Here is a 55382-nt window from a genome sequence, read left to right as displayed (position 1 = left end):
TCCTGGAGTACGCGCACCCGAACGACCCACGCCACGGGACGATGCACATCTGGGACGTGTGGAACGAGCGTGACTGGACCGCCTACGCCGAGCACCGGCCTCGGTTCGCCTCGGAGTTCGGCTTCCAGGGCCCGCCGGCCTGGTCGACCCTCACCGCGGTCGTGCACGACGAGCCGCTCCGACCCGACGGACCGCAGATGCTCGTGCACCAGAAGGCCGACGACGGCAACGGCAAGCTCGAGCGCGGCCTCGATGGGCACTTCCCTCGGCCGACGACGGTCGAGGACTGGCACTGGGCGACGCAGCTCAACCAGGCCCGGGCGGTCCGGTTCGCGGTCGAGGGGTTCCGTGCCGACCATCCGCGCTGCTCCGGAGCCGTCGTCTGGCAGCTCAACGACGACTGGCCGGTGGTGTCGTGGGCGGCGGTGGACCACGCCGGTGTCCGGAAGCCGCTCTGGTACGCGCTGCGAGAGGCGTACGCCCCGGTGGCGATGGTGCTGCGTCCCGATCGCGACGGCGTACCCACACTGTCCGTCCATGCCGACCAGGACCGCCCGTGGGTGGGCGACGTGCAGTTCGAGCGGTGGGACGTGGCGACCGGGGAGGTGCTGGGAACCGCGAGCGTGCCCGTCTCCGTACCGTCCCGCGGGCTGTCCGCCCTCCCCGTCCCCGCCTCGGTCGCGTCCGACCCCGGGGCGAGCGTGCTCGTCGCGTCGGGTCATCCCCGATCGGGCGGCGAACCGCTGCGGACGTGGCTCTGGTCCGACGAGGACGACGCGCCACCCCTCGGGTCCACTGCTGACTCCGTCGAGGTGTCGGTGCAGGACACTGCTGACGGATTCGCGGTCACCGTCACCGCGAACGCCCTGGTCCGAGACCTCTTCCTGCAGGTGGACCGGATCGCCCCGTCGGCGGGTGTCAACCGCGGACTGGTCAGCCTGCTGCCGGGAGAGCGAGCGACGTTCCGCGTCGTCCTCCCGGCGGGTCACGCGGTCCCCAGACGCCAGGAACTGTCCTACCCGGTGCTATGTTCGGCCGGTGACCTGGTTGCCCGTCGGGAGTGAGCCGCGACGCTCGGTCGGGGTGACCATCCGACGTCCGCGTCGGCGGGTGGCGCTCGAGCCCTTCTGGATGCAGTACGTCCGTGGCATCGAGGAGGTCCTGGCCGAGTGCGACCTCGTGCTCGTCCTGCAGGTGGTCGGCAGCGTCGAGGAGGACCTCGGCGTCCTCCGGCGATGGGCGACCAGCGGGAAGTTCGCGGGTGTGATCGTCACCGACATCCTCGTCGACGACCGGCGGATCCCGGCCTTGCGTGACCTCGCACTCCCGGCAGTGCTGGTCGGGACGATGGGCGCGGAGTCGGACTTCACGACGATCTCGACCGACGACGCCGCGGTCGCCGAGGCCATCGTCCAGCACCTCGCGACCCACGGGCACCGCTCGGTGGCCCGGGTGAGCGGACCACGCTCGATGATGCACACCGCCGTCCGGGACCGTGCGTTCGCCTCCGCTGGTGCAGCGGCCGGTGTGCGCATGACGACCGTGGAGGGTGACTACACCGCGGAGGCGGGTGAGGCCGGGGTGCGTGCGCTGGTGGTCGAGGGCGTCGACCGCCCGACCGCTCTCGTCTTCGACAACGACGTGATGGCGCTGCGGGGCCTCGACGTCCTGACCGCGGCAGGTGTCAGGGTGCCGGACGACATCACCGTCGTCGCGTGGGACGACTCGGTGGGTTGTCAGCTCGCAGAGCCTGCGCTGACCGCTGCCGCCCACGACATCCGAGCGTTCGGGGCGGACACCGCCCGTGCGTTCCTCGACGTGCTCGGCGGCGCGCCGCCGACGTCGCTGCTCGCCGAGACACCGACGCTCGTCGTCCGTGCGTCGTCCGGGCAATCGCCCGCCGGATCGGTCGCATCCGACGTCGACCAGGTGGCGCAGGTGAGCGGCACCGAGGCGGTGCGCTGATCGGGGCCGACCGACACGGGGGCGTCGGCCGCCGCCGATCGGGTTCGACCCGCGCGCATCGGGAATGCCCGAACGCCCACGACGATTGGACCGTTACGTCGCGCGACGCCAGACCGGCCGAGGGATTCGGTCGGGCGTGATCCGCGGTGTCAGGATGGACGCCGCCGAAGGCCCGGTACCGGGCCGTGACACGCCGTCCCACCGGCGCGCACCACCCCACACCCCACGAGGAGCACCACCGTCATGAGACGACCCAAGCGCCTGTTCACCACCGCGGCCGTGGCCGTGGCAGCAGCCCTCGCCCTGAGCGCCTGCTCGGGTGGCGGCTCGTCGGACGCGTCGTCGGGCACCGCCAAGGGCGGCACGCTCAACATCCTGACGACGGCCACCGCGGTGCACCTCGACCCGGCGACCAGTCAGAACCTCAACATCACGACGCTCGGCCTGGTGCTCCGCCGCCTGACCGCGTGGGACGTGCAGCCGGGCAAGACCGCCAAGGTGGTGCCCGACCTCGCCACGAACACCGGCGACTCGAGCGACGGCGGCAAGACCTGGACGTACCACCTGAAGTCGGGCCTGAAGTTCCAGGACGGCACCGCGATCACGTCGAAGGACATCAAGTGGGGCATCGAGCGCTCGTTCGCGCCGACCCTGACCGGTGGCCTGAGCTACCACAAGTCGCTCCTGGTCGGCGGTGACACGTACAAGGGTCCGTTCGACGGGAAGACGCTCGACAGCATCGAGACGCCGGACGACTCCACGATCGTGTTCAAGCTGAACGCGGCCTACGGCGACTGGCCGTGGCTCGTGTCGATGCCCGCGTTCGCCCCGGTGCCCGAGGGCGACGGCACGAACACCGGCGAGTACGACGCGAAGCCGGTCGCCAGCGGTCCGTACCAGGTGCAGTCGAACACGCAGGGCTCGCAGATCACCCTGGTGCGGAACAAGTACTGGAGCGCGAAGACCGACTCCGTGCGCACCGCGGGTCCGTCGAAGGTCGTGTTCAAGGAGAGCCAGGACCCGTCGACCGTCACGCAGACGCTCATCGCCGACAACGGCGACGCGAAGGACTCGTTCGGTGCGACCTACCTCGGTGCCGCCGAGCTGAACCAGGTCCGCTCGAACCCGTCCGCCCAGGACCGCCTCGCCACGTCGAAGGCCGGCCCCATCCAGTACATGGCGATGAACACCCAGAAGGGCAAGCTCGCCGACAAGCAGGTCCGACAGGCGCTGCAGTACGCGGTCGACAAGAAGTCGTACCGGATCGCCGCGGGCGGGGCCCTGGCCGGCACCTACGCGTCGACGCTCATCACGCCCGGCATCGAGGGCCGCGAGGACTACGACCTGTACAAGGCGAGCGCCTCGGGTGACGTCGCGAAGGCGAAGTCGATGCTCAAGGCCGCGGGCGCCGACAACCTCAAGCTCACGCTCCTCACCCAGAACGACTCGTCCTCGCTCGCCGAGGCGCAGGCGCTGCAGGCCGGCCTGAAGCGTGCCGGAGTCACCGTGACGCTCAAGCCGGAGGACCTCGACTCGTTCTACACGGACGCCACGAACGGCAGCGACTACGACCTGGTGCTGTTCAGCTGGCAGCCGGACTTCCCGAGCGCGAACGCCAACATCCAGCCGCTCTACGACTCGTCGCAGATCGGTGACGGCGGCTACAACGTCGCGCACTACAGCAACCCGGAGGTCGACGCCCTGATCGAGCAGGCGACCGGCACGGTGGACCGTTCCGCGGCCGAGAAGCTGTGGGCGCAGGCGGACAAGACGATCATGGAGGACGCTCCGGTCGTCCCGCTGATCTACGCGAAGCAGTCGTTCCTGGCCGGGTCGAACGTCGAGAACTTCCGCGTCGCGGACTTCCCGGCGTACCCGAACTACCTCGTGGTGTCGCTGAAGCAGTGACCGGACCGCTGCTCGAGGTCGAGGGGCTCCGCGTCGCGTTCGGCGACGCGGAGCCCGTCGTCCGTGACGTCTCCTTCTCGCTCACGCCCGGCCGGGTGCTCGCCCTGGTGGGGGAGTCCGGATCGGGCAAGTCCGTCAGCGCCATGAGCGTGCTCGGACTCCTGCCGTCCCAGGCCCGGGTGACCGGCAGTGTGCGGTTCCGCGGCGAGGAGCTCGTCGGTGCGTCCGACGACGCCCTCCGCGCGGTCCGCGGCGCCGGCATCGGTGTCGTGTTCCAGGAACCGATGAACTCGTTCACGCCGGTCCTGTCGATCGGCACGCAGATCGCCGAGGCCGTCCGCGCGCACCCGTCGGGGCTCGATCGCGCGGGTGTGTCGGCGCGGATCGACGACCTGTTGCGTGCCGCCGGCCTCAGTGACCCCCGACGGATCCGGAAGGCCTACCCGCACGAACTGTCGGGCGGGCAGCTGCAGCGCGCGATGATCGCGATGGCGCTGGCGGGTGACCCGGTGGCGCTCATCGCGGACGAGCCGACGACGGCGCTCGACGTCACGGTGCAGGCCGGCATCCTCGACCTGCTCCGGCGGCTCTGCCGTGAGCGGTCGCTCGCCGTCCTCCTCATCACGCACGACATGGGGGTGGTGGCGGACGTCGCCGACGAGGTGCTCGTGATGCGCCGCGGCGACCCCATCGAGCGGGGGAGCGTCGCCGAGGTCTTCGCACGTCCGCAGGCGGACTACACGCGCGAGCTCCTCGCCGCGGTGCCCGCTCTGGAGGGACGGGGCGCGTCCGCCCCGACCGCTGCGGACGGACCGGTGGCCGGGTCGCAGGCCGAGTCTCGGCCCCGCGGACGGTCCACGGGCTCGACGGACGCGAACCTGTCCGCCCGGCCGAGTCGCGGCGTCCCCACCGACGACGCCGCGACCCGCGCGGACGAGGCGAGCCGCGCCTCCCGTCCGACCGACGGCACGACGGTGGCGCGCCTGCGCGACGTCGCCGTCCGCTACGCGCGCCGCGGCGACCCGACCGTGTCGGGCATCGACCTCGAGCTCCACGCCGGCCGGACCCTCGGCCTCGTCGGCGAGTCCGGCTCCGGTAAGTCGACCATCGGGCGGGCGCTCGCGGGTCTCGTGCCCGTCGTCGCCGGCACCGTCGAGGTGGACGGCAGCGATCTGCGGACGGCGCGCGGGAAGCGGCTGCGCGAGCTGCGCAGCCGGGTCGGCATCGTGTTCCAGGACCCGGCGTCGTCGCTCAACCCGCGACAGACCATCGGGTGGAGCATCGCCGAGCCGCTCCTCGTCCACGACCCCGCCGCCGACCGTCGGGCGCGCGTCGACGAGCTGCTCCGCGCGGTCCAGCTCGACCCGTCGTGGGCGGAGCGGTTCCCGCACCAGCTGTCGGGCGGCCAGCGGCAGCGCGTCGCCGTCGCGCGGGCGCTCGCGCTCCGACCGGCGCTCGTGATCGCCGACGAGCCGACCAGCGCGCTCGACGTCACGGTGCAGGCCGCCGTGCTCGACCTGCTCGCGTCGCTGCAGGACGAGTTCGGGTTCGGCATGCTGCTCGTCAGCCACGACCTCGCGGTCGTCCGACAGCTCGCCGACGAGGTCGTCGTGCTCCACGACGGCCGCATCGTGGAACGCGGGACCACCGGTTCGGTGCTCGACGACCCGCAGCAGGACTACACGCGCATGCTCCTCGCGGCAGCGCCCGTCGCCGACCCCGTGCGGCAGGCGGAACGCCGCGAGGCCTGGCGTGCGTGGGAAGGGGTGGCATCGTGACCGCCAACGTCGTCGACCGTCCCGTGTCGCCATCCGCAGGCCGCAGCACCGGCTTCCGGGCCGTCGTCCGCCGGGTCCGACAGGACCGCTGGGCCGTCGCCGCGGCCGTAGTCATCGCCGTGTTCGTCGTCGTCGCGATCGCGGCCCCGCTCATCGCCGCGATCAGCGGACAGGACCCGTACAAGTACCACATCGACGCGCTCAACGACTTCGGCGCACCCCGTGGACCGCTCGGCGGGGTCAGCGGCACGCACTGGTTCGGTGTCGAGCCGCTCACCGGACGCGACCTGTTCGCGATCGTGACGTACGGCGCACGGACCTCGCTCGGCATCGGGCTCGCGGCCACGGCGCTGTCGATCGTGATCGGCGTCCTCGTCGGGGTCACCACCGGGTTCCTCGGCGGCTGGTACGACCGGGTGCTCTCCCGTGTCGTGGACGTCATCTTCGGCTTCCCGTCGCTGGTGTTCATGATCGCCCTCACCGCGATCGTCCCGACGTCGTTCCCGAAGCCGGTGCTCGTCGTCCTCGTCATCGGGTTCTTCGGCTGGCCCGCCGTCGCCCGGGTGGTGCGCGGGCAGACACTGTCGCTCGTCACCCGCAACTTCGTCGTCGCCTCCACCGCCATGGGGGCCGGCCGCTGGCACGTCATCCGCACCCAGCTGCTGCCGAACCTCGCCGCGACGATCACCGTGTACGCGACCATCTCGATCCCGTCGATGATCGGAGCCGAGGCCGCGCTGTCGTTCCTCGCCGTCGGCGTCACGCCGCCGACGCCGTCGTGGGGGCGCAGCATCGGCGACGCCGTCGGCTGGGTGCAGACCGACCCGATGTACCTCGTCTTCCCGGGCATCGCGCTGTTCCTCGTCACCCTGGCGTTCAACGTGCTCGGAGACGCGCTCCGCGATGCCCTCGACCCCCGTGGAGGTGACCGGTGAGCACGTTCCGCTTCATCGCCGTCCGCGTCCTCGGCGCCGTCGTCGTGCTGTTCGTCGTCGCCGCCATCACCTACGCGCTGTTCGTGCTGCTGCCGACCAACCCGGCCCGCGCGATCTGCGACAAGCCGTGCACGCCCGACCGCCTCCGCGAGGTGCAGGCGTTCCTCGGCACCGACAAGCCCTGGTTCGCCCAGTTCGGCGCGTACCTAACGGGGATCTTCGCCGGACGCACGTTCGGCTCCGGCGCGTCGGTGATCCACTGCGCGGCACCCTGCTTCGGGTACTCGTTCCAGCTGCACGACAGCGTGACGAACCTCATCCTGTCCCGCCTGCCCGTCACGGCCTCGATCGCGGTCGGTGCTGCGCTCCTCTGGCTCGTCGCCGGTGTCGTCGGCGGGGCGGTGTCGGCCCTGCGTCGCGGGACCTTCGTCGACCGCGCGGTCATGACCGCCGCCGTCGCCGGGGTGTCCTCGCCGTCGTACCTCATCGGGCTGCTGGCGATCCTGCTGTTCGGGTTCGTCCTCGGGATCCTGCCGACCAGCGGGTACGTCGCGTTCACCGACGACCCGGTCGGCTGGTTCACGCACCTGATCCTGCCGTGGTGCGTCCTCGCGTTCATCAGCGCCGCGATCTACGCCCGCCTGACCCGCGGTGAGATGCTCGAGTCGATGTCGCAGGACTTCGTCCGGACCGCCCGTGCCAAGGGGCTCCGTGAACGCCAGGTCGTCGTGCGGCACGGACTCCGGACGGCGATCCTGCCAGTGGTGACGCTGTTCGGGCTCGACCTCGGTTCGCTGCTCGGCGGTGCGGTCATCACCGAGAAGGTGTTCTCGATGCAGGGGCTCGGGGCGCTGCTCATCGATGCGGTGCACACGCTCGACCTGCAGGTGGTCGTCGGGTTCACGCTGTTCTCGGCGCTGCTCATCGTGACGGCGAACGTGATCGTGGACGTCGTGTACGCATTCGTGGACCCGCGGGTGCGCCGCCGAGCGTAGGGCGAGCCGCCGCGATCGGTGCCGTCTGGACGGCCGATCAGGAACCGGGGGCGATCAGCGGGGTGCTCCCAGTTCCGTCGGCCCGCGCCTCGGTAGGTTCGTCCTGCACCACTCCACGGGGCGCGTCCCAGTCGGGGGACCTCGTCTGGTTCGATTTCCGGAGCGCTCCACCACACCCCGTGCCGACGAACGACCGGCCGACCCGCTCGTCGCGCGGACTCAGTCGCGGGCCCGCCCCGACCGGACGGGCAGCATCCGGATTGCCAGCGACCGCACGGCTGCGGCGGCGGACGAGACCACGCCGGGCACGATCGACGAGACGGCCGTGACGTACGGCACCTCCGCGCTCCCGAACGCCGTCTTGAACTTGCTCACGCCCTCGTCGACGTGACCGACGAGGTCGACGGACGTGTGTCCTCGGCGCAGCGACCACTGCAGCACCTCGTGGTAGAGGACGGTGCTGGGGTTCGCCGATCGGTGCGCCCGCAGGGATCCACCGACCCATCCCGTGACCACGGGGTGGCTCGCCAGCGCCACCAGCACCCCCACCGCCTGCTCGTCGATCACCGCGGTGACGGCGATGAAGTCGTCCCGGCCCGCCGACCACTCCTCCAGCCGTGCGCCGAGGTCGGCCGGGTACGGAGACGGGACCCCACGGTTGCCGTACGACTCCTCGAGGACGCGGGGGAGGAGCGTCGTGACCTCACCCGGGAGGGCGGGCCGGACCTGGACGCCCCGCCGGAGCGCCGTGCGCAGGTGGTAGCGCGCGTTGCTCTTCATCCCGGCTGTCAGGGACTCCGGGCTGGCCCCGGCGAGGTCCACGGTGAAGGTACGGTCGGTGTGCCACTCGCAGGGTGTCCGGCGCAGCGCGCGTTCGGCTGCACCCGCCAGCCCGGGCCCGAACTGGAAGCGAACCACCGGGAGGCCGTGTCGGACCTGCCACCCGCGGAACGCCCGCAGGATGGGTTCGAGGAGGTCGTCGGGCACCAGCGGACCGAGGTACGGGAACGGGGGCTCGACCGACCTGGGCACGCGGGTCGACTGCATCACCACGGGGAACACCCCGACCGCTTCGCCGTCCCGCCGGACGACGAGCGGGGTGAGCCGCCACCCGAACGTCTCCGTCATCAGGTGCAGCCACGACCAGTCGTGGAACCCCGTCGCCCCGGGACTGGCTGCGACGAGCGAGTCCCACAGCCGCGGGTCGTCGGTCTTCTTGAACCGGATCTGCACTGATCGATGCTTTCTGTCGGGTACTTTCCACCCTAACGGTCGTCGGACGAGCGCACGGCGGCGTCCTGGCCACCAGCCTGGAGGCGCGACACGCGTCGATCAGGCGGGTCGCGCCTCCAGGCTGGTCGCCGCGTCGCGGCGCTCCCGCCTCCGATGCCGTGCGACCACCGTGATCGTCGCGGCGGCCGTCGCGAGCGCCAGGGCGAGCATGCTGCCCCACAACGGGAGCGGGAGCACGCCGGCGATGATGCCGGCCGACAGCGGGACGAGGGCGAAGGTCCCGGTCACGAGGCCCGTCAGCACGACGACCGCGGCGACGTCCCCGAACGCGGTCGGTCGGCGGTGACGCAGCAACCAGTCGGGCAGGCCGGCGAGGGCACCCGCGGCGAGCCCGAACACGAACGCGGCCAGGGCGCCGATGGCCATCACCGGGAACATCACGATGAAGAAGGGCAGCTGGTCGGGGGACCCCTCGGCGATGGCGCCGATCAGCAACCAGCCGACGGGGAGGACCACCATGGCGGCGGCCCCGGCCTTGGCCGTGGTCAGCGGCAGCACGGAGAGCAGGGTCCGGCGGAGGCGCAGCTCCTCGGTCGTGTCGGTCGTGGTCACGGTCGTGCGCCGCCCGTCCTGCCCCCGTCGCCGTCACCGCCGCGGTCCGCGAACGACGCGATGGCGACGAGGTCGGCGACCACGTCGTGCAGCGGTCGGGAGGCGTCGAGCACGTGCGTGCACGAGGCGCGGAGGAGCGGCAGGACCTCGCGGTGGTCCGCCTCGATCATCGCCCGCTCGACCGCGGACTTGCCGTACGGGTTCGTCGTCCGTCCGGCGACCCGATCGAGCATCGTGTCCAGCGGGGCGTCGAAGAGCACGACCGCCTCGAACCGGTCCGCGAACACGGACTGGTTCCGCACGCAGCCCGACACGAACAGCGACCGGTCGTCCTCCGTGTCGAGCAGTTCGGCGATGCGGTCCTCGACCCACAGCCACTCGCCCTGGTGGACGGGATCTGTCGGGTCAGGAGCCGGGTGGTACTCGCGCCAGCCCGCGTCGTCGGTGTCCACGACGCGGTGGCCGAGCGAGGCGAGCTCGGTCAGCGCGGAGGACTTCCCCGTCCCGGAGAGCCCGGTGATCAAGACCGTCGCCACGGCAGTCACCCTAGCGAGGTGGTCCCGGTGCGGTGCACGATGGGGCGGTGGACACGCACCCGCTCTGGCGCCCGTTCAGCGCTGACAGCAACGCGACGCGACAGTCGCAGCGAGTGGCGTTCCGACAGGTCGAACCTGGGCCGCTCCGCGAGTACGACTCCCGATGGGCCGATGCGTTCGGTCGCGTGCGTACCGCCCTGGTAGGAGCGCTCGGCCCGGGAACTGCGATCACGCACGTCGGGTCCACCGCTGTGCCGGGGATGATCGCGAAGCCGGTGATCGATGTCGACGTCCTCGTCACGGACGTGCTCGACGAAGCGAGTTGGCTCCCGAAGCTCGAGGAGATCGGGTTCCGGCTGGTGTTCCGCGACGTGATCGCCGGGGATCCGCACTGCCAGCTCACCCTCGGCGACCCGAACACGAACCTCCACGTGTGGCGGCCGGACGCAGCGGAGCCGCGGCGGCACCGGCTCTTCGTGTCGTGGTTGCAGCGCCACCCCGAGGATCGACGACGGTACGCGGATGCGAAGGCCGAGGCAGTACGGGCCGCTGCGGACGGCCTGCGGTACAACGACGCGAAGGCCGCTGTCGTCTACGACCTCTACGAGCGCGTTTTCGCGGCCGACCCTGACCATCCGCACGCCCCCCGGCCACGCCCGTGATCACGCCGGATCAGCGGGCGTCCCGACCGGTGTCGACGCGCAGGGAAGGACGCGCAGGGAAGAACGCAGCGCGATCACGGCTGCACCGCTGACGCGACGGCGGCGTCTGTGCCAGTGTTGACCGATGACCATCGAGGTGATCGAGCGCCGGAGCGCACCGGACACGCGTCGGATCCTCGAAGCGCTGCCCGACTGGTTCGGTGATCCGGTCGCCATCGACAACTACGTTGCCGCCGCTGCAGACCCGGACTTCGGGAGTGTGCTCGCCGTCAGGCCCGAAAGCGTCGTCGGTGTCGCGCTGACCCGGCGGCACTTCGCGCAAGCCGCCGAGATCCACCTCATCGCCGTCGATCCGGAGCACCGAGGGTCGGGGGTCGGGCGTGCGCTGGTCGAGCACATCGTCGAGGCGTCGGAGCACGATGGTTGTTCGTTGCTCTCGGTGCACACCGTCGGCCCGTCCTTCGAGCACGAACCGTACGCACAGACGCGGGCCTTCTACCGTGCCGTCGGCTTCCTCCCGCTGGAGGAGCACGACGGCCTCGACTGGTCGGGACCGAGTCTGATCCTCGTCCGCCCGCTGGCAGGTGCCGCTGGACCCGACCGTGCACCCGATCCTCGTGTCCGCTCGTGACCCTGACGGACCGGGCGGCACCCCCGAGGAGGCTCGTCGGATGACCGACCTCGATCCCCGTCTCGTCGCGCTGTACGACGACGACAACCCCGACGGGGTCGACAGCGACTTCTACCGCGACCTCTGCGCCTCGACCGGGGCCAGATCGGTGCTCGACCTCGGGTGCGGGACCGGGGCACTCACCGTGAGCTTCTCGGAAGACGGTCGGTCGATCTTCGGTGTGGACCCCTCCGCGACGATGATCGGCCACGCGAAGGAGCGGCCGGGAGCGGGAGCGGTGACGTGGATCGTCGGTGACAGCCGTGCGCTCCCGGACGTCATCGTTGACTTCGCCGTCATGACCGGGAACGTCGCGCAGCACATCCCGGACGGGGACTGGCAGCGGACTCTCGGAGATCTGCGTCGAGTGCTCCGTCCCGGAGGGGTCCTGGCGTTCGAGAGCCGCAACCCGGCAGCGGCGGCATGGCGAACGTGGACGTCGACCGAACACACGATCCGCGACACTCCGAGCGGCCCGCTGGAGGAGTGGTCGGACGCTCGGGAGATCCGTCCGGGAGTCGTACGCCTGGTCTCCCACAACGTGTTCCTCGACACGGACGAACGTCTGACCTCCACCGACGACTTGTTCTTCCGGGATCGGACTGTGGTCCAGCACCACCTCGACGTCGCGGGCTTCCACATAGCGGCGGTGTACGGCGACTGGCAGCAGGGACCGGTGACCGAGTCGTCCGCCGTCCTGGTCTTCGTCGCCGTCGCCCGGTAGCCGATCGGACGCCACACCCGTGGGGTATGGCTGCTACGCGGACGAGCGAGCGAGACCCCTGATGTACGCCGTCACGATGCTGACCGCATCGATCGGCGCAACGTCGGCGGTTCGGTACAGCAGCAGCGCATCGACCAGGCCGACGAGATCGGCCGCGGCCAGGTCCGGTCGGACGACGTCGATCGCGGACAGGAGCGTGCATGCCGTTGCGTCCTGGCGGGGCCGGACCACACGACGTTGTCTGCGATGACGAGAGCCCTGCCTGCCCAGCGGACGATGACGGTCACCATGCCGATCCCGGGCCGGATGGGACGCGCGTTCCGGGACGGCATCCTGTTGCCCCGTCCTGGCACCGAGGTCGTCGGACCGCACTTCCTGGAATGGGTGGCCGGCGAACGGGGAGGCGAGGCCGACGGCGGGTAGTGGCAGCTCGCCTCCCGAGGACCTACTGCTCGGCACCGATCTGGTCGCTGCGGGCGTCCCGACCGGTGTCGACGCGCAGGGAAGAACGCAGCGCGATCACGGCTGCACCGCCGAAGACGGCGGCGACCGCGAACAGAGCGACCCCTCCGCCTGCCGCGGTCGCGAGCGCACCGCCTCCCACAGCACCGATCGCGGCGAGGGTTCGGTACGCACTCCGCATCGTCGCGTTCGTGCGACCCAGGAGCGCGTCCGGAGTGAGGCTCTGCCGGAGGCTCATCTCGTTCGCGTTCTCGCATCCCGCAGCCGCCCCGTGCACGGTGAACGCGGTGAACAGGACGGCGATCGCTGCAGCTCGTGCACCACTTGCTCCGACGACGGCGATCGCGATCGCTGCCCACGCGACGGGGTAGGCGATCCGCGTGGCGATGATCGTGCGACCTGCCCCGAAGCGGGTGCCGAGTCGCGGCGCAGCGGTCGCCCCGAGGAGCATCGCGACGCCGCTGACCGCGATGATCGCGCCGTAGACCACGGCCGGGAGCGCGAGGGTACGGAGGGCGACGATGGCGAACACCGTGAGCGCGGCGGCGTTCGCGAGGAACCACACTTGCGTCGAGATCGCCAGTGGTGCCAGGGTCTCGTGCCGGTAGGTCCAGCGCAGGCCGTCGACGACGTCGCCGAGCAGTCGCGATCCCGTCCGTCGTGGCGCAGTCCGCTCGACGATGCGGACCCTGGCGACGAGCGCCGCCTCGACGAGGTAGCTCACCGCGTCGACGACGATGGCGACCGGTGCGGTGACGAAGCCGACGAGCACACCGCCGAGCGCCGGACCGACCGTCTGCGCCGCGGCGTCGCTCTGGTCCACCCGCGCGTTCGCCGGCAGCAGGAGGTGCCGCGGAACAATCCGGGGAAGGAGTGACTGCGTGGCCGCGAAGCCCACGACCGACAGGGTGCCGAACACGAACAGCGCCGCCGCGGTCACCCACAGGTTCAGCAGTCCGACCGACCAGAGGACGGGGATCGTTCCCAGGCTCACCGCCCGCCCGATGCTCGCCCAGACGAGGAGCGGCTTGCGGGGCACACGGTCGACGTACGCTCCGATCAGCAGACCGAAGAGGGCGTACGGCAGGAACTGGGCCGCGTTCACGAGCCCGACCTCGAGTGGGCTGGCCTGCAGGACGGTCACCACCAGGACCGGGACGGCCACCGCGCTCACCGCCGTGCCGAACGAGGACACGGTGGCAGCGGACCAGTAGGACCGGAAGCCGGGCACCTCGCGCACCGTCGCCGCGTCGTCGCCCATGACGCAACGCTGACAGAGCCGGTGCCCCCGCACAAGGGAGCGCGTTCGGACGGTGAACGGACGCTCCGTCCTCTCTGCGCAGTCAGGGCGGGCACGCGCCGCGACTAGCGTTGCGCCATGACGGATCACCGAGTCGCGGACCACTACCGCCGGTTCGCCGAACGGGAAGCCCGCGGAGTCTCCGCGATGTACGAGCGTTGGGCGCTCGGCGTCGCGGACGATCCTGCCGTGCTCGACCGCATCGGCACGCTCCCGGGGATCAAGCAGCAGCCGAACCTCGTCTTCGCCGCGGCTCGGTTCCTCGGCGCTGCCGAGGGCTCGTACGACGAGTTCCGGACGTGGCTGCTCGAACACTGGGGATCGGTCGCGCCGGTCGTCCTCGCACGGTCGACACAGACCAACGAGGCGGGGAGGTGTGCGGTCCTCCTGCCGGTCCTGAGCCGCATCGAAGGGCCGCTCGCGCTCATCGAGGTCGGCGCATCCGCGGGACTGTGCCTCTTCCTCGATCGGTACAGCTACCGGTACGACACCGGGGCGGACGTCATCCCGATCGACCCGGCTGACGGACCGAGCACGGTCACGATCCAGTGCCGGATCGACGCGGGCAGTGTCCCTGTGCAGCTGCCAGACGTTCGGTGGAGGGCGGGGATCGATCTCACCCCGCTCGCGCCGGGAGACCACGCCACCCGGGAGTGGCTCCGCGCGCTCGTCTGGCCCGAGCACGACGAACGCCGGCGGCGACTGGACGCAGCACTCGACGTGGCCGCGGCAGACCCTCCTACGGTCCTCCGTGGTGATCTGGTTGAGTCGATCGATCGGTTGATCGCTCAGGCGCCCGCCGACCTCTCGTTGGTCGTGTTCCACAGCTCGGTCCTGGTCTACGTCGCAGAGCCTCGACGCGAGGAGTTCGCGCGCCGGATGCGATGCCGGCCTGACGTCACCTGGGTCAGCAACGAGGGTGAGCCCGTCCTGCCTCGCGTCACCCAGCGGCTCGAACGCCCGTCGCGCGGCCGGACTGTGCTCGCAGTGGACGAGCGGCCCGTGGCGTTCGTCGGTCCGCACGGCCAGAGCTACGAATCGATCGAACCGTGAGCGCCCCGCGCGTCCGACGACGGGGAAGACCAAGCGCAACGAGCAGCGTGCGTGGATGACACCGTGGTGGGATCGCACCGATCCGTCGGATCGCCCGGACCTCACGAACCGAACTCCGGCCGGGATCATCGAGTCGTGGTGGAGGTCATTCCCATGATCGTGCTGAGCGGAGGGTTCACCGCTGCTCGATGGGCATTCGCGATCTTCTGTTCCGCCATCGCGGTGGTCATCGAGCTCGTCTTCGTGCGGAAGCTCGTCCGGCGGATCGCGGGTCGTCGCGCGCTCAGCAAGAACCGTGGAGACGGCGACGATGTCGCGGGCACGGAGCGACCCTGACAATCAACCGGGGAGCACGGTGAACGGATGGCAGATGCACAGCGCGGATGGGTGCAGCGGCTCCGATGAGGAGTCTCGCCGCAGCCGGGGTCGTCGGTGTCCATGACCCAGTGCCTGAGCATGACGAGCTGGCGCCGATGGTCCAGTCCAGGCCCGTGCAGACCGAGTCAGATGCGTAGGTAGACCGTCAGGGTCTGCATGGGCCGTTCCGCGACCTCGAACGATGTGTAGGTGAGCTGCTGCTCGACGCCGTCCTCACGACGCACGCGTTTGATGCCGGCGCGGCTCGTGCCGACGTCGTAGCGCGGCCACCACCGGTCCGCTTCGCGGCTTCCCTGCCGAAGATCTGCCACCAGCTCATGGAACGCGGGCTCGTTCGTGTGCTGACCGGCGCGCGCGCGGAGCCGCGCGAGGAGCCCTTTCGCGACGTCGGACCAGTCGGGCAGGACGTCCCTTGCCGCTGGGTCGAGGAAGACCCAACGGGCGAGGTTGGGCTGGCGTTCCGGCGACGCGGCACCACGGAACAGCGTCGAGGCTGCGCGGTTGACAGCGAGGAGATCGAACATCGGGCCGGTCACGTAGGCCGGTTCCGGGTCGAGCAGGTCGACGATCCGTGTGACCTCCGGGTCGGCGGACCGCTGGAGGTCGTTGCTCGGCTCGAGGACCTCGGTGGCGATCGTGAAGAGGTGATCGCGTTCCACGTCGTCGAGTCGGAGCGCCCGGGCGAGGGCGCCGAGCACCTGTCGCGAGGCCCGGACATCGCGACCCTGCTCGAGGAAGGTGTACCAGGTGGGGCTGATCCCGGCGAGGACGGCGAGCTCCTCCCGTCGGAGGCCCGGAGTGCGTCGACGAGGGGCATCGGGCAACCCGACCTCGGCGGGGCTGGTGCGTTCGCGGCGCGCACGGAGGAACGTACCGAGCTCGCGCCGTTGCTGTTCACCGAGGTCGGTCAAGGGTGTCTCCTCCTGGTGCTCTGGGTACCAGTATGTGACGGCTCTGGATGGTGCGTCGTCGCGTCCGGAGACTGAGTCTCGTGCAGGCATGGACACTCGATGACATCGGCTCCCCGCTCACCCGCGAGAGCCTCCCGGACCCCGTCGTCCGCAGCGGCGGTGTCGTCCTCCGGATGGTCGCCGTGCAGGTTCCGGCCTACACGCGCGTCCTCGTCGAGGGCGGCCGTGGCGGGATCGCGACCCCGACGGTCCTCGGGATCGGCGGTACCGCCGTCGTCGAGGAGGTCGCGGACGACGTCACCTCGGTCAGGCCTGGCGAAACCGTCATGTGCACGGGCTTCCTCCGCAGCGGCAGGACCGCGGAACCCGAGGAGGTACTCCTGGGCTGGACGGGGATCGGCGGTCGCGGCGCTTCGACGCCGACGACCGATCGCATGCGCTCGGTCTGGCGCACCGGGACCTTCGCAGAGCGGGCGCTCATGCCTGCGTCCACGGTCCTCGCGCTTCCCGGTGCCGAAGCACATCCGCGGCCGGAGGAGCTCGCGTTCCTGCCGTGGCTGAGCGTCGCCGCCGGAGCCATCGAGCGCAGCGGGATCGCGCCGGGGGACCGGGTCGTGGTTCTCGGGGGGAGTGGGCAGATGGGTGGGGCGGCGGTCCTGCTCGCTCTCGCCCGAGGTGCCGCGCGTGTGGTGGCGGTGGGCCGCGACGCCGGCAGTCTCGAGCGGTTGGCGGCAGTGGACCCGCGGATCCGCGCTGTCCGGTCGACCGGTGACCGCTCGAGCGACGCGGCCGCCATCCGCGAAGCGGCCGGTGGTGACGCCGAGGTCGTCATCGACGCGCTCGGTGCGGTGCCCACACCGGACTTGACGATGGCCGGCTTCGACGTCGTGCGGACGGACGGCACGCTGGTGCTGCTCGGTGGGGTCCGCCAGGAACTGCCCGTTCCGTACGGCGAGGTGATGCGTCGCCGTGTCACCATCCGCGGCTCGTGGATGTGTTCCGAGGAGACAGCGCTCCGGGTGTGGCGGCAGGTGCAGTCCGGTGTCGTCGACTTGTCGTCGCTCGAGGTCACGGCGGTCGGCATCGACGACCCGGCCGCCGCACTCGATCGAGCCGAGCGGAGTCGGGGGCTCTCGATCGTGGCTCTCACCTTCTGAATGCGATCCTGCTGGCGCGCGTCGAGCCCGTCGCAGTGTCCGGGCACGAGCCAGGACCACCGGGTGGCGAACCCGGATCGCTACCCTGCACCCATGAACGCCAAGCGCTCGCCGGCGCCCGCCCGGTCCCGCATCGACCTCGTCGCGATCTGGGTCCTCGCGGTCGTCGGGCTCCTCGCCCTGGTGGTCTCGGCCGGTGTCGTGCTCGACGAGAACCTCCGCGCGTACGCGCTCTGCGCGGAGGCGTCGAGCACGCTGTGCCCGGACGGGCCGTGGTACAGCAGCATGGGCCTGGCGTTCTTCGGGGGCATCGTCGTGGTGACGACCGGGTTCTTCCGCGGGCTCCGTCGCTACGGTCGCGGACGCATCGGCGCGTGGTTCCCCCTCGCGGCCATCGGTGCCGTCGCCGCGCTGACGGGCATCGCGACCGTCATCCTCCTCGTCACGATGCCGCTGTAGCGGCCGAGCGGCGAGACGTGCGCNCGGTCGGCTCGACCGCCCGGCCGTGACGCTCACTCGCCGTCGGCTGTGCCGGACCGCGCCGCGAAGCGCTCCAGGGCGTGCAACAGCAGGGCCTCGTCGCCGATGACGGACGCCGCTGCGGCGACCTGCAGCGAACCGGCATCCCGGTGGAGTCGCGCTCGCGACAGGATGTCGTGCGAGAGGTCCCGCCGGAGCTCCTCGACCGGGAAGGTCCGGACGAGCCAGGAGCAATCGATCGCGGGATCGCCGACGGCGGCGTGGTCGACGTCGATGAGCCCGACGCCGTCGGTCTCGACGAGGACGTTGAACCCGTTGAGGTCGCCGTGCACGACGCCGACCGGCGCGTCGGCCTCCGCGTCGAGGAGGCGACCGACGACGTCGCTCGCCCGACGACGGACCGTCGCGGACGGCAGTCGGCCGGACAGTTCCTCGACCAGCTCCGGCCACCGCGGACCCCCGCACCACGCACGCACCGGCCGGAGCGCCTGCGCCGACGCGTCGGACGTCGACACCGAGCGCAACCGGTCCAGGAGCGGCAGGTACACCGAGCGCGCCTCTGACCAGGCAGCATCGGTCAGCGGCCGACCACGCACGCGCGTCTGTGCGACCGCCGTCCACGCGGACGTCGAGACCGGATCGAGCAACACGTCGGGGACGGTGATCCCGTGGGGCGGCGCGCGGAACCGCCGGCAGTTCTCCGTCTCGGCGACCGTCCGCTGCCGGTGATCGTTCCCGAACGCGACGCGCACGACCACGTCGGGGAGCTCGACGACACCGTGGAACGCTCCGTGGCCGAACCGAGCCGCACGCCACGGCAACGACGGCCAGACGTCCCGCAGGCTCGTCGCGACCGCCGCCATGTCGACGTCTCGCGTGTTGACCGGTCCGGATGTCATGTCAGGTCGATCCTGCCCGACTCGGCACGGACGTGGGGCGTGACCACGTTCCGGACGGGAGGTGCGTGGCGGCGCCGCCTCGCGCCTCCCTTCCGCTGGTGGGTCGCCTCGACCGCACGATCGATCCGAACGGTGGCATGCTGACGATGTGGAGACGAGTGCGCAGGCGATCGGGGTGGCGGTCCGAGGGACGTTCCACCGGGCGGTCGACCCCAGGTTCCGCGATGCCGCGCTCGCCGGGTCCCGGACGGCGGGCCGGTACTCGCGAGCAGACCAGCCGACGCTGTACTGCAGCTCGTCCGTCGAGGGCGTCCGTGCCGCGATGCAGGCGCACCGCGACGCTCGGTCCGCCGAGCCGACGATCGTCGCGCTCGACGTCGACGCGGCAGGCATCGTGGACCTGCGGGACCCGAGCGCCCGCGCTGCCGCCGGCATCGAGCTCTCGGACGCCTCCGCCCCGTGGCAGGACGTCGTGGCCGACGGGGGCGTCCCGCGCTCCTGGCTCGTCCGGGACCGTCTCGAGGTGCTCGGGGCGGACGGGCTCATCGACCCGTCGCGGACCGAACCGGGGCGCTGGCACCTCGTGTTGTTCCGGTGGAACGTGGAGGGCGCCCCGCGGGTGCGCCTGCGCGCGGCAGCCGCAGAGGGGTGACGGTGTCCTGGCGCCGGAGGCGGGTCCCGCCCGCTCCGACCGTCCCTCGGAGCCCACGACTGCCCCCGGTAGCGGAGTGGGCGGTCGGTGGCATGGTGGGCATCGTCGGCGCGGGGCCGCGCTCGGGCGAGTACCTGTACGTCTTCCCGTACCTGAACCGAGGGGGCCGCGCGGACGCGTGGGACATCGAGACCGTCGACTGCGGTGACCTGTTCGACCTGGACGGGAACCTCCTCCTGGAGCACGAGACCGTCGACTTCCCGAAGCCGCACGCCGGGAGCTTCATCGACGAGATCACCGATGCGCTCGACGTCGAGTGGACGACGGACCCCGCGGTCGTCGCTCGGGTGCTGCGCGAATCCTTCCCGAGACTCGCGGCTGCCGGGGACGACCGACGCGGTGGGAGACTGACACCGTGACCTCGCGAGCCCGGACGACGAAGACCGCCGATCGGAGCACGGCGTCTGCAGTGCACGCGTCAACCGGCCGGTCCGCCGTCCGTCCGGGCACGTTCAACCTCGCCGGCGAACTCTTCACGCCCGCTGCTGCGCGCCTCGCCCTCGTCGACTCGGACATCAGTGGGGAACGAGCCGCGGCACTCGTGCGCGACGGCGCCGAGGTCGCGTTCGAGGCGTGTGGTTGCGGAGGCGGCGGACCGTGTCGACCCGTCTGGCCCGAGGTCGCCGTCGTGTCCTTCGCAGCGAAGGCATCGCCGCCCCGGATCAGCCCCCGACCGAGCGCTCCGACGTGGATCGACGTGTGGGCCGGGGACGGGACGACCGTGGTGTTCTGCCACGGGGACGTGACCTGGGGCTCGGTGTTCGGCTGAACTCCCGGACGCTCCCGCAATCGGTCACCGGGCGCGACCGCTGTCAGCGGGTGGCGAGGAACGCGTCCGTCCGAGCAGCGGTGGGCGCCGTCGCCGGACCGTGCTCGGTGACGGCCAGGGCCGCGGCGGCGTTGGCGCGGCGGACCGCGTCCACCAGGGTCTCGCCCCGCGCCAGCGCCGCGACGAGCACTCCGCCGTGCGCGTCCCCCGCGCCGTTGGAGTCGACCGCTTCGACCGCGAAGCCCGGTACGAGGACCGGTGCAGACCCGACTTCGGCCACCCAGCACCCCTCGGCGCCGTCGCGGACCAGGACGGTGCAGCCGGCGGACGCGGCGATCGACGCCGCCGCCTCGGGGAGCGACGCCGCGGTCGGTGACATGAGCCGCGCCTCCCGGCTGTTGGCGCTGACGATGTCGGCACGCGCCATCACGGGGCCGACCACCGACGGATCCAGGGTGTCGACGAGGGGAGACGGATCGAGGACGACCCGCACCCCGCTCGGCAGGGTCCGCACCCAGTCGGCGATCGCGGCGCCGTTCACCGGGTGAGCGAGTCCGTAGCCCGAGACGTACACCGTGTCGTCCTCGTCGACGCGCACCCGCTCGAGGTCCGCCGAGCCGAGTCGGCCCTCGGCGCCGACGCTCGTGACGAACGTCCGCTCGGACGTGGCGTCGACGAGTGCGACGCAGTAACCGCTGTCGAGGTCCGTGAGTCCTGGCTGGACGACCTCGACCCCCGACTCGGCCAAGGCACGCCGGACGACGTCCCCGAAGGGGCCGGTGCCGTACTGACCCGCGAACGCGACGTCCATCCCGTCACGAACGGCGGCGACCATCGTGTTCAGGCCGCCGCCCGCGGCGATCTCCGAAGCCGAGGCGATGACGTCCCCGCCCGGCTCCGGGATCGCGTCGACGCGCATGACGATGTCGACGATGACGTTGCCGACGGAGACGAGGCGGCTCATCGGTCGTGCACCGGAGCGGTGGTGTCCGCGCTCGTCGTGTGCCCGGCCGTCGTGACCGCGCCCGTCGTGTGCGGCGCGGGGCTGTCGACCTGACCGCGGGCGCCACCGGCCAGCAGGTAGACAGCGGCCGCGACGACGAACGTGACGATCCAACCGAGGCCGTTCGCGCCGACCCAGGTGCCCGAGAGGGAGCCGACGAAGACCGGGTCCGCATCGCCGATCTGGACCTTGGTGAAGAGGAAGCCGACGACGATCGCGACGACCCAGGCCGCGAGGGCACCCCACGCGACGCCGCCGCGGTACCAGTACCGGCCACCCGGGCGCAGGTCGAGCAGGGCCACCGGGTCGTACCAGCGACGCCGGATCATGTCGGCGATGAACACGCCGAGCCAGGCGGTGATCGGGACGGCGAGCACGGAGATGAAGGTGATGAACGGTGCGTAGAACCCGTCGGCGACGAGCATGAAGTACATCGCTCCGAGGGTGGTGACCACGACGTCCACGGCGACGGCCCAGACACGCGGGACCTTCACACCGAGGGTCAGCGTCGTGAGGCTGGCGGAGTAGACGGACAGGTGGTTCGAGAGCAGGAGTCCACCGAACGCGGCGATCAGGTACGGGATCGCCATCCAGCTCGGCAGCAGGTCGCGGATCGCGGCGACCGGGTCGCCGGCCTTCGCCAGCGAGGGGTCACCTGCCGAGACGAGCGCGCCGAGGCCGACCAGGACGACGAGCGGGATGCCGGCTCCGGCCGCACTCGAGACGACCAGTGCACCGGCCTTCACCGACGTGCGGGTGTAGCGGGCGATGTCGGCACCGGCGGTCGCCCAGCCGATGCCGGTGCCGGCGGCGATCGTCCCGATGCCGATCGCCATCGCGGCGACCGGTCCGGCGGGCTGCGCGCTCACCACGTGCCAGTCGACCCGGAGGACCAGGAACACCGCGACGAACACGTTCAGCGCTCCGAACACCCACGTCGCCCACTTCTGGACGGCGACGATGAACGCGTGGCCGAGGCCCGAGATGAGGACGGTCGCGGCGACGAAGACGAGGATCGCGACGATCGTGAGGACCGGGTTCGCCTTGGCGTCGCCGTCGGTGCCGAACAGGATCGTGAACAGTGAGAGCAGGACGAACGCGGCGGTCGTGGTGTTCACCGTCTCCCACCCGAGTCGGGACAGCAGCGACACGAACGTCGGCCCGATGTTGCCGCGGACGCCGAAGACGGCTCGGCTGAGTGTCAGGCCGGGGGCGCCGCCCCGACGCCCGGCGATGGAGATCACCCCGACCACGGCGAAGGACCCGGCGGCGCCGATGACCGCCACCAGGAGCGCCTGCCAGATCGTCAAGCCCTGGAACGCGACGAGCGTCGCGCCGAGTGGGAGTCCCAGGATGGAGATGTTCGCGGCGAACCACACCCAGAAGAGCGCTCCGGGGGTGCCGTTCCGTTCGTCGTGGGGGACGGGTTCGATGCCGCGTTGTTCGATGGTCGTCAGGGTGCCGCTGCTGAGCGTGGCGGTGGGGTCGGACATGGTTCCTCTTACGTCGTCGGAAGGGTGGGTTCTGGCATCGGGGCGCGATCGACCTTCGAGAGCACGATCGTGCGCCGAGGAGGTGTCGCGGAGGGCTCGTCCGCGGCCGGTGGGTGAACGGGTGGGTGGTCAGCTCCGGGTGCGGAGCGCGAGGAGGCCGTCGACCAGGGGATCCAGGTCGAGGGTGTTGACCGTCGTCACGGTGACGACGGCGTCAGCGGGCCAGGCGGTCGGGCCGTGCACGGCACCGAGCACCGCTCCGGCCATCGCCGCGATCGTGTCCGTGTCGCCGCCGAGCGACGCCGCGGTGCACAGGGTCTCCCACGGATCGAGGTCGAGGGCGACGAGCGCGAGGGCGGCGACGACGGACTCCTGGCTGGCGACACTGGTGCCGATGAGCTGGGAGACCGCGTCGATCCGGTCGGCCGGAGCGACGCCGGGCAGGAAACCGCGCGCCCACGCGGTCTTCGCCGCGATGTCCGCACCAGCGACCCAGTTGCCGCGCCGCGCGCCGATGGCAGCGGCGGCCACAGCGGCGTCGAGGGCTGCCGACCGGGTCGCGCCGTCGATCCCGGCGCTCACCGCCGCGGCGATCGCGCTGGCGCCGGCGATGCCGATCCCGGTGTCGTGGGTCACGCGGCTGGCGTCCTGGACGGCGTCCACCAGGCGACCCAGGTCCCCGGAGGGCACGGCGATGCCCACGGGGGCGATCCGCATCGCAGCGCCGTTCGTCGTCCCGGTCGACCCTGCTTCGTCAGCCGGGACGCCGTCGAGGATCCGCTGGACGGCGGTCTTCGTGCTCGGACCGAGCAGGTCGAGCGAACCCTTCGCCTCCATCGCCCGTTCCCAGGCGATGAGCGCCTCGGCGAACCGCGTGGGATCGAGCTGCCCATCGCCCTCGATCAGGAGGCCGGCGACCATGAGGGCTTGCTCGGTGTCGTCGGTGACGGTGCCGGCCGGCATCCCCGCAGCGATCCGCTGGTGGGGGCCGGCGTCCTCGAAGCGGCAGATCCTGCCGTGGTCTGCGCGGATCTGCGGGAGGGACAGGGACTGTGTCGGCATGCCGAGGGCATCGCCGATCGCGAGACCGGTCAGGGCTGCGAGCGCGTTGGGGCGGGAGGAGCGGAGGTCCACGGTGTCCAGTCGTCGGTCGGTCGTCATCGTGCGGTCCCGAAGCGCATGTGGAGGCGGAAGCGAGCGGGGTCCAGGAGGCTGTCCACCCGTTCGACGAAGGACCCGTCCGCACCGCGGGAGAGCCGGCGGCTCCGCAAGAACGGGGTGCCGGCGGGCCGGTCGAGCAGCGCGGCGTCGTCGACCTCCAGGGGAACGACGTCGATCCACTGCTCGGCGGTTGCAGGGACGAGACCGGCCTCGGCGATGGTCGCGGTGAGGGAGTCCTCCACGAGGCCGTCGGTCGTCGCCGCGGCCAGCCGGCCGACGTACGGCAGGACGCTCCGCTCGAGCGAGACCGGTCGTCCGCCGTCGACGCACCGCAGCCGGTCCACGGCGACGAACGTCCGGTCGGTCGCGTCGACCTCGGCCTGGAGGTCCGAGTCGTCCAGACGCTCGAGCCGCAGGATCCTGGTGGTCACCTCGGTTCCGGAAGCCGCGATGGACCGAGCCCAACCGTCGCGCGGGTCGAGCGCCGCGCCGTCGAACGTCACGAGCGACCCGATACCGCCCCTGGTGGCGATGTACTCCTCGTCGGCGAGGTCCGCGAGTGCGGCCCGGATCGTCCCGCGGCTCACGGCGAAGCGCTCGGCGAGGTCGTGCTCACCCGGGAGCCGGTCACCGGCGCGGTAGCGCCCGGTCGCGATCGCTTCGCGAAGCGCATCGGCGACGACACGCCGCTTCGAGGAGACTGCCATGACTGCAGCGTACATGTACAAGACCTGTACAACAACATCTGCGCCCAGATCGACGACCGCGCGACTCGCGGAGGTGGTCCTATCCTGCAGCAGTGCACACCGAAGCGCTCACCCAGCCGGAACTCGCCGCGCTCGCCGCCGGTGCACCCGGAGCGGCGCTCGTCGGGCGACTGGGAGGGTACGTCGCCGGCCCACCGATGCAGTGGCTGTGGGCGATCCGCGAGTCGCAGGTCCGCGAGCACCCCGCCGACCTGGAGTGGATCGCGCGACCCCTGTTCGTCGACGGCGTCGAGCCGGCGGTCGGGATCGCCGGGTTCCATGCGGCCCCCTCGCCGGAGGGGTCGGTCGAGATCTCGTACGAGATCGATCCGGCCCACCGCGGGCGCGGGTTCGCTTCGCGCGCGGCCGCACTGCTCGTCGCCGAGGCCCGTGCCTCCGGACGGGTCCGCACCGTCGTCGCGTCGGTCGCCCCGTCGAACGAGGCGTCACTGCGGATCGTACGGCGGCTCGGCTTCGAGCAGGTGGGCGTGGTCGACGATCCCGAGGACGGGCCGGAGCTGGTGTTCCACCTCCCGCTCGCCGGCTGACACCGGGGATCGAGCGATCAGCAGTTCCGGTCGTGGCCCGTGGTGACTCCGGGCCAGAAGTCTCCCACCAGCTCCGACATGTGCACCGGCCGCCGACTGCTCGCGCTCGGGTCCTTGCCCTCGGCGGTGGACAACGGCGGGTAGAGCGACACGCCGTGATCGAGCGCGAGGGCTGAGGTCTCGTCGCGCCACCCGTCCCAACGGAGGGACTCGGCGAACTTCCCGATCGCGTCAGTGAGCATCGCCGTGACGAAGCGGCTGTGCGAGACGTCGAGCGCCTCCCACTCGAGACTGTCCGGGGCGAAGTAGTGGACGCTCCCGTCTCCACTGCCGAATGCACCACCGTCGAGTGCGAAGACGCCGCCGAGGACGTCGAACCCGACGACGCAGAGTCCGGAGGACCGCGCGTTGACGTCGACGAGGGAAGGCAACTGCCCGCCGGCGCCGCCCAACAGGCGGAGCCAGCCGTCGTCGATCACGACGCCGCCGGTGTGCCGGACCAGCGCACCGAGGTACGACCGCTCCGTGAGCCCGAGCCGAGCGAGGTCCTCGATCGACCCGCCGTCGAGGATCCGGGCGGACGGTGCCGCGCCGATCATCTCGGTGAGTTCGGGCCACGCGTCGTCGGCAGCGCTCGTCATGGAGGTGATCGTCGCACGGTCGGAGCCCGCGGGCCACGTGCTCACGCGAAGCGTCGCCCGCGACCAGCGCTCGGACTGGAGGCCCGTGGCGGCGCCGCCACGGGCCTCCAGTCCGTCAGCGGGTCCGGCTGCACGGCCGGCGGCTGCCGCTCACGCGGCCGGCGTGAGCCGGTAGACGAGCCCGGCGGCGTCGTCCGTCACGTACAACGAGCCGTCCGGTCCCGGCACCGCGTCGACGGACCGGCCCCAGCGGGAGCCGTCGGCGTCCTGGAACCCCTCGACGATCGTGCGCGGCTGTCCCAACGTCCTGCTCGCATCGTCCCACGCGCTGTACGACACCGACGGCGGACGGGGCGGCTGACGGTTCCACGAGCCGTGCGTGGTGATGAGTGCGCCGTCGCCGAACATCGCGGGAAGGGCGCTGCCGCGAGTGAAGACGAAACCGATCGGCGCGCTGTGTGCGGGCAGACCGACCATCGTGGGGGAGACGGTCGCGCAGTCGAGCGCCTTCCCGTCCGGGTTGTTCGTCGGGTCGTCGACGTAGCCGAGGCCGAGCAGGTCGGGCTTCCCCCGCGAGTCCGGCTGGCAGAACGGCCACCCGAGCTCGGTGCCGCGGGTGATCCGCGTCACCTGGTCGTTCGGGTGCTCGTCGACGTACGACTGCACGCGCTCGCCGTACCGTCCGGAGTCGTCGCGGAACGGGTACGGCTGGTTGTCGGCCTGGTTCACGGCGGCGAAGAGCGTGCCGTCCGGGGCGAAGCCGAGGCCCTCGCCGTTGCGCACGCCGGTCGCGAGCCGGACGTCGTCCGTGCCGTCGAGGTGGACCTGCCGGATGACGGCGCGGTCCGGGTGGTTCCGCCGATCCGCACCGTCGCTGTTCGACGCCGAGCCGATGTCGTAGGCGACCACACCGTCGTGCACGGCGACGAACTTCCCGCCGTGGCCGCCCGTCGGGAGGCCGTCGACCAGGACCCTCCGGCCCGAGAGCGCACCGTCCCGGTAGTGCCAGGTGACGATCCGGGTGCCCTCGCCCAGGACCACCACGGTCGAGCCGTCCTGCTCGGTCACGGCGACGCCCTGCGGGTCCTCGAGGCCGCTCGCGAGCTCGTCGACCCGCGGTGCCTTCCCGTTCCCGCGCGGGTCGAGCCGCAGCAGGGTGCCGTGGTCGCCCGTCGTCACCAGCATGCTGCCGTCGGGCAGCCACGCGGCCATCCGCGCGCCGGGCACGTCGGCCCAGACCTCGGCGCGCCAGCCGCTCGGGACGCGCAGGGAGCGGCCGTCGGCGGCGCCGGCGTCCGCACCGTCGGCGACTGACAGGCGAACGGTGTGCAGGTCGACCGTCGGGTTGTCGGTGGGGGCCGCGCCGCCGCCGGCGCTGCTGCTGGTCGTGCCGCTGGGCGTGCCGGTGCAGGCGACGAGGCCGCCGAGCAGCACGGCGGCGGTGATGACGGACAGGAGGCGCGTGGTCGGCTTCGACACACCGTGAGGCTAGGCGTCGGTCGCGTCCACCGCCTCGGGGTGCGTTTGTCGGATCGTGGTGCGCGCTATCGTGCAGTCGTGCAGCTGGTGGTTGGCGTGTGGGGCGCGTTCCGCGCCCCCGGGGTCAGGCGGGTCTGATGGGGGTTCCCCGGTACCTCCGCGATGCGCTCCGCGACGTCGTCGGGCCTGCCGTCCGAGCCCACGGGTACTGCGGTACGAGTCCGACCTGGCGGAAGACCAGCGACCTCGGCGACGTCAGCGTGATCACCGTCCAGTCCTCGGCGTGGAACAGTGCCGACAGTGGCTCCTGCGTGGTGAACCTCGGCGTCGCGCCACGGCCGTGGCTGGATCGCGAGCTTCTTGCTGGCGACTCTGCGCCGGGCCGACGTGACCGGCCGGGTGCGAGCGAGTGTCTGTGGTGGTGCCGCGTCCACCCTCAGACGTCCATCGACCCGCACCGTGAACAGTGGTGGTGCTACCACGATGAACCGTCGGCTCAGCAGGTCGCGGAGGCAATCGTCACCGCCCTGGAGTCGACGTGGTTCGCCACGCTCGACGCGCTCCTCGTCCCGGACGAGTTCCGCCGACGGCTACTCGCGGGCGATCCCGGGTTCGAGATGTGGGGCGATGATCCCAGTGAGCTCGATGGGTTGCTGAGGAGGATGGGGCGGTGAAGCTGCACGTCGAGGTCCAGGGACACGGGGAACGCACCGCCGTCCTGCTGCACGGGATGACCGGATCGCACGAGAGCTGGTGGCGCGTCGTCCCGTTGCTCGTGGCGAACGGTTACCGTGTCCTCGCGGTCGACCTGCCCGGCCACGGGGTGTCGCCGCGCGACGGCACGATGACGGTGGACCGCGCCGCGCGGTCGATCGCGGAGTCCATCGCTGACGAGTGCGGGTCGACCCCCGATCTGGCGATGGGGCACTCGTACGGCGGGCTGCTCCTCGCTGCGGCCGTGCACTCCGGCGTGCTCACGCCCGGGCTGTCGGTCTACGTCGACACCCCGTTCACCACACGCGGCGGCTGGGACCGGGCCGAGACCATCGCCTCGTACGAGCAGGACAAGCGAGCCCGCACGTACGACGGGCTCCGCGCCTCCCGGCCGCACTACAGCGATCAGGACTGCGTGGTGGAGGCACGCGCCGCCGAGCGCTTCGACCCCGCCACCGCGGCCGCGCAGGCGGCCGGGCCCGGGGTGTCGGTCGAGCCGGAGCCCGGTTCGATCATCGTGCGTGCGGACCCGAGCTCGTACGTCGACGACGAGGTCGCGGCCCTGCACCGTGGACGAGGCGTGACCGTACGTGACGTGCCCGGCGCGGCGCACTCGGTCTGGTACAGCCACTTCGAGGGGTTCGTCGGTGCGCTGCCCGAGGTGTTCCGGGAGCGGACAGGCGGGAGCGGCTCGCTAGCGTGATGGTGTGCACGAATACCCGATCGCGATCCGGACCACGACCGAAGCGGACTGGCCCCGTGTCCGACGACTGCGCATCGAGAACGCGACGGACAACCCGATCTCGTACGGTGCGACGCTCGAGACGACCTTGGCGATGACGGAGGACGACTGGCGGCTGCGTGCTCGTCGTGGTGAGGCGGATGACGCGACGAGCTTGGTCGCCTGGGACACCGTCACTGGTCGTTGGGTGGGGATGATGAGTGCGCAGCTCGGGGACGAGGACGGGCCGGAACCCGTCCTGACCGGGGTGTACGTCACCCCCGACCACCGCGGTCGTCAGCACGGCGTGGCCGACGCGCTGCTGGACGGCATCGTCGGATGGGCCTTCGGGCGGGGTGCTCGTCTCCGCCTGTACGTGTACGAGCACGCGGTACCCGCGCGGAAGTTCTACGACCGGAACGGCTTCGCCCTGACCGGCCGGACGCGGCCGCTGACGTTCACCGCCGGGCAGACGCTCGAGATGGCGCGGGTGCTTCCGGCTCGGTAGTCGGTCGGCCGTCGGCGGAGTCGGCGGTACCCGGCGCCTGCTCGTCCGCCGCGGTGAGCTTCCTGATCTCGCCGTCTCCGTCATCGCGGCGGAACGTGCTGACGAGCGTGATGCGCCCGACGATCTCGGCGTTGAGGGCATCGAGCTGCTCCGCCGGGATCCAGTACTCGAGGATGGTGCGACCGCCCGCCTGCTGCACGTCGAAGTCGTCGAGGAAGCGTCGGCGGACTTCGAATCTGGTCACGTGTCCGACGCCCGATGCCTTCACGTTCCAGTCGCGCGCGATGCGCTCGGCGTAGTCCTCGTTCAGGACGGGGTAGAAGATCGGTTGATCCGGCAGCCGCGGCGGCCAGGCCGTCCAGCCGCTCTCCTCGACGAGCTGCAGTTCCTCCGGGCCGGTCGGGCGCCACAGGGTGACGGTGTCGTCGGTGTCGTCGTTCATCGCTGCTCCAGGGTGATGACAAGCCGGGCGATGGCGTCGTACCACGCGCTCGCGTCGGCGTCGGCTTTGGCCCACAGTTCCGCGAGTTCGCCGTCCGGTCGTGCGGCGAACTCCACGGTCCGGGCTGCTCGGTCCGCGAGTCGGCGGCTCGGTCTGCGGGCACGACCGACGAAGCGCTCGATCTCGTCGGTGTACGCGTCGGACTGTGTCGGTCGTCCCAGTCCGTGCGCGACGACCTCCGCCGCTGCGATCGCGGCGGCGGCGACATCGCTGTCGAGTGCGTTCGCGCCCCATGCCACGCGGAGGGCAGCCCGGACGAGTGTCCACCGCTTCTGTCCACCGAGCTCGGCGACGAAGTCCGCCGCCGTGTCGTTGCCGATCGGCTCGGCACTCCACGTCCCCACGCCGCAAGACTAGGGAGATCGGGTGCTCTCCACCATCGGCGCAGCGGGAGACTGAGTGAACGTGGAGCCGGAAGCGCTGGACGGGCGATCGGCTACCGGACGGTCCCGGTACCGCCTCGTCGAACGGGCTCGGTTCCGACCTCGGTGCATCCTCGAAGCGACGCGACTGGATGACTGCGGATCCCCCTGCACGGAGCTGTTCTGGGATCTACGCTGACGAGGTGTCCCCGAACGAGCGCTCCGAGCATCGTCCATGGGATCGTGTCGTGCTGCCCCGACTCCTGTTCGAGCGGCTCTTCGGGCCGTCGTTCGACGCAGCGCCGGGGCCGATCCGCGTCGGATCGAGGACGCGGGTACCAACGCCAGCGGTCCCTCCCGAGGATCATGTTCCCGCGCTGTCCGACGGGGAGACGGATGTGTGGCTGACCGAGTGGCAGGTCGACGAAGACGGGTTCGATGTCGCGGTCGGCGAGGACGTCGCCTGGACCCTGTACGAATCGGACCAGCCGTGGATCGACCTGATCCTCGCGGTCCCCAGGGCGGTCCCTCTGCAGCGCGACACGTACGCGCACGAACGCAGCGCGGCCGAGCTGTCGAGCAGACGCTCCCTGCGCGGCGTCGTGACTCGTATCGACCAGGTCTCCGTGCAGTTCGTGAGCTCGGAGCGGCGCGGCTTCTCGGTCCCGGAGGCCCGTGGCGGACAGCAGCACAGCGTGTCCTCGCTGTCCGACCGTCGTCCCCACAGCGGCACCATCACGGGATGGATCGTCCGAGTCCGCTCCTGACGAACACGGGTCGGACGACGCTGCGAGCCCGCGCTGGTCGTACCGTGACGTCATGTCATCCGAGGTCGAGAAGGTCGTCTGCTACGTCATCCACGATGGGCACATCCTGGTGTTCACACACGACTCGGTTCCGCTCGTCAAGACCGGCGTGCAAGTGCCTGCCGGCACCATCGAGGACGGCGAGACACCCGTGGAAGCTGCGGAGCGGGAACTGTTCGAGGAGACCGGTCGACGGGGCCGGGTGGTGCGGTCGCTCGGCACGGCGCCGTACGACCTGCGTCCCACCCGTGATGAGATCGCACTGCGCCACTTCTTCCTTATGGCAGTCACCGAAGTCGACCTCGCTGCACGCTGGCGGGCTGGTGAACCATCCCGATCATCCGGAGGGGGAGCGATCGACTGGACGTGCTGGTGGCTGCCCCTCGCGGACGGGCACGTGCTCGCGGCCGGTCTCGGCGCGAAGCTCGGTGCGGCCGAAGCCGCCACACGGTAGCGGAGCGACGACCGGACGCCGCTGCAGCGGAGGCGTCCACCTCGTCACTCCCCGCAGCGAGTCAGCAGCACGCTGCTCTCAGACGGTCGGGCGGATGGCAGCGGGACGGGCTGGCGACAGGAAGCCGATGTCGTACTGCGTGTCGCCGTCCTGGGCCAGGTCGGCGAGGATCGCACCGAGGACCGGCACGAACTTGAAGGCGTGCCCGCAGCAGCCGGTCGCGACGATGACGTCCGGGTGCTGCGGGAGCGGTCCGACGATGAAGTCCTCGTCCGCGCTCATCGTGTACAGGCAGGTGTAGCGGTCGAGTTCTTCCCCTGCTGCGTCCGGGAGGAACCGGTCCAGCACGCGGCGGAGCATTCCGACCTCGGCGTCGCGCACCCGTCGGTCGACCAGCTCGGGCGTGGCGCTCTCCCCACCGTCGTGCCGGCCGATCTTCACACCCTGGCCGTCGAAGTCCGGGAAACCGTAGTACAGCCCCTCGCCGTCGTGGATGGCGAAGCCGGGGAGCGCCCCGACCCCGACGGTCGACGGGCGCTCCGGTCGGAAGTGTGCGACGACCTTCCGTCGCGCCACGACATCGACGCCGGCCGCACGCAGCAGCGCGGGTGCCCACGGTCCGGCCGCGACGATGACCTTGTCCGGACGGTAGGAGCCAGCGTCGGTGTGGACGACGGTTCCGACACCGAAGTCGATCCGTCGCACGGTCTCGGAGCGGAACGCGGCACCGGCCTCCTGGGCGAGCCGGAGGTGCGTCCGGACGGTCGCCTCGGGGTCGACGAAGCCAGCCGCCGGTTCGAACGCACCCTGCCAGCCGGCACCCAGCCGGAAGGCCGGGAACCGTCGCACGATCTCCGACGCGTCCAGGTGCTCGACCGGCAGCGCGTGTTCTCGAGCCGCTGCGAGTGTGCTGGTCACCAGACCGGCCGGGTCGTCCGGCGGGGCGACGGCGAGGACGCCGCTGGCGGTGAGGATCCGTTCGTCGGCGACCGCCTCCAGCTCGTGCCACATCCGCCAGGCGGCGGTCGTGAGGGCGACGTACTCGGATCCCTCCGCGTACGCCTGACGGACGAGTCGGGAGCGGCCGTGCGAGGAGCCTGCTCGGTGTCCGGCGGCGCGGGGATCCAGCCCGACGACCGTCTCGCCGCGGGCTGCAAGGTGGTACGCGGCTGCGGCGCCGATGCCGCCACAGCCGATGATGAGCGTTCCAGGGACGCGGATCTCTTCCATCTGACCGGTAGCTTCCCACGTTCCGACCGACAGCCTCGGCCGTTCCGGTGGCCGATCGGCTAGGGCACGGACGGAGCCCCCTCAGACCGCCACGTACAGCCGGGTCGCAGCCATGCCGCTAGGAAGCGGTCAGCGAGCGCCGTCCCCGTCCCACCACCGCAGTACCCGGGTGCCGACGAGGGTCAGCCACCGCGAGGGCTCACCGGCGGGCACGTCCAGCTCGAACCACTGCCGTCCCGGTGGCCGCTCGCCCTGCACCCACCGCCCGTCAGCACCTCGTGCCGCCCGCACGACCTCGATCGCCTCGGCCGCACGCCCGTCCGGGGTGGTCCCGTCGAGGAGCGCGGCCGCCCGCAGGTGGTCGAGTGCTCGGAGCGAGCTGTACCGCCACCGGAACGGGTACGCGAACGCCGTTGCCCAGGGGCCGACCGACGACCCGTCGGACTTCCGGAACAGCAGCCGGCGGTCGAGCAGGTACTCGGCACCACGGTGGCGTGCGGCGCGGAGCAGCGACGCCAGTGGGTGACGTTCGCCGGTGAGGACCTCGTGGTGCAGGAGGCCGTCGATGACGTTGAGGGTCGAGTGGAACGACGAGACAGTCGCGCCGTCGACCCAGTCGCAGTTCCACCCGCCGTCGTCGAGCTGGTGGTCGAGCAGCCACTGCGCGATGCCGTCGACGTCCGCGCCGAGCCAGGCTCCGTTCGCCAGGGTGAAGGCGTTGATGCAGCAGTCGACCTCGCCGGCCCAGTAGGGCAGGTCGTCGTACTCCCACCGACTGTTGGCGGCCAGCCGTGCCGCGGTGTCGCCCAGGGCAGCGGCGTCGACGCCCCACTCGCGCAGGCTGTTCAACGACCAGGTGGTCGCGGTGTACGGCTGGCCGGGCTCGGACGCCTCGGGGCCGTCGAACGCGAAGTCGCCGGGGAAGTACGCGCCGCCGGCCCACTGCCCGTCCGGGTCCTGGTGGGCGAGCAGGGCGGCACCGAGGCCCTCGGTGGCGACACGTCCGCGGGTGGCCTGCCAGACCTCGGCGGGCGCGCCGACGAGGTCGCGCTCGACCTGCCAGCGGATCGCCGGATCGGAGTCGAGCAGCCACGCGTCGACGTCGTCCATGCGGCGCAGGCTACCGCGCTCGGGCGGGAGCCGGGAGCCGGGGAGCCGGGCGCGGGGCATCGGTGCAGGTTCCCGCAAGTGTTCGAGGATGTGTCGCGTCGAGGAGCGGGTGCGACGTACGGTCCCGGCACGGCTCGACCCGCAGCCGTGAGGAGCCGACCCGGAGGCGAACCGATGGACGAGCACGCGACACCACATGCGCACCCCGAGGGCGAGCGATGAGCCTCCTGCTGGCGGCGGCCCCGACGACTGCGCCCTTCCCGGTCGGGCCCGGTCCGGCACTCGACTTCGATCCCGAGCCCGACCCCGACACCGTCCGCATGCCGGTCATCGGCGACCGCGTCCGCTACAGCCGGGGCTCGGGACACCTCGTCGGCCTGGAGGGCGTGGTGGTCTCCGCCGACGACGGTCACGACCTGCCGCTCGGACTCCGGTACGTCCTGGTCGACGACGAGGCGTGGCCCATCGCCGTCACCGTCGACTGCCTGGAACGGACTGGGACACGGCAGGACCACAGCGAACGGACCCGGCAGGAACGCATCGACCGCAGCTACCGCGCGAACCGGTAGGAAGCGCCGTCCTCGGTGCGCTCGAGCATCCCGTGGTCGACCGCGTCACGCCGCACGACGGCGACGTCCTCCGCGAACATCGCGATGGCCGCGTTGAGGACGGGCTCGGTCACGGGTCGGGCACGGCCGAGCCGATCGCCGACGACCTCGACGATCCGCAGCGACAGCGGGACCCGCTCGGCGTCCGAGGCGGGCATGCGGGCGATCCGGTCGAACTCGAGCACGGCGGCCGGTGCCTGCAGGACCTGCAGGTCGCGGGCGGTCGCGCCGAGCAGCTTCTGGTCCGGGCCGTGTTCGTCCACCCAGTCGAACGCGTCGACGGCCGCGCGGGTGCGCTCGTCGAGCTCGCCGCCTGCGAGCAGCGCGGCCCGCAGGGTCGGGCTCGCGAGCACGGCGACCGCCTGCCGCGCCCGAGCGACGGCGCGAGCGACCCCCGTGACCGCCCCGGATGACCCCGACGATCCGGATGACCCCGACGGTCCGGATGACCCCGACGGTCCGGATGACCCCGACGGTCCGGATGACCCCGACGACCCCGAAGACACCGACGACCCCGCCGCGGCCATCAGAAGTACGTGATCCCGTGCGGCGTCCGGATCGGCAGCAACATCGCGCGCAGCCGGACCACCACCGCGGGGTCGTCGGCCCGCACGAGCCCGGCGGCGGCGAGCGTCACCGGCGACACCGAACCGATGAGGAGCGCGCCGAGGTCGGCCACGTCGAGCCGGACGTCGGCGTCGGACACGGGGGACTCGGCCGTGCGCGTGACCGTGCCACGCCCGTCGACCACGTCGAGCCGGTAGGTGCCCGCAGCGAAGCCCATCGCGTCGGTGACGGCCAGCGTGAGGGATCCGTCGACCGCGTACGGCCGCGACCCGAGCACCGCGGGGACGTCGAGGACCCGCAGCCAGACGTGGTCCTCCTCGTGGTCGATGTCGTACGCCCGGTTGTCGCCGAGCGCCGCGACGATGGGGTCGTCCAGCCGCGAGCGGGCGTACCGCACGACGTCGTTGAGGTCGATCGAGAGCAGGAACTCCCACAGCGCCAGGTACGCCTGGTCGGAGGCGTAGACGAGGTCGACGACCTGGAGCACGGTCTCCTCGTCGCGCCCCTGCCCCTCCTTGACCCGCCAGGTCACGTACCCGTCGGCGTCGTCGGCGGAGGTCGCTCCCTCGGGCAGGTGCACCGCGGCGCGGACCTCGGGTGCGGGCTCACCGTCGTGTCCGCGGAGTCCGAGCACGACCGGCCACGTGCCGGTGTTGCGCACCATCGACCCCGGCGTGCGGGCGTCGAACCGGTCGAACACCGACCGGGCAGGGCCGGCCTCGAGCCACTGCGGCGTGACGACGGTCACGGTGCCGGAGGTCGGCGCGAGCAGCGGCAGCGCGCGCTCGCGGCGGACGCTGACGGCCCGCTCGCGGATCGCGCTGCCGAAGCCGAAGCGCCGGTAGATCGTGCCTTCGGAGGCGGTGAGGGACGCCACCGCGTACCCCTCGGCGACACCCTGGCGGAGCGCGTGCGTCATCATCGCCCGGAGGATCCCGCGCCGGCGCTCGGTCGGGCGCACCGTCACGGCGGAGATGGCCTGCGTGTCCACCGTGCTGCCGTCGCCCCAGCTCAGCGCCTTGCGGAACCAGGCGAACGTGCCCGCCGGCCATTTCTCGTCGACGGACCCCAGGACCGGGTCGCGTCGGTACGCGCCGAGCCACGTCTGCCCGTCGGCGGCGTACTCGGCCACCGCGCGCGCCGCGTGCTCCGGCTTCGCGTCGGCCTCGTGGAACCCCAGGCCGACCGCGCTCATCCACGCGGACGTCTCGGCGGTCGGTGCCCCCTGCTCGTCGAGTGCGGGCGCGAAGGCGCGCAGCTCGTACCGTTCGTCGAATGCCTCGTTGCTCACGCCCTCGACACTATCGGGAGCGCGTCACGGCGCGACAGCGCCGTCAGGAGACGAGACGGGGCCCACCCGGCGCGACCGCGCCGCGCAGCCCGGCATCGCACCGGACGGGAGGCACGGGTCGGCCCCGCCGCGACGGCCCACGTCGCGGACGCACGCCGTCAGGGCGTGCCGCGCCGCGCCTCCTGGGCGACCACGTCGTCGAGGTCCGACAGCTTCCGCATCTGCTGCAAGGGCCGCGCCATGCGGTTGTTGTGTCGCAGCTGGGGCTCGGTGCGCGCCAGGAACGCCCAGTACCCGGCCGTGAACGGGCAGGCGTCCTCGCCGAGGCGCTTCGTCGGGTCGAAGCGACACCCGCCGCAGTGGTCCGACATCCGGTCGATGTACCGCCCGCCCGAGGCGTACGGCTTCGTGGCGACCTTGCCCCCGTCGGCGTGCTGCGACATGCCGATGATGTTCGCCGGCATCACCCAGTCGGTGCCGTCGACGAACACGTCCGTGAACCACTCGGTCAGGTGCACCGGGTCGTACCCCCGCTGCAGCGCCCAGTTGCCGAGCACCATGAGCCGCTGGATGTGGTGCAGCCAGCCGTGCTCGTGCAGGCCGCCGATCGCCGCGGACAGGCACGCGGCGTCGATCTCGGACGCGTCGAGCTCCTTCCACCACCGGGGCAGCCGTTCGGTGGCGTGCAGGGCGTTGTCGGCGGAGCCGTAGTCGTCGCCGAACCACCAGTAGAGGTGCCAGACGTAGTCGCGCCACCCGGCGATCTGCCGCACGAAGCCCTCGACGCTGGCGAGCGGCGCGTCGTCGTCCCGGTGCGCGGCGAGTGCGGCCTCGATCGCGTCGCGCGGGTCGAGCACGCCGAGGTTCATCGGCACGCTGAGCAGCGAGTGCGCCATCGTCCAGTCGTTCGTGAGCGTCGCGTCCTCGAACGGGCCGAAGTCGTTCAGCCTGCTCGAGACGAAGTCCTGCAGCGCGCGCTGGGCCTCGCCGTGGGTGACGGCGAACCGGCGGCGGTCGTCGTTGCCGACGAACCGGGCGATCCCGTCGCGTTCCCAGCGGTCGAGGTCGCGGCGGACCTCGTCGTCGATCGCGTCCTCCTCCGGCCACCACGGTTCCGGCAGGCCGAGCGTCGTCGCACCCTTGGGCGGGGGCTCCCGGTTCTGGTCGTCGAGGCTGAACTTCCCGCCCACGGGCTTGTCCGACCGCATCAGCCAGCCCTCGCGCTTGCGGACGCGCTCGTAGAACGCCTCCATGCGGAACCGCCCCGTGCCCTGCGCCGCCCACTCGGCGAACTCGTCCTCCTCGGTGACGAAGCCGCGGCTCGGCAGCACCACGGTGCCCTTGCCCCAGTGCCGGACCTGCGCGCGGAGCACCCGCGACGGCGGGTCGATCACCTCGAGGTCGTCCCGCCCGACGAGCGCCTCCTTCAGCGTCTCGACCTGCACGTGCTCGACCCGGTCGCCCTCGCCCGCGTCACGCAGCTCCTGCACGCGGTGGCGCAGTGCACTCAGCCACAGGTGTGCCTTCGCCCGGTGCACCGGCCGCTCGGTCCAGAACTCCCGCGCCTCGACCACCAGGAGCGGCCCGCCGTCGTCGAAGTCCGGCCCGTACTGGCCCGGCAGGATCAGGCGGCGGCGCTGGTCGGTCATGCCGCGGACGCTACGCGACCGCGCGCCGACGGGCCCGGGTCGTCCCCCGACTGCACGGCGGCTTCCGGGGTGCGTGCACCCGCTGCGGTCGGACGGGAGGCGCGGGGCGGGGCCGCCACGCGCCTCCCGTCCGACCTGTGTAGGGTGGCGCACATGCAGTGCCGCTGAACCGTTCTTCGACTCCCATCCGTGCGCCGCTCGGCGCCGTCGAAAGGTTCGCCATGCCCTCGTCCTCACTGCCCCTCTCCGGCAAGACCGCCCTCGTCACCGGGGTCTCCCGCCGCCGCGGCATCGGCTTCGCCGTCGCCACGAAGCTCGCCGACCTCGGCGCCAGCGTCGTCGTCCACCACCACCGCCCGCACGACCTCGACCTGCCGTGGGGCGGTGACGACCTCGACGCCGTTCGCGACGGCATCCGCGCACACCTCACCGACGGCGCACGGTTCGACGACGTGCCCGGCGACCTGTCCGACCCCGCGACGATCCCCGCGCTGATCGACACCGCGGCGGCGCTCACCGGCGGCCTCGACGTCCTCGTCTGCAACCACGCCAAGAGCGGCGACGACGGCAGCATCCTCGACATGACCCCGGAGCGGCTCGGCGCCTTCTGGGAGGTCAACACCCGCGCCACGCTCCTGCTCACCGCAGAGTTCGCTCGACGTCGGGCACCACGGTCGGACGAGCCCCGGCGCCCGGGCGACCGGATCGTCGGCGCCGGGCCGTACGACGAACCCACCGGGCACGTGTTCTGGATGACCTCGGGGCAGATCCACGGCGCCATGCTCGGCGAGGTCGCGTACGCCGCGAGCAAGGCCGCGCTCGCCGGGGTCACCGCGACGGTCGCGAAGGAGCTGCTCGAGCTCGGGGTCGTCCTCAACACGATCAACCCCGGGCCGGTGAACACCGGCTACATGGACCCGGAGACGACCGACCGGTCGCTGGAGGGACTCGACGCCTACCTGGCGAGCACACCGTTCGGGCGGGTCGGTCGGCCACAGGACCCGGCGGAGCTCATCGGGTGGTTGTCGACGACGGCCGGGGGGTGGGTGGTCGGGCAGGTGCTCACGTCCGACGGGGGCTTCTCGCTGTAGCGACCGGAGCGGTAGCGGCTGCGCGGTGGCGGCCGCGGGGTGGCCGGCTGCGCGGTGGCGGCTGCGGGCTTGCTCCGCGGGCGCCCGCTCAGTCGGTCGCGCCCTTCGGCGGGTCGACCAGCAGGGCGACCCGGTCGGCCAGGTAGCCGTCCAGCGGTACGGCGGCCCCGGCCGTGGGGGTCCAGCGGACCATCGGGACGTCACCCGCGACGAACAGAACGCCGTCGGAGTCGACCAGCGTGTCGTCGAGCGGGATCGGCGTCGCGCTGTGGTTCACGGTGTCGCCCGGCTCGAAGTGCCCCTTCTGCGCCGCCGCCCGGTAGGCCCGGCGCACCTCGGCCGACACCGAGACGAACTGCGACCGCCCGGGCTCGGTGACCCGGGTGATGCGTCCGGTCGCCCAGACCCGGCCGGCCGTCTCGGGGGAGGAGCCGAGCAGCAGGGCCCCGACGCGCCACACGCGGCCCAGGGACCGGATCGTCGGGTCGCGCTTGATGCCGAGCAGTGCCTTCGGCTCCACGTACTCGCCGAGGGCCTCGTCGCGGGCGTCGGCGGCGTCGAGCGCCCGAGCGGCGTCGTCGAGCAGCGACCTCGCCCGTGCCACGCCGTCCGTCACGGCTCCCGAGCGTAGTCCGCGTCACTACGGTGGTCACGTGCGCTCGCTCATCCGTCTCGACGACTGGAGCGTGGACGATGTCGGCGCGGTGTTCGAGCTCGCCGGAGCCTTCGTGGCCGGGAGGGGTCCGACCAAGGACGGAGCGGCGGTGCTGTTCTTCCCGGCGACCAGCCTCCGTACCCGCGTCACCTTCGAGCGCGGCGCTCACCAGATGGGTCTGCAACCGATCCTGTTCCCCGAGACGACGCTCGACAAGCCCGAGGCGCATGCCGACGTGGCCGCCTACCTCGCTTCGTGGGCCGACGTGCTCGTCGTGCGGCACCCGGACATCGCAGTGTGCAATGGACTGGCCGCCCCGGGGGTCCTGCCGGTCGTCAATGCCATGACCGACGAGAACCACCCCTGCGAGGTGCTCTCCGACCTCTTCGCACTGAGCGCGGAGGGACACGTCGGGTCGCTCCGCTTCCTCTTCGTCGGCGCCGATGGCAACATCGCCCGCGCCTGGCAGGAAGCCGCCCGCCTCCTCGACCTCGACCTCGTGCAGTGCTGTCCTGCCGGACTCGCCTCACCGGGAGCGGAGTGGACCGACGACCTGCCCACGGCGATCCGCTCGGCCGACGTCGTCCTGACCGACGGACCGGGTCGGAACGGGGCGGCTCTCGCGCCCTTCCAGATGACCGCAGCTCTGCTCGAGACCGCTCCGGAGGGTGTCCGGTTCGCACCCTGCCCGCCGTTCGTCCGCGGACGCGAGGTGAGTGCCGATGCCGTTGCGCACCCCGCGTTCGTCGGTCATGACTTCAAGTCCGCACTCCTGCCGGTGCAGCAGGCGATCATGGCGCACTGCCTCGACCTCGCCTGACTGCGGCTCTCACGCCGCGCAGCATCAACACCGGAATGCGGTCCGCGCCCGTACCGTTGCACCGACCGGAACGAGGAGGGCCCATGGGCATCGTGCGCTGGCTGTTCGACGCGCAGATCGTCATCGGCGACCAGACGGTGCTCTGGCGCGAGGTGATCGGCAACGTCTTCGGGCTGCTCAGCGCGCTCGGCGGCATGCGGCGGAAGGTCTGGGCCTGGCCGGTCGGCATCGTCGGCAACGCCCTCCTCTTCACCGTCTTCATGGGCGCGCTCTTCGACACCCCGAACCCCGTCAACCTGCTCGGGCAGGCCGGCCGTCAGGTCATGTTCATCGTCGTGAGCATCTACGGGTGGTACCGCTGGACGCACCGCCCCGACCAGGCGACCACCGTGATCGACCCGCACTGGGCCTCCTGGCGGACCCGCGGACTGCTGGTGCTCGCGATGGTGGGCGGCACCGCGGTCCTGACCCCGATCTTCCGCGCCCTCGGCTCGTACGAGCCGGTCTGGAGCGACGCCTGGATCTTCGTCGGCTCGCTGCTCGCCACCTACGGCATGGCCAAGGGCTGGGTGGAGTTCTGGCTCGTCTGGGTCGCGGTCGACCTCGTCGGTGTGCCGCTGCTGTTCTCGGCCGGGTACTACGCCTCGGGGCTGATGTACGTGTTCTACGGGGCGTTCACCCTGACCGGCTTCTTCGTCTGGATGCGCCAGCGCACCCGCCCGTCCGCGGCGCCCGTCACGGTCGGGTGAGCGGCGGCTGATCCGCGAGCACGGCGGTTGTCCGGATTACGCGGAACCCCCCTGGTCGGGTGGCAGACACCGTCGGCGGCTTCCGCTGGGATGGTGGGATGACAGAACTTCACGCAGCGATGATCGACGATGACCAGTCGCTCGCGGAGCGGATCGTGCGGGGTGCCATCCGCGCCTACCGTCTGCACTCCTTCGACCACGTCGACGCCGGCGTCGTCGCGGAGACCGCGGGCGTCCCGCACGAGACCCTCGACCGGCTGTTCCCGAGCTGGGACGCCCTGCTCCTCGTGACCTACGACCGGTGGGTGCAGCTCCGCGGGACCCGGCGGTCCCGCGTGCCGCGCTGCACGATCGAGTACGTCCGGATGACCCTCGCCGAGGACGTCGCCGATCCCGGGCTGGTCCGGGTGCTCGCCGGCGTGATCAACATCGCGGGCGCCGACACCGGCTTCGCCGAGCTGTTCCGGAAGCGGTACGAGGACTACGTGGCGCAGATCGCCGCGGGGCTGGAACGGGACGTCCAGGCCGACGCCGAGCAGTCCGTGGTGCCCGCCGAGCAGGCGGCCACACAACTGGTCGCGCTCTACCAGGGCCTGCAGATCCAGATGCTGGTCCGCCCGCACGTCGACGTGCTCGTCGAGTACGACCGTGCCGTGCGCACGTTGCGGCAGGGCTGGCAGGTCCACCAGACGCCGTCGTGGGACCTGGACAGCGACCTCGCCGCCGCCGGGATCGACGGGTCGGCCGACCACCACCCGGCCGGCGGCGCCGACCGTCATCCGGCCGTCATCGTCGACCTGCGTCCGCCGGTGCCCGTGATCAGCTCGTCGTCGACCGCCCCCGACGCCACGACACGATCTGCCTGAGCGTCACCTTCGACCCGTACTGCGCCACCGAGTGCCGGAACAGGTACTCGGCGAACCACAGCAGCGCCGCCGCGACGACGAACACGAGCACGATCGAGACCACCGACTCGGTGACGCTCAACGTCCCGAACGCGTTGCGCACGAGCGCCGTGATCGGGGTGAAGGTCGGGAAGTACGTGAAGAACGCGGTGACCGGTGAGGACGGGTTCGTCACGACGAAGAACACCGCGTAGACGGGGATGATCAGCGCGAAGATCGCCGCGGACTGCAGGGCGGAGGCGTCCTTGATCGACGGGACGGCAGCGCCGACGGCGACGAACAGGCCCGACGCCAGCAGCACCCCGCCGACGAGCAGCAGCGCCCCGACGACGATCCGCCACGGGTCGAGCGTCAGCCCGCCGAGGCGTGAGGCCACGAGGGGTAGCGTGGCGGCCAGCGCCGCGAGACCGGGCAGCACGAACACCCCGACCTGCACCAGGCCGACCAGCAGCATCGCGATGACCTTCCCGCGGATGAGGTCGCCTGCCGTGACGGTCGTGAGGATCATCTCGGAGATGCGGTTCTCCTTCTCCTCGACCACCACCGTCACCATGCGGGCGGCCAGCAGGATCACGAGTCCGAAGAACGCCGCCGCGAACAGCAACGGGGGCACGACCGACAGCCACCCCGGGGCGATGGCACCGTCCTGGTAGGTGGTGAGCACGGTGTCCGGGGGACTCCGGAGCAGCCGCACGGCCTGCGGGTCGTCGACGGCGGCCGCGACGCTCTGCTCGATCACCCGCGACGCCAGCGACGAGTACCCGCCGTTGCCGAACAGGCCCTTGTCTGCGGCCTCGACCCGGATCGGCTTCGTCGTGGGGGAGGCCGGGAACTCGATGAACGCGTCGAGCAGCCCCTTCCGGACCGCGGCCTGGTCGGCCTCGGGGTCGGTCGACGGTGAACCGCCCCAGCGCTTCGCGACCGATTCCGACACGAGCCCGGAGTGGTCGACGTAGTGGAACGGGGTCTTGGCGGCGGCCGTGCTCGACACCACGGAGTCCGCGCCGGCCGCCTGACCGGCGCCGACGAGCAGGGTGACCAGGACGATCACGATCGGCAGGGCGAGCGTGCCGATCCAGAACGCGGGCTTCTTGACCGCGCGGACGAACTCGAAGCGGACGACCGTGCCGAGCCGGCTCACGCCGCTGCTCCCGACCGAGCATCGGCGGCCTCGTCGGCACCGGCGTCGTGGCCGTACACCTGCACGAAGATCTCGTCGAGCGGGATCCGGCGCATCTCGAACGCGGTCACGTGCACGTCGGCGGCGACGAGGGAGGCGAGGATGTCGGACCCGTCCGCAGCGGCCTGCGAGGTCGGGACGAGGTAGGCGACGTGTCCCTCGTGCCGTGCCAGCCGGTACAGCGGCGACGGGGGCACGGTGCCGCTCACGCCCACCCGGGCGACCGCGCCGCCGAAGGCGTCCTGCACGTCGGGGATGGTGCCGTACGCCGCGGCCGTGCCGTCCCGGAGCAGCAGGATCCGGTCGCACAGCCGCTCGACCTCGTCCATGTGGTGCGTCACGAGGATCACCGTCGCGCCGTCCGCCTTCCGCTCGTCGACCAGGTCGAGCAGCAGCCGCCGGTTCACCGGGTCGAGGCCCTTCGTCGGCTCGTCGAGGATGAGCAGGCGCGGCCGGTCCATGATCGTGATGCCGAGCTGGACCTTCTGCTGCTGCCCGCCGGAGAGCTTGTCGATCCGGAGCTTCGCGCGGTCGGCCAGCCCCACGCGCGCGAGGTACTCCATGCTCCACGCGGTCGCCTCCGCACGGTGCAGCCCCCGCAGCCGACCGAAGTACGACATCACGTCGATGACCGACTCCTTGCGGTACAGGCCGCGTTCCTCGGGCAGGTAGCCGATGCCACCGGTCGCCGGCCGGTAGGGGCGGCCGTCGATCGTGAGCGTGCCCGAGGTTGGCGTGGTGATGCCGAGGAGAGCGCGGATCGTGGTGGTCTTGCCGGAGCCGTTGCTGCCGAGCAGGCCGAACGTCTCACCGGGAGCGATGTCGAACGAGAGGTGGTCGACCACCGTCCGGTCGCCGAACCGCATGACGAAGTCCCGCACCTCGATGGCTGCACCGCTCATGGTCGCGACCCTACCGGGCGCGCCTGACGGCGGGGAGCGGCGGGACGGGAGTGATCAGACCGGCGAACTGTCCCATCGCATCCGACCTGGAAAGCCGGATCGCTCGTAGGCGGCCGGAAGATCCGGTCTCCTACGAGCGATTCGGCTCACCACGAGCGATTCGGCTCACCAGCCGAGACCGGCGGCGCGCCGGCCGCGTGACGGACGGGAGGCACGGCGCCTGCCCGCACCGTGCCTCCCGTCCGTGTCCTGGCTGCGTCAGGAACGCAACCAGGCCGTCCCCACACCCGACAGTGCGCCGTCTGCCACCGGCGCGGAGGCGAGCAGGAGCTCGCCGGAGGGGAGGTCGTACGGCTCGTCGCCGAACACCGTCACGCTCGTCCACCCGTTCGGGCGACGGAACGCGAGCACGTCGTCGCGGCCGGTCTCGAGCCACTCGAGGTGCTCCTCGGTCTTCAGCTGCCCGCGCAGGCCGAGCGCTTTCCGGTACAGGTGCAGCGTCGAGTCGGGGTCGGCGTCCTCGGCCTCGACCGACACCTCGGCGAACCATGCCGGCTGGGGCAGGTGGGACCCACCGTCGCCGAACCCGAACGACGGACCCGACGTCGTCCACGGGATCGGGACGCGGCAGCCGTCGCGGCCGACGTCGACGCCCGGGTTCCGGAAGAACGCCGGGTCCTGGCGCTCCGCGTCCGCGATGTCGCCCACCTCGTGCAGGCCGAGCTCCTCGCCCTGGTACAGGTACGCGGAGCCGGGGAGCGCGAGCTCGAGGAGCGTCGCCGCACGGGCGCGACGGAGACCGAGCGCACGGTCGAGGGCGTCCTGCGACCCGCCGGCGAGCAGCCACGCGGAGCCCTGCTTCTCCTCGGCGCCGTTCCGTGCCGGGAGGGCGTAGCGGGTGGCGTGCCGGACGACGTCGTGGTTCGAGAACACCCACGTGGTCGACGAACCGGACTGCTCGGCGAGCCCGAGGTTGAACTCGATGATCTCCTTGAACGACCCGGCGTCGAAGTCGGCCTCGAGCAGGTCGAAGTTGAACGCCTGCCCGAGTCCCTCGGCGCTCGCGTACCGGGCACGACGGTCGGCGGCGACCCAGGCCTCGGCGACGGCGGTGCGGGCGGGGGTGTACTCCTCGAAGACCTGCCGCCACTCGGCGTAGATCTCGTGCACGTCGTCACGGTCCCAGAGGATGTGCTGGCCGTCCTTCGGGCTCGCGAGCACCTCGGCCCACGTCGGGAGCTCGCCCGCGGGCAGGTCCTTCGCCAGCCCGTGCGCGACGTCGATGCGGAAGCCGTCGACACCGCGGTCCGACCAGAAGCGGAGGGTGTGCAGGAAGTCGTCGCGGACCTCGCGGTTCGCCCAGTTCAGGTCCGGCTGCTCCTTGGCGAAGTTGTGCAGGTACCACTGGCCGTCACCGACCGCGGTCCAGGCCGGGCCGCCGAAGATCGACACCCAGTCGGCCGGGGGCTGTTCGCCGGACGGCCCGGTGCCGTCGCGGAACACGTACCGGTCGCGCGCCGCGCTGCCCTTCGGCGACGCGAGGGCCTCGCGGAACCACTCGTGCCGGTCGCTCGTGTGGTTCGGCACGACGTCGACGATGACCCGGATGCCGGCGGCGTGCAGCGCCGACACCATGGCGTCGAAGTCGTCGAGGGTGCCGAGGCGCGGGTCGACGTCGCGGTAGTCGTCGACGTCGTAGCCGCCGTCGGCGAGCGCGGACGGGTAGAACGGGCTGAGCCAGACCGCCTCGATGCCGAGGGAGGCCAGGTAGGGCACCCGCGAGGTGACGCCCGGCAGGTCGCCGATGCCGTCGCCGTTCGCGTCCGCGAAGGAGCGCGGGTAGATCTGGTAGACGCTCGCCTGGCGCCACCAGGTCTCGTCGGTGGCGGTCGCTGCGGGCTGGACGGCTGGGTCGAGCACGTCGGTCATGTCGGTTCTTCCTTCGGTTGTGGTCGTCACTTGATCGCGCCCTGGGTCACGCCGGCCATCACCCATCGCTGGGTGACGACGTACACGATGATGGCCGGTGCCATCGCCATGAGGTACGAGGCGAACGACACGTTGTAGTTGTTGCTGAACTGCGTCTGGAACATCGACTGCAGCACCGGCAGGGTCTGCAGGGCCGGGTCGGAGGTGATGAGCGACGGCATCACGAAGTCGTTCCACGACGCGAGGAACGCGAAGATGCCGACGGTGGCGCTCATCGGCGCGAGCAGCGGGAAGACCAGCCGCCAGAACACCTGACCCGTGCTCGCCCCGTCGATGCGGGCGCTCTCCTCGAGCTCGGCCGGGATGGACCGGAGGAACGCGGTGAAGAGCAGCACGCTGAACGACAGCTGGAACATGACGTGCAGGATCGCGACGCCGAACGGGTTGTCCAGGTGCGCCAGACCGGTGAGCTTGACCTGCGACAGGGCGAGCACCGGGAACGGCAGGAACATCGCGGCCAGCAGGTAGAAGAACGACCAGCGGAACAGCCGGCGCTCCCAGTTCCGGGCGATGGCGTAGGCCGTGAACGAGGCGAGCAGGATCGTGCCGACCACGGTGATCGCCGCGACGAGCACGGAGACGCCGAACGCCCGCGGGAAGTCGGTGAGCTCCCAGGCCTGCACGAACCCGTCGACGCTGAACGGCGCCGGCAGCGAGAACGCGTTGCCGTCGACGGCCTGGGCGCTCGTCTTGAAGGCCATCGTGACCGTCACGTAGAGCGGCACGAGCACGGACAGCGCGCAGAGCACGAGGACGATCGTGACCGGCCAGTTGAACCGTTCGCCGCGGCGTCCGGCGTTGCGGTCGGCGTCCACGGACCGGATCGAGCCGGTCGCGGTGGTGCCCGGACGGAGGGGTGCCTGCAGGGTCATCAGATCGCTGCCTTCCCGCGGGTGACCCGCAGCTGGATCACGGCGATCGCCACGGCGATCACGAAGAAGATCGTCGCGTTCGCCATCTGGTAGGCGTAGTCGCCGCCGTTGAAGCCCTTGAAGATCGACATCGCCACGCTGGTGGTCGACGTGCCCGGGCCGCCGTCGGTGAGGCCGACGATGACGTCGTACGAGTTCAGGAAGTTCTTGAACCCGATGACGAGGTTGATGAGGATGTAGCCCGCCGTGAGCGGCGCCGTGATCGACACCAGCTGCCGCCACGAGCTCGCGCCGTCGAGGGCGGCCGCCTCGTAGACCTCGCCCGGGATGGAGAGCACGCCGGCGATGTAGATGAGGAGCGTCGACGGGATCGCCTGCCACGCGGTCACGAGCACGATCGCGACCCAGGCCAGGTCGGGGTTCGCCAGGATGCTCTGCTCCAGCGGCGCGAAGCCGAGTGCGGTCGCGAACGCCGGCAGGCTGTTCGCGAACAGGAACGAGAACACGTAGGCGATCACGATGCCGGAGATCACCATCGGCAGGACGAAGACCGCGCGCAGCGCGACCTTCGCCCGGATCTTCGACGTCAGGGCGATCGCCAGCAGGAACGCGACCGCGTTCACGACGACGACGGTGACGAGCGAGAACCCGATCGTGAACAGGTAGGCCTGCAGGATGGCCGGGTCCGAGAAGACCGCGACGTAGTTCGTCAGGCCGATGAAGCGGAACTCGCCGAAGCCGACGGAGTTCGTGAAGCTCAGCACGATGCCCATCACCGCGGGGAGCGTGATGGCGAGGGTGAAGAGCACCAGGGTGGGGACGAGGAAGAGCAGGAACAGCGGGTCGACGCGGTGGCCGCGTCGTGCGACCGACCGTCCGGCTCCTCGGGTCTGGAGGCGCGGTGCGGCGCCGCCTCGTCGGCGGCGGTCCGCCGTCGTGATGGTCTCGGTGGTGGTGGCCACGGTCGTCTCCTTAGGCGGCGGACCGGAGCGCCAGGCGCGCCCAGTCGGCGTCGAGGGTGCGGAGCTGCTGTCCGGCGCTGCCGCCGAACGCGATGGACTGCGCGTAGTTCGCGACGGGGATCTCGGCGGGGATCAGCTGCGAGGCGCCGAGGTAGAAGGCGGCGTCGTCGTAGTACGACTGCATGCCCTGGAGTGCGGGGTTCGAGGCGGGCGGGGCGTCCTTCCGGACTCCGAACCCGTTGTTGTCCGCGTTGTACTTGTCGTTGACCTTCGCGGTCATCAGGTACGACAGGAACTCGCGTGCCGCCTCCTGCTTGCGCGACGCCTCCGGGATCCAGAGGGCCAGGTCGACGTTGACGCGCACCTTGTTGTCCCCGGCGTCGTCCGTGACGGGCAGCGGGAAGGTGCCGAGGTCCATGTCGGGGTTCGTCTTCGCGATCTCGCCGAGCGCCCACGGGCCCTGCAGGTACATCGCGGCCTCGCCCTTGGCGAACGCGGTGTTGCCGTCGCCGTACCCCCGGCTCGCGGCACCCTTCTGGTGCCACTGCAGCAGCTGGGTCATGCGTTCCATCGGCGCCCGGAAGTCCTTCTGGAACGACACCCGCGAGTCCGCGCCGACCGTGGTGCCCTCGCGCTCGAGCGCGTCGAACGTGCGCGGCACGTCGAGCATCCCGCCGATCGAGTAGTCGAACATCCCCTGCGCGATCGTCCAGTTGTCCTTGAACGTGCCGTAGATCGGGGTGATGCCGGCGCGCTCGAGGCGCTCGCAGACGTCCGTGAACTCGCTCCACGTCGTCGGGACGTCGAGTCCCTGCTGCGCGAAGCGTCGCTTGTCGTAGATCACGCTCGCCGCGGTGACCGAGTACGGCAGGGCGCTCTTGCGGCCCGGGTAGTCGGCGGTCTGCTCGAGCAGCGGCCACAGGTCGGGGTTGATCGTGTCGGCCTGCGGCAGGTCGGACAGGTCCGTGAGCGCCCCGTGCTCGACGAAGGGCGCGACCGAGAAGTTGTAGTTCCAGCACCCGAGGTCCGGCGGCCGGTTCCGCACGAAGTTGGCGGACATGCTCGAGGTCGAGTCGCGGACGACCCGGACCCGCGACTGGCTCTCGTGGAACCGGGCGATCACCTGGTCGAAGTAGCCGATGACCTCCGGCTTCGACACGTAGAACGTGATCGTCTCCGGGCGGGCACCCGATGACCCGAGCGGGGCGCACCCGGCGAGGGCGAGCCCGGCGCCGATGCCGCCCGCTCCGAGCAGGAGCGCCCGCCGACTGATCGCGGCGCCCGTCCCCTTCGTGGCGTGGTGTTGCACGTCGTCTCCGTCCGCACGGACCCGGCCTCCCTGCCGTTCCGCGCCGCGTGCCGGCTCCCGTGTCGGCGCGCACGACTAAATCTAGCGAGAAAATCTAATCGCGCAAGCAACTCATCACGCGGTAGGGTTCGGCCATGCCAGCGTCGCGGGGAACGAGTTCCGAGGTCCTCCTCGCGTACGCGTTCGACAGCGGTGCGTTCACGGCGACCGAGGCGATGGCCGCGACCGGTCTCACCCGTTCCACGGTGCTCGCCGCGTGCGACGAACTCGTCGCCCTCGGCTGGCTCACCGCCCTCGACGACGCCCGTGCCGCGGGGGAGTACCGCAAGGGCCGACCCGCGCGCCGCTACGCCCTCGACGACCGCGCCGGCGTGGTCGTCGGGGTCGACGCCGGGCAGCACCGCGTCTCGGTGGCGGTCGCCGACCTCCGGGGGACGGTCCTCGGGCGGTCGGTCGCATCGCTCGGCGAGGACGGCCTCGACGTCGCCGTCCGACTCCGCGCGCTGTCCGACACGGTCGCCGCCGCGCTCGCCGCTGCGGGAGCGGAGCCGACCGAGGTGCTCACCGTCGTCGTCGGCATCCCGGCCCCCGTCGACGCACACGGTGCCTCGCCGGTCGACGGGCGGTACTGGGACCGGATGAACCCCGGGTTCGACGCGCTCGGCGGGCTCGGTCGGGTCGTGGTCGAGAACGACGCGAACCTCGCCGCCCTCGCCGAACGACCGAGTTCCGGCGACGCCTCGTTCGCCGCGCTGCTCTCCGGTGAGCGCTTCGGCGCCGGGATCGTCGTCGACGGCGTGCTCCTGCGTGGCGCGCGGGGCGGTGCCGGGGAGATGCGTGTGCTCGACCTCGTCGACGGAGTGCACTCCTCGGACGGCATCGGGGCCACGGCCCGGGTCCTGGTGGCCGAGGCCGCCGACCGGATCGCGCCCGGTTCGCTCCTGGCCGGACGGGGCGGTTCCGAGCGGGTCTTCGAAGCCGCAGCGGTGGGCGACCCCGTCGCACTCGAGGTCGTCGACCGGCTCGGCGACCGGTTGGCGCGGGTCTGCGTGCTCCTGGCGAGCCTCCTCGACATCGACCGGGTCGTCGTGGCCGGCGCGGTGGCGTCGGTCGCCGAGCCGGTGCTCGTGCGGGCGCGCGGACACCTGGCCTCGTGGGACTTCGACCCCGTCCCCGAGCTCGTGGCCTCCCGGCTCGGCGCCGACGTCGTCGTGCTCGGGGCCGTCGCCCGCGCGATCGACGTCGTGCGCGGCGACCCCCTCGCGCTGCCGGTCGCCGGACGACCGGTCAGCGTGCGGGTCGCAGCGGGATGACGCGCGAACGGTCCCACGGCTCGGTCCACCCCAGCCGCTCGAACAGGGCGTCGAGGAGCATCGCCGTGAAGCCCCACACGGTCTCCGTGCCGTGTGCTCCTCCGACCGTGAACGCCGGGCCGCGCCACTCCTGACCGTCCCGGCGGATCACGGTCACGCCGCGCCGGGCCGGGTCGAGCAGGTCGGCGACCGGCGCGCGGAACACCGACGCCGACTCGCGCTCGTCCACGACGCGGACGGGCGAGGGCGAACGCCACCATGCGAGCACCGGAGCGACGAGGTGGTTCGAGAACTCCAGCGGCACGGCCGGCAGGACGCCGAGCACGTCCACGCCGGTCGGGTCGAGGCCGGTCTCCTCACGTGCCTCGCGCAGGGCGGCGTCCGCGGGGCCGGCGTCCCCAGCGTCCACCCGGCCTCCGGGGAACGCGACCTGACCGGGGTGGGCGCGCAGGGTGTCGGCGCGGCGGAGCAGCAGCACGTCGAGGTCGTCCGACACACGGGTGTCCGTCGCGCGGTGATCGCTCGGCTGCCGGTCGAGGACACCGAAGAGCATCAGCACGGCGGCGCGACGTGGGGACGGTCCGGTGGGCATGGACGGGACGAGCGGAGCGCTGCCGGCGCGTCCGACGGCTGCCAGAGCGGCCCGTGCTCGTTCGTCGTCGCCCACCGTCCCACCCTACGGTCCCGGAGCCCGTGCCGGCGCTCGTCAGCCGGCGAGCACGACGACCTTGCCGGCGATCCGTCCGGCGGCGCCCTCCTCGTGCAGGGCCGGGAGTGCCCCGAGCGGGATGCGACGGGTGACGTCGACGCGCAGCTCCCCGGCGTCGACCAGGCGGACCAGCTCACGCAGCCGCTCGCGGTCCGGGCGGACGAAGACCGTGGCGGCCCGGACGCCGCGGTCCTCGTCGCCGGGGGTCGGGATGAACGCCGTCGTGCTCACGACCGCACCGCCGTCGTGGACGAGGGCGACGAGCGCCGCGAACCGATCCGGGTCGAGCGGAGCCAGGTTGAGGAGCACGTCGACCGTTCCGTCCACTGCGGTGAGCAAGTCCTGCTCGGTGTGGTCCACGACGACGTCGGCGCCCGCGGACCGGACCATGTCCGCGCTGCGGGGGCTCGCCGTCGCGACGACCTCGACCCCCGCGCGCTTCGCCAGGCGGACCGCGTGGCCGCCGACGGCCCCGCCCGCGCCGACCACCAGGAGGCGCTGCCCGGTCGTCAGACGGCCGTCGTCGAACAGGGCCTGCCACGCCGTGAGCGCGACGGAAGGGAGCGCGGCAGCGTCGGCGAGCGGGATGGTCGTCGGTGCCGGGACGAGGGCCTGGGCCGGGGCGACCACGAACTCCGCCGCGCCGCCGTCACGTTCCATCGGGAGGAACCCGACCACGGCGTCACCGACCCGGAGGTCCGTGACTCCCTCGCCGAGCTGCTCGACCGTGCCCGAGACGTCGTACCCGGGGACGTGGGGCAGCTCGACGGGGATCGGTAGGAAGCCGCCACGCATGCCGTTGTCGGCAGCGTTGTAGGCGGATGCCGCGACCCGAACCAGGACCTCTCCGGCCGACGGCGTCGGTCGGTCGGTCTCCTCGACCCGCAGGACCTCGGGTCCGCCGACCTCGTGGAAACGCACTGCTCGCATGGTGTTGCCCTTCGTTGGTGTCCGATCATGTGCTTCGAATTCGAAGTACATGATCGGACGGTACCACTGCTTCGAATTCGAAGCAACTGGTACGATGTCCCCGTGACCGAACCCGAGCAGCGCCAGACGCTCGACGCCGCCGAACTCGGCGCCTACTTCGCCCTGATCGAGGTCGGCAGCCTCGTCCGACACGCGGTCGAGCAGCAACTGCGCGACGTCGGCGATCTCAGCTACGTCCAGTTCCAGCTCCTGGCGACGCTCGGTGACGCTCCGGGGGGTGACCGCCGGATGACGGAGCTCGCCGACGGGGTGGTGATCAGTCGGAGCGGCTTGACCTACCAGGTCGGCCTGCTCGAGAAGGTCGGACTCGTCGTCCGGCGTCCGGCTGTCGACGACGACCGGGGCGTCACCGTGGCACTCACCCGCGCCGGCCGCGCGCGGCTGGCCGAGGTGTTCCCGGGGCACGTGGCGCTCCTGCGCGAACTCGTCTTCGACGCGATCGGACCGGCGGACGTCGCTGACCTCGGGAGGGTGCTCGGGCGCGTGCGGGACCACATGCGGACGGTGCCGCCGCGCTCGGCGAAGCCCCGTCGTCGTCCGCCCCGGTCGGCTGACTGAACGCGCTCGCGGGGCCGTTGACAGGCCGGCGTCGACGTGCCACGCTGCGTGATGTTGACGTTGCCATGCGGATGGGACCCGCCGGCGACGATCGACCCCGGCACGGCGACGACGCCGTGCCGCTGCAACGGAGCAGATCAGGGAGCACGACCATGCACGCCACCCACCGACGACGAGTCCTCGCCGCCACCGTCACCGCGCTCGCCGGCGCCACCGCGCTCGCGCTCGCCAGCCCGGCACTGGCGACCGCCGCACCCGCGACGGCCGCGCACGCCGTCCACTCGGCACACGCACCCGCGCTCGACCCCACCCAGTTCCACGGTGTGAACTGGGCCGACCCGCGCGACAACTACGCGAACGGCCCCGTGGTGCTGTCCGGGCTCGCCACGACCGACGACTACCGGACGGTCTACCGGACGTCCGAGCGGGTCATCGTGGGGTTCCGGGAGGACCTCGGGGCGAACACCGTCCGGATGCCCGTCAACCCGTACTCCGTCGGCACGACCTGGTGGCGCTCCTACAAGGGTGCGATCGACGCCGCTCGGCACGAGGGCTTCCGGGTCGTGCTCGGGTACTGGGAGGGCGACGGCGCGAGCAAGGACGGGCGCGTGGACGACCCGGCGGCGTGGACGGCGATGTGGGACACGCTGACCACCACGTACGCACACGACCGCGGGGTGTACTTCGAGCCGATGAACGAACCGTTCGGGTACACCCCCGACCAGTGGATCCAGGTCGCGACCGACTGGGTCGACCGCTACACGGCACGGGGCATCCCCCGCGACCGCGTCTTCGTCAGCGGAGTCGGCTACAACGACCACGTCGACGCGGTCTGCGCCGCTCCGGCCTTGGCGGGCACCTACGTCTCGCAGCACTACTACGGCTTCTGGGGCACGCACGACGCCGCGGGGTGGGCCGCGGACTTCACCGCACGCCTCGGCGACCGGGCGTGCTCGGCCCGCACCGTCCTCGACGAGTTCGGCGTGCCGATGACGACGGGCATCGACTACCGCGGCTCGGCCACCACGGGCGACGCCGACGCCGACAACCCGGTGGCCTTCCTGCAGACCGTGACGACGATCGCCCGGCAACGGCACCTGGGCGCGGTCTACTGGCCGGGACTCCGGACGGACGACACGTACAGTCTCAGCACGATCCAGGGCTCCGGGAAGCACCTGTCGCTCGCGGTCACGAACCCGTCCGGCGTCGCGCTGTTGCACTGGGCGTGGGGCGAGGGACGTCGCGCACCGTTCACCGTCGGCTGAGCCGCGGTTTGCTGCCCGTCGAGCGCCCGGCACGGTCCGGGTGCTCGACGGGCATGATCAGGGGATGACCCGCGCACTGCTGATCGTCGACGTCCAGCTCGACTACTTCCCGGGCGGAGCGTTCCCGCTCGTCGAGCCCGAGCGGGCGGTCCGCGCCGCCGCGACGGTCCTGGACCACTTCCGGACGAGCGGTGAGGACGTGGTCCACGTGTTCCACACTGCGACCGAGCCTGACGCCGGGTTCTTCGTCCCCGGCACGCCCGGGATCGCCTTCCACCCGTCGGTCGAACCCCGTGCCGGTGAGCAGGTGGTCGAGAAGCACGAGCCGAACAGCTTCGTGGGCACCGGTCTCGAGCAGGTGCTCCGCGATCGCGGCGTCACCGAACTCGTCGTCCTCGGGATGATGACGAGCATGTGCATCGACTCGACGGTCCGCGCGGCGTCTGAGCTCGGGTTCACGTGCACAGTCGTGGCCGACGCCTGCGCCGCTCCCGACCTCACCCTGGGGGACGTCACGGTGCCGGGCGAGTCCGTGCACACGGCGTTCCTCGCCGCACTCGACGGCAGCTTCGCGACCGTGGTCCGGAGCGCCGACCTCGTCCGCGGGTAGCCCGGCGGGACCGCGTCCCGGTCCCGCCGCGTAGCGTGGGTCTCGTGGGGAACGACGAGACACGACGCACGCCGGAGACGGACGCGGCGGAACCGTCCGAGCCGTACGACCCGTACGCGCGACGGCCGGGCTACGCCACGGGAGCGGACGGCCGCACCGACACCTGGACGACCGCGATGGTCGCCGGCGTCGTGACCGGGTTCGCCGTGATCGTCGTCGCGGGGTTCGTGCACGTCCCGCCGGCTCTCGCGTACGTCGTCGGGGCCGTGCTCGGCCTCGCCGTCTGGTCGGTCCTCCGCGGTCGCCGACGCGCTGCCGACCGCCGTGCTGGCCGGGATCCGGACGAGGTCGCGCAGGTACGGTCCCGCGCCACGGCAGCGGCGAACCAGGGGCGGACGTTCTTCGTCGCGCAGAACCCGGTCGTCGTGATCGTGATGGGCGCGATCTTCCTCGCGCTCGCCGTCGTCCGAGCGGTCAGCACGGGCTCGGTGATCGGGTTCGTCGTCGCCGCCGTCCTCGCCGCGAGTGCGCTGTTCTTCATCGTGCAGGGCACCGGCACACTGGTCCTGCGCCGCCGTGACCGTGTCGACGCCGGGACCGGACACGGGGAGCCCGACCACGCCGCGACACGCACCGACGGCTGACGGCGGGCGGACCCTCGCCGTCAGCGGGGGATCGGGGTGAGTCGTCGGAGTTGGGTGACGTGGGCGGGTTCGAGTTCGTCGAGGGAGGCCACGCCCAGCAGCCGCATGGTGCGTTCGATCTGGTCGG

The 55382-nt window shown here is 71.7% G+C and carries 61 protein-coding genes (1 of these 61 running past the window's edge); 33 read left to right on the top strand and 28 right to left on the bottom strand.

Annotated elements, in window-relative coordinates:
* From Csp2054_RS08300 to Csp2054_RS08275, 6 genes are all read left to right on the top strand, one after another.
* Positions 1 to 1064 carry the 3' end of a glycoside hydrolase family 2 protein gene (locus Csp2054_RS08300; RefSeq protein ID WP_255252668.1) on the top strand. The gene continues 1465 nt to the left of window position 1, outside the view, so 1064 of the gene's 2529 nt are visible here — the last part of the coding sequence; its start codon lies beyond the left edge, outside the window; its stop codon occupies positions 1062 to 1064.
* 19 nt (positions 1065 to 1083) lie between these two features.
* Positions 1084 to 1965, top strand: a complete 882-nt coding sequence (locus tag Csp2054_RS08295; protein ID WP_141399184.1) for a LacI family DNA-binding transcriptional regulator — start codon at positions 1084 to 1086, stop codon at positions 1963 to 1965.
* Between the two features lie 243 nt (positions 1966 to 2208).
* Positions 2209 to 3873 (top strand): ABC transporter substrate-binding protein, encoded by a 1665-nt coding sequence (locus tag Csp2054_RS08290; protein WP_096898834.1) that lies wholly within the window; start codon positions 2209 to 2211, stop codon positions 3871 to 3873.
* A complete protein-coding gene (locus tag Csp2054_RS08285; RefSeq protein WP_096898833.1) occupies positions 3870 to 5651 on the top strand; it encodes a dipeptide ABC transporter ATP-binding protein in 1782 nt (593 codons plus the stop codon). Before Csp2054_RS08290 ends, Csp2054_RS08285 begins: the two co-directional genes overlap by 4 nt.
* Entirely contained in the window at positions 5648 to 6586 is a 939-nt protein-coding gene (locus Csp2054_RS08280) for an ABC transporter permease (RefSeq protein ID WP_096898832.1), read from the top strand. Before Csp2054_RS08285 ends, Csp2054_RS08280 begins: the two co-directional genes overlap by 4 nt.
* Positions 6583 to 7581: an ABC transporter permease gene (locus tag Csp2054_RS08275; RefSeq protein WP_096898831.1), complete on the top strand. Its 999-nt coding sequence runs from the start codon at positions 6583 to 6585 to the stop codon at positions 7579 to 7581. The genes Csp2054_RS08280 and Csp2054_RS08275 overlap by 4 nt, the downstream gene beginning before the upstream one ends.
* Positions 7582 to 7800: 219 nt before the next feature.
* Here the strand turns inward: Csp2054_RS08275 and Csp2054_RS08270 are convergent, their stop codons facing one another.
* The 3 genes from Csp2054_RS08270 to Csp2054_RS08260 all read right to left on the bottom strand — a co-directional run bounded on the left by Csp2054_RS08270 (position 7801) and on the right by Csp2054_RS08260 (position 9962).
* Positions 7801 to 8814 (bottom strand): lipid II:glycine glycyltransferase FemX, encoded by a 1014-nt coding sequence (locus Csp2054_RS08270; RefSeq protein ID WP_096898830.1) that lies wholly within the window; start codon positions 8812 to 8814, stop codon positions 7801 to 7803.
* A 99-nt stretch (positions 8815 to 8913) separates the two neighbouring features.
* Positions 8914 to 9426, bottom strand: coding sequence for a hypothetical protein (locus Csp2054_RS08265; RefSeq protein ID WP_096898829.1), 513 nt, complete (start codon positions 9424 to 9426; stop codon positions 8914 to 8916).
* On the bottom strand, positions 9423 to 9962 hold the full coding sequence (locus Csp2054_RS08260; protein WP_255252667.1) for an AAA family ATPase: 540 nt from the start codon (positions 9960 to 9962) through the stop codon (positions 9423 to 9425). Before Csp2054_RS08260 ends, Csp2054_RS08265 begins: the two co-directional genes overlap by 4 nt.
* Positions 9963 to 9994: 32 nt before the next feature.
* Here Csp2054_RS08260 and Csp2054_RS08255 point away from each other — a divergent pair, with 32 nt between their 5' ends.
* From Csp2054_RS08255 to Csp2054_RS18065, 4 genes are all read left to right on the top strand, one after another.
* Positions 9995 to 10624, top strand: a complete 630-nt coding sequence (locus Csp2054_RS08255; protein ID WP_096898827.1) for a GrpB family protein — start codon at positions 9995 to 9997, stop codon at positions 10622 to 10624.
* 124 nt (positions 10625 to 10748) lie between these two features.
* On the top strand, positions 10749 to 11255 hold the full coding sequence (locus tag Csp2054_RS08250) for a GNAT family N-acetyltransferase (protein ID WP_096898826.1): 507 nt from the start codon (positions 10749 to 10751) through the stop codon (positions 11253 to 11255).
* Between the two features lie 40 nt (positions 11256 to 11295).
* Positions 11296 to 12018 (top strand): class I SAM-dependent methyltransferase, encoded by a 723-nt coding sequence (locus Csp2054_RS08245; RefSeq protein ID WP_096898908.1) that lies wholly within the window; start codon positions 11296 to 11298, stop codon positions 12016 to 12018.
* Positions 12019 to 12264: 246 nt separating this feature from the next.
* The gene (locus Csp2054_RS18065) at positions 12265 to 12441 is read left to right on the top strand and encodes a hypothetical protein (RefSeq protein WP_176491620.1); all 177 of its coding nucleotides are present in this window, start codon (positions 12265 to 12267) and stop codon (positions 12439 to 12441) included.
* 22 nt (positions 12442 to 12463) lie between these two features.
* Here the strand turns inward: Csp2054_RS18065 and Csp2054_RS08235 are convergent, their stop codons facing one another.
* The gene (locus Csp2054_RS08235; protein WP_096898824.1) at positions 12464 to 13741 is read right to left on the bottom strand and encodes an MFS transporter; all 1278 of its coding nucleotides are present in this window, start codon (positions 13739 to 13741) and stop codon (positions 12464 to 12466) included.
* A gap of 117 nt (positions 13742 to 13858) precedes the next feature.
* On the opposite strand from Csp2054_RS08235, the gene Csp2054_RS08230 reads away from it, so the two are divergent.
* Both Csp2054_RS08230 and Csp2054_RS08225 read left to right on the top strand, forming a co-directional pair.
* Complete coding sequence (locus tag Csp2054_RS08230) at positions 13859 to 14833, top strand: DUF2332 domain-containing protein (protein ID WP_096898823.1); 975 nt, start codon at positions 13859 to 13861, stop codon at positions 14831 to 14833.
* 51 nt (positions 14834 to 14884) lie between these two features.
* The gene (locus Csp2054_RS08225) at positions 14885 to 15169 is read left to right on the top strand and encodes a hypothetical protein (RefSeq protein ID WP_217990890.1); all 285 of its coding nucleotides are present in this window, start codon (positions 14885 to 14887) and stop codon (positions 15167 to 15169) included.
* A 167-nt stretch (positions 15170 to 15336) separates the two neighbouring features.
* Here the strand turns inward: Csp2054_RS08225 and Csp2054_RS08220 are convergent, their stop codons facing one another.
* Positions 15337 to 16122, bottom strand: coding sequence for a helix-turn-helix transcriptional regulator (locus Csp2054_RS08220; protein ID WP_217990889.1), 786 nt, complete (start codon positions 16120 to 16122; stop codon positions 15337 to 15339).
* An 80-nt stretch (positions 16123 to 16202) separates the two neighbouring features.
* On the opposite strand from Csp2054_RS08220, the gene Csp2054_RS08215 reads away from it, so the two are divergent.
* Entirely contained in the window at positions 16203 to 17279 is a 1077-nt protein-coding gene (locus Csp2054_RS08215) for a zinc-binding dehydrogenase (protein ID WP_217990888.1), read from the top strand.
* A 93-nt stretch (positions 17280 to 17372) separates the two neighbouring features.
* Complete coding sequence (locus tag Csp2054_RS08210) at positions 17373 to 17738, top strand: hypothetical protein (RefSeq protein ID WP_096898819.1); 366 nt, start codon at positions 17373 to 17375, stop codon at positions 17736 to 17738.
* A 53-nt stretch (positions 17739 to 17791) separates the two neighbouring features.
* On the opposite strand, the gene Csp2054_RS08205 is transcribed toward Csp2054_RS08210, so the two are convergent.
* Positions 17792 to 18658: a phosphotransferase family protein gene (locus tag Csp2054_RS08205; protein WP_096898818.1), complete on the bottom strand. Its 867-nt coding sequence runs from the start codon at positions 18656 to 18658 to the stop codon at positions 17792 to 17794.
* A 148-nt stretch (positions 18659 to 18806) separates the two neighbouring features.
* Here Csp2054_RS08205 and Csp2054_RS08200 point away from each other — a divergent pair, with 148 nt between their 5' ends.
* The 3 genes from Csp2054_RS08200 (at position 18807) to Csp2054_RS08190 (ending at position 20139) form a co-directional block, all read left to right on the top strand.
* Complete coding sequence (locus Csp2054_RS08200; protein ID WP_255252666.1) at positions 18807 to 19310, top strand: RES family NAD+ phosphorylase; 504 nt, start codon at positions 18807 to 18809, stop codon at positions 19308 to 19310.
* Positions 19311 to 19402: 92 nt separating this feature from the next.
* Positions 19403 to 19729, top strand: a complete 327-nt coding sequence (locus Csp2054_RS08195; protein WP_096898817.1) for a hypothetical protein — start codon at positions 19403 to 19405, stop codon at positions 19727 to 19729.
* Positions 19726 to 20139, top strand: coding sequence for a hypothetical protein (locus Csp2054_RS08190; RefSeq protein ID WP_096898816.1), 414 nt, complete (start codon positions 19726 to 19728; stop codon positions 20137 to 20139). The genes Csp2054_RS08195 and Csp2054_RS08190 overlap by 4 nt, the downstream gene beginning before the upstream one ends.
* A gap of 43 nt (positions 20140 to 20182) precedes the next feature.
* Here Csp2054_RS08190 and Csp2054_RS08185 read toward each other — a convergent pair whose 3' ends face one another.
* From Csp2054_RS08185 to Csp2054_RS08170, 4 genes are all read right to left on the bottom strand, one after another.
* Positions 20183 to 21103, bottom strand: a complete 921-nt coding sequence (locus tag Csp2054_RS08185; RefSeq protein ID WP_096898815.1) for a PfkB family carbohydrate kinase — start codon at positions 21101 to 21103, stop codon at positions 20183 to 20185.
* Positions 21100 to 22635, bottom strand: coding sequence for a purine-cytosine permease family protein (locus Csp2054_RS08180; RefSeq protein ID WP_255252665.1), 1536 nt, complete (start codon positions 22633 to 22635; stop codon positions 21100 to 21102). The genes Csp2054_RS08185 and Csp2054_RS08180 overlap by 4 nt, the downstream gene beginning before the upstream one ends.
* Positions 22636 to 22764: 129 nt before the next feature.
* Positions 22765 to 23796, bottom strand: coding sequence for an ADP-ribosylglycohydrolase family protein (locus Csp2054_RS08175; protein ID WP_096898814.1), 1032 nt, complete (start codon positions 23794 to 23796; stop codon positions 22765 to 22767).
* The gene (locus Csp2054_RS08170) at positions 23793 to 24503 is read right to left on the bottom strand and encodes a GntR family transcriptional regulator (protein WP_217990887.1); all 711 of its coding nucleotides are present in this window, start codon (positions 24501 to 24503) and stop codon (positions 23793 to 23795) included. Before Csp2054_RS08170 ends, Csp2054_RS08175 begins: the two co-directional genes overlap by 4 nt.
* A gap of 92 nt (positions 24504 to 24595) precedes the next feature.
* Between Csp2054_RS08170 and Csp2054_RS08165 the strand changes: the two genes are divergently transcribed.
* The gene (locus Csp2054_RS08165; RefSeq protein WP_096898812.1) at positions 24596 to 25090 is read left to right on the top strand and encodes a GNAT family N-acetyltransferase; all 495 of its coding nucleotides are present in this window, start codon (positions 24596 to 24598) and stop codon (positions 25088 to 25090) included.
* 17 nt (positions 25091 to 25107) lie between these two features.
* Here Csp2054_RS08165 and Csp2054_RS08160 read toward each other — a convergent pair whose 3' ends face one another.
* Positions 25108 to 25731: a DUF2625 family protein gene (locus tag Csp2054_RS08160; RefSeq protein WP_141399182.1), complete on the bottom strand. Its 624-nt coding sequence runs from the start codon at positions 25729 to 25731 to the stop codon at positions 25108 to 25110.
* A 150-nt stretch (positions 25732 to 25881) separates the two neighbouring features.
* Positions 25882 to 27210, bottom strand: a complete 1329-nt coding sequence (locus Csp2054_RS08155) for a PQQ-dependent sugar dehydrogenase (RefSeq protein WP_096898810.1) — start codon at positions 27208 to 27210, stop codon at positions 25882 to 25884.
* Between the two features lie 137 nt (positions 27211 to 27347).
* On the opposite strand from Csp2054_RS08155, the gene Csp2054_RS08150 reads away from it, so the two are divergent.
* From Csp2054_RS08150 to Csp2054_RS08140, 3 genes are read left to right on the top strand one after another with little or no spacing between them, the layout of a single operon-like run.
* A complete protein-coding gene (locus Csp2054_RS08150) occupies positions 27348 to 27884 on the top strand; it encodes a DUF4304 domain-containing protein (RefSeq protein WP_141399181.1) in 537 nt (178 codons plus the stop codon).
* Complete coding sequence (locus Csp2054_RS08145) at positions 27881 to 28627, top strand: alpha/beta fold hydrolase (protein ID WP_096898808.1); 747 nt, start codon at positions 27881 to 27883, stop codon at positions 28625 to 28627. The genes Csp2054_RS08150 and Csp2054_RS08145 overlap by 4 nt, the downstream gene beginning before the upstream one ends.
* 4 nt (positions 28628 to 28631) lie before the next feature.
* Complete coding sequence (locus tag Csp2054_RS08140) at positions 28632 to 29153, top strand: GNAT family N-acetyltransferase (RefSeq protein WP_096898807.1); 522 nt, start codon at positions 28632 to 28634, stop codon at positions 29151 to 29153.
* Here Csp2054_RS08140 and Csp2054_RS08135 read toward each other — a convergent pair.
* Both Csp2054_RS08135 and Csp2054_RS08130 read right to left on the bottom strand, forming a co-directional pair.
* Positions 29104 to 29595 carry an ADP-ribosylation/crystallin J1 gene (locus tag Csp2054_RS08135; protein ID WP_255252664.1) on the bottom strand — a complete coding sequence of 164 codons (492 nt, stop codon included), beginning with the start codon at positions 29593 to 29595 and terminating at the stop codon, positions 29104 to 29106. The genes Csp2054_RS08140 and Csp2054_RS08135 overlap by 50 nt on opposite strands.
* Positions 29592 to 29999 carry a DUF4259 domain-containing protein gene (locus Csp2054_RS08130; RefSeq protein ID WP_096898806.1) on the bottom strand — a complete coding sequence of 136 codons (408 nt, stop codon included), beginning with the start codon at positions 29997 to 29999 and terminating at the stop codon, positions 29592 to 29594. Before Csp2054_RS08130 ends, Csp2054_RS08135 begins: the two co-directional genes overlap by 4 nt.
* A gap of 416 nt (positions 30000 to 30415) precedes the next feature.
* On the opposite strand from Csp2054_RS08130, the gene Csp2054_RS08125 reads away from it, so the two are divergent.
* The gene (locus tag Csp2054_RS08125; protein ID WP_096898805.1) at positions 30416 to 30784 is read left to right on the top strand and encodes a DUF6578 domain-containing protein; all 369 of its coding nucleotides are present in this window, start codon (positions 30416 to 30418) and stop codon (positions 30782 to 30784) included.
* 52 nt (positions 30785 to 30836) lie between these two features.
* Positions 30837 to 31277, top strand: a complete 441-nt coding sequence (locus Csp2054_RS08120) for an NUDIX domain-containing protein (RefSeq protein ID WP_096898804.1) — start codon at positions 30837 to 30839, stop codon at positions 31275 to 31277.
* Positions 31278 to 31355: 78 nt separating this feature from the next.
* Here the strand turns inward: Csp2054_RS08120 and solA are convergent, their stop codons facing one another.
* Together solA and Csp2054_RS08110 are read right to left on the bottom strand one after the other, a co-directional pair.
* A complete protein-coding gene (gene solA, locus Csp2054_RS08115; RefSeq protein WP_096898803.1) occupies positions 31356 to 32507 on the bottom strand; it encodes an N-methyl-L-tryptophan oxidase in 1152 nt (383 codons plus the stop codon).
* Between the two features lie 129 nt (positions 32508 to 32636).
* On the bottom strand, positions 32637 to 33617 hold the full coding sequence (locus Csp2054_RS08110) for a prenyltransferase/squalene oxidase repeat-containing protein (RefSeq protein WP_096898802.1): 981 nt from the start codon (positions 33615 to 33617) through the stop codon (positions 32637 to 32639).
* A 218-nt stretch (positions 33618 to 33835) separates the two neighbouring features.
* Between Csp2054_RS08110 and Csp2054_RS08105 the strand changes: the two genes are divergently transcribed.
* Entirely contained in the window at positions 33836 to 34186 is a 351-nt protein-coding gene (locus tag Csp2054_RS08105) for a hypothetical protein (protein WP_096898801.1), read from the top strand.
* On the opposite strand, the gene Csp2054_RS08100 is transcribed toward Csp2054_RS08105, so the two are convergent.
* The 3 genes from Csp2054_RS08100 to Csp2054_RS08090 form a co-directional block, all read right to left on the bottom strand.
* Positions 34168 to 34578 carry a DUF2087 domain-containing protein gene (locus Csp2054_RS08100; protein WP_096898800.1) on the bottom strand — a complete coding sequence of 137 codons (411 nt, stop codon included), beginning with the start codon at positions 34576 to 34578 and terminating at the stop codon, positions 34168 to 34170. The genes Csp2054_RS08105 and Csp2054_RS08100 overlap by 19 nt on opposite strands.
* Before the next feature lie 173 nt (positions 34579 to 34751).
* On the bottom strand, positions 34752 to 36083 hold the full coding sequence (locus Csp2054_RS08095; protein ID WP_096898799.1) for a GNAT family N-acetyltransferase: 1332 nt from the start codon (positions 36081 to 36083) through the stop codon (positions 34752 to 34754).
* Positions 36084 to 36241: 158 nt separating this feature from the next.
* Complete coding sequence (locus tag Csp2054_RS08090; RefSeq protein WP_096898798.1) at positions 36242 to 37732, bottom strand: cryptochrome/photolyase family protein; 1491 nt, start codon at positions 37730 to 37732, stop codon at positions 36242 to 36244.
* A gap of 221 nt (positions 37733 to 37953) precedes the next feature.
* Between Csp2054_RS08090 and Csp2054_RS08085 the strand changes: the two genes are divergently transcribed.
* Positions 37954 to 38823: an SDR family oxidoreductase gene (locus tag Csp2054_RS08085; RefSeq protein ID WP_096898797.1), complete on the top strand. Its 870-nt coding sequence runs from the start codon at positions 37954 to 37956 to the stop codon at positions 38821 to 38823.
* An 88-nt stretch (positions 38824 to 38911) separates the two neighbouring features.
* On the opposite strand, the gene Csp2054_RS08080 is transcribed toward Csp2054_RS08085, so the two are convergent.
* Entirely contained in the window at positions 38912 to 39439 is a 528-nt protein-coding gene (locus Csp2054_RS08080; RefSeq protein ID WP_255252663.1) for a hypothetical protein, read from the bottom strand.
* 37 nt (positions 39440 to 39476) lie between these two features.
* Here Csp2054_RS08080 and Csp2054_RS08075 point away from each other — a divergent pair, with 37 nt between their 5' ends.
* From Csp2054_RS08075 to Csp2054_RS08065, 3 genes are all read left to right on the top strand, one after another.
* The gene (locus Csp2054_RS08075) at positions 39477 to 40298 is read left to right on the top strand and encodes an ornithine carbamoyltransferase (RefSeq protein WP_255252662.1); all 822 of its coding nucleotides are present in this window, start codon (positions 39477 to 39479) and stop codon (positions 40296 to 40298) included.
* 83 nt (positions 40299 to 40381) lie between these two features.
* Positions 40382 to 41047, top strand: a complete 666-nt coding sequence (pnuC, locus tag Csp2054_RS08070; protein WP_096898794.1) for a nicotinamide riboside transporter PnuC — start codon at positions 40382 to 40384, stop codon at positions 41045 to 41047.
* A 98-nt stretch (positions 41048 to 41145) separates the two neighbouring features.
* A complete protein-coding gene (locus Csp2054_RS08065) occupies positions 41146 to 41913 on the top strand; it encodes a TetR/AcrR family transcriptional regulator (protein WP_141399179.1) in 768 nt (255 codons plus the stop codon).
* On the opposite strand, the gene Csp2054_RS08060 is transcribed toward Csp2054_RS08065, so the two are convergent.
* From Csp2054_RS08060 to Csp2054_RS08035, 6 genes are all read right to left on the bottom strand, one after another.
* On the bottom strand, positions 41867 to 43093 hold the full coding sequence (locus tag Csp2054_RS08060; RefSeq protein WP_096898792.1) for an ABC transporter permease: 1227 nt from the start codon (positions 43091 to 43093) through the stop codon (positions 41867 to 41869). The two genes, Csp2054_RS08065 and Csp2054_RS08060, sit on opposite strands and share 47 nt — an antisense overlap.
* A complete protein-coding gene (locus Csp2054_RS08055; protein ID WP_096898791.1) occupies positions 43090 to 44034 on the bottom strand; it encodes an ABC transporter ATP-binding protein in 945 nt (314 codons plus the stop codon). The genes Csp2054_RS08060 and Csp2054_RS08055 overlap by 4 nt, the downstream gene beginning before the upstream one ends.
* A 258-nt stretch (positions 44035 to 44292) precedes the next feature.
* Entirely contained in the window at positions 44293 to 45963 is a 1671-nt protein-coding gene (locus tag Csp2054_RS08050; RefSeq protein ID WP_096898790.1) for a glycoside hydrolase family 13 protein, read from the bottom strand.
* A 26-nt stretch (positions 45964 to 45989) separates the two neighbouring features.
* Positions 45990 to 46895 carry a carbohydrate ABC transporter permease gene (locus Csp2054_RS08045; protein WP_176491618.1) on the bottom strand — a complete coding sequence of 302 codons (906 nt, stop codon included), beginning with the start codon at positions 46893 to 46895 and terminating at the stop codon, positions 45990 to 45992.
* Positions 46895 to 47857, bottom strand: coding sequence for a carbohydrate ABC transporter permease (locus Csp2054_RS08040; protein ID WP_096898789.1), 963 nt, complete (start codon positions 47855 to 47857; stop codon positions 46895 to 46897). Before Csp2054_RS08040 ends, Csp2054_RS08045 begins: the two co-directional genes overlap by 1 nt.
* 10 nt (positions 47858 to 47867) lie before the next feature.
* Positions 47868 to 49166 carry an ABC transporter substrate-binding protein gene (locus Csp2054_RS08035; protein WP_096898788.1) on the bottom strand — a complete coding sequence of 433 codons (1299 nt, stop codon included), beginning with the start codon at positions 49164 to 49166 and terminating at the stop codon, positions 47868 to 47870.
* A gap of 134 nt (positions 49167 to 49300) precedes the next feature.
* On the opposite strand from Csp2054_RS08035, the gene Csp2054_RS08030 reads away from it, so the two are divergent.
* Positions 49301 to 50479 (top strand): ROK family protein, encoded by a 1179-nt coding sequence (locus Csp2054_RS08030; protein ID WP_096898787.1) that lies wholly within the window; start codon positions 49301 to 49303, stop codon positions 50477 to 50479.
* Here Csp2054_RS08030 and Csp2054_RS08025 read toward each other — a convergent pair.
* The gene (locus Csp2054_RS08025) at positions 50454 to 51071 is read right to left on the bottom strand and encodes an NUDIX hydrolase (RefSeq protein WP_096898905.1); all 618 of its coding nucleotides are present in this window, start codon (positions 51069 to 51071) and stop codon (positions 50454 to 50456) included. The genes Csp2054_RS08030 and Csp2054_RS08025 overlap by 26 nt on opposite strands.
* A gap of 114 nt (positions 51072 to 51185) precedes the next feature.
* A complete protein-coding gene (locus Csp2054_RS08020) occupies positions 51186 to 52118 on the bottom strand; it encodes an NADP-dependent oxidoreductase (RefSeq protein WP_096898786.1) in 933 nt (310 codons plus the stop codon).
* A 102-nt stretch (positions 52119 to 52220) separates the two neighbouring features.
* Between Csp2054_RS08020 and Csp2054_RS08015 the strand changes: the two genes are divergently transcribed.
* The 4 genes from Csp2054_RS08015 (at position 52221) to Csp2054_RS08000 (ending at position 55255) form a co-directional block, all read left to right on the top strand.
* Complete coding sequence (locus Csp2054_RS08015) at positions 52221 to 52736, top strand: MarR family winged helix-turn-helix transcriptional regulator (protein ID WP_255252661.1); 516 nt, start codon at positions 52221 to 52223, stop codon at positions 52734 to 52736.
* A 152-nt stretch (positions 52737 to 52888) separates the two neighbouring features.
* A complete protein-coding gene (locus Csp2054_RS08010) occupies positions 52889 to 54001 on the top strand; it encodes a glycoside hydrolase family 5 protein (protein WP_096898784.1) in 1113 nt (370 codons plus the stop codon).
* Positions 54002 to 54065: 64 nt separating this feature from the next.
* A complete protein-coding gene (locus tag Csp2054_RS08005) occupies positions 54066 to 54611 on the top strand; it encodes a cysteine hydrolase family protein (RefSeq protein WP_096898783.1) in 546 nt (181 codons plus the stop codon).
* A 44-nt stretch (positions 54612 to 54655) separates the two neighbouring features.
* On the top strand, positions 54656 to 55255 hold the full coding sequence (locus Csp2054_RS08000) for a hypothetical protein (RefSeq protein WP_141399178.1): 600 nt from the start codon (positions 54656 to 54658) through the stop codon (positions 55253 to 55255).
* The last annotated feature ends 127 nt before the right edge of the window (positions 55256 to 55382 follow it).

It is taken from the genome of Curtobacterium sp. 'Ferrero' (assembly GCF_002412165.1).
Lineage (GTDB): Bacteria > Actinomycetota > Actinomycetes > Actinomycetales > Microbacteriaceae > Curtobacterium.
Note: the sequence above shows the minus strand (reverse complement) of the source record. Positions and strands in the feature narration are given on the sequence as shown.

Bases quoted from the DNA above. Each gene is read 5' to 3' on its own strand.
- Csp2054_RS08175 (WP_096898814.1), bottom strand. From the start codon at position 23,796: ATGACGACCGACCGACGACTGGACACCGTGGACCTCCGCTCCTCCCGC.
- Csp2054_RS08025 (WP_096898905.1), bottom strand. From the start codon at position 51,071: ATGCCCACCGGACCGTCCCCACGTCGCGCCGCCGTGCTGATGCTCTTC.
- pnuC (WP_096898794.1), top strand. From the start codon at position 40,382: ATGGGCATCGTGCGCTGGCTGTTCGACGCGCAGATCGTCATCGGCGAC.
- Csp2054_RS08290 (WP_096898834.1), top strand. From the start codon at position 2,209: ATGAGACGACCCAAGCGCCTGTTCACCACCGCGGCCGTGGCCGTGGCA.
- Csp2054_RS08055 (WP_096898791.1), bottom strand. From the start codon at position 44,034: ATGAGCGGTGCAGCCATCGAGGTGCGGGACTTCGTCATGCGGTTCGGC.
- solA (WP_096898803.1), bottom strand. From the start codon at position 32,507: ATGGAAGAGATCCGCGTCCCTGGAACGCTCATCATCGGCTGTGGCGGC.
- Csp2054_RS08210 (WP_096898819.1), top strand. From the start codon at position 17,373: ATGAACGCCAAGCGCTCGCCGGCGCCCGCCCGGTCCCGCATCGACCTC.
- Csp2054_RS08245 (WP_096898908.1), top strand. From the start codon at position 11,296: ATGACCGACCTCGATCCCCGTCTCGTCGCGCTGTACGACGACGACAAC.
- Csp2054_RS08120 (WP_096898804.1), top strand. From the start codon at position 30,837: ATGTCATCCGAGGTCGAGAAGGTCGTCTGCTACGTCATCCACGATGGG.
- Csp2054_RS08235 (WP_096898824.1), bottom strand. From the start codon at position 13,741: ATGGGCGACGACGCGGCGACGGTGCGCGAGGTGCCCGGCTTCCGGTCC.
- Csp2054_RS08160 (WP_141399182.1), bottom strand. From the start codon at position 25,731: ATGACGAGCGCTGCCGACGACGCGTGGCCCGAACTCACCGAGATGATC.
- Csp2054_RS08250 (WP_096898826.1), top strand. From the start codon at position 10,749: ATGACCATCGAGGTGATCGAGCGCCGGAGCGCACCGGACACGCGTCGG.
- Csp2054_RS08180 (WP_255252665.1), bottom strand. From the start codon at position 22,635: ATGTCCGACCCCACCGCCACGCTCAGCAGCGGCACCCTGACGACCATC.
- Csp2054_RS08030 (WP_096898787.1), top strand. From the start codon at position 49,301: ATGCCAGCGTCGCGGGGAACGAGTTCCGAGGTCCTCCTCGCGTACGCG.
- Csp2054_RS08090 (WP_096898798.1), bottom strand. From the start codon at position 37,732: ATGACCGACCAGCGCCGCCGCCTGATCCTGCCGGGCCAGTACGGGCCG.
- Csp2054_RS18065 (WP_176491620.1), top strand. From the start codon at position 12,265: ATGACGAGAGCCCTGCCTGCCCAGCGGACGATGACGGTCACCATGCCG.
- Csp2054_RS08170 (WP_217990887.1), bottom strand. From the start codon at position 24,503: ATGGCAGTCTCCTCGAAGCGGCGTGTCGTCGCCGATGCGCTTCGCGAA.
- Csp2054_RS08150 (WP_141399181.1), top strand. From the start codon at position 27,348: ATGGGGGTTCCCCGGTACCTCCGCGATGCGCTCCGCGACGTCGTCGGG.
- Csp2054_RS08105 (WP_096898801.1), top strand. From the start codon at position 33,836: ATGAGCCTCCTGCTGGCGGCGGCCCCGACGACTGCGCCCTTCCCGGTC.
- Csp2054_RS08185 (WP_096898815.1), bottom strand. From the start codon at position 21,103: ATGAGCCGCCTCGTCTCCGTCGGCAACGTCATCGTCGACATCGTCATG.
- Csp2054_RS08010 (WP_096898784.1), top strand. From the start codon at position 52,889: ATGCACGCCACCCACCGACGACGAGTCCTCGCCGCCACCGTCACCGCG.
- Csp2054_RS08020 (WP_096898786.1), bottom strand. From the start codon at position 52,118: ATGCGAGCAGTGCGTTTCCACGAGGTCGGCGGACCCGAGGTCCTGCGG.
- Csp2054_RS08205 (WP_096898818.1), bottom strand. From the start codon at position 18,658: ATGACATCCGGACCGGTCAACACGCGAGACGTCGACATGGCGGCGGTC.
- Csp2054_RS08110 (WP_096898802.1), bottom strand. From the start codon at position 33,617: ATGGACGACGTCGACGCGTGGCTGCTCGACTCCGATCCGGCGATCCGC.
- Csp2054_RS08230 (WP_096898823.1), top strand. From the start codon at position 13,859: ATGACGGATCACCGAGTCGCGGACCACTACCGCCGGTTCGCCGAACGG.
- Csp2054_RS08005 (WP_096898783.1), top strand. From the start codon at position 54,066: ATGACCCGCGCACTGCTGATCGTCGACGTCCAGCTCGACTACTTCCCG.
- Csp2054_RS08045 (WP_176491618.1), bottom strand. From the start codon at position 46,895: ATGACCCTGCAGGCACCCCTCCGTCCGGGCACCACCGCGACCGGCTCG.
- Csp2054_RS08195 (WP_096898817.1), top strand. From the start codon at position 19,403: ATGGTGGGCATCGTCGGCGCGGGGCCGCGCTCGGGCGAGTACCTGTAC.
- Csp2054_RS08065 (WP_141399179.1), top strand. From the start codon at position 41,146: ATGACAGAACTTCACGCAGCGATGATCGACGATGACCAGTCGCTCGCG.
- Csp2054_RS08050 (WP_096898790.1), bottom strand. From the start codon at position 45,963: ATGACCGACGTGCTCGACCCAGCCGTCCAGCCCGCAGCGACCGCCACC.
- Csp2054_RS08085 (WP_096898797.1), top strand. From the start codon at position 37,954: ATGCCCTCGTCCTCACTGCCCCTCTCCGGCAAGACCGCCCTCGTCACC.
- Csp2054_RS08135 (WP_255252664.1), bottom strand. From the start codon at position 29,595: ATGAACGACGACACCGACGACACCGTCACCCTGTGGCGCCCGACCGGC.